Source organism: Algoriella sp., from assembly GCF_036647415.1.
Lineage (GTDB): Bacteria > Bacteroidota > Bacteroidia > Flavobacteriales > Weeksellaceae > Empedobacter.
Genome location: NZ_JAVXKG010000025.1, coordinates 1 through 52255, shown reverse-complemented (window position 1 = coordinate 52255; position 52255 = coordinate 1). Strand labels below are relative to the sequence as shown.

The window sequence follows — 52255 nt, the reverse complement described above, 5'->3', positions numbered from 1 at the left end:
AACAAAACCAACAATCTATTTTAGATTTTAATTATTTTAACAAAAAAGGAAACATAAACGCACCAGGGGGCGCAAAAAAAAAATAGCGAACAAAAAACGTTCGCTATTTTGGTGGTATAATAAAGAAATCATTTCTGAATTCTTGTTGTACAAATTTAAACTATATTTTTTGATAATAAAAAATTAAGGAAAAATTATTGTTTAGTGATTTTTAATTTTTGCTTCACGTCACCTACTTGAAGTTCAACTTCTTTTCTGTTGTTAGGCTCGTTGTTTAATATTTTAATAATCGCTAATCCCTTTGTCTTGTTTTTGTCTTCATAAAGATAAACATTAGGCTTGTCATCCTTATACCATCCTTTTTGATTAGATGTTATACTTCCTGTTCCAACAAAAGAATTATCTTGATTAAAAGTAAAATAGTTTTCATCAATATTTTCATTAAATGGAGGTTTTGTAATATCTACGTAGACACCTGATTTATCAAGATAAAAATGTGTAATTCTCCATTTACCAATAAGCTCTTTTTTTAATTCAGAGTCTTTCTCTATATTCTCAATACTCGAATCATCATCAGATGAACAAGAAGACAAAGTTGTTAATGATAAAGCGAAAATAGACGCTAATAATAAAATTCTTTTCATTTTGTTTAATTTTTACCAAAGTTAAATATTTTTTTATGTATGTTTTTACGTGAAACCGTAATTAAGAGTAAATGTCGTTGATTTGAATTCTTATTTAATATCAGTTTTTATTTTAAGCTTCAGTTTATCACGCTTTTCTTTGTATTTTGTTTCTTTTGGGAATTTCTTTATTGCTAATACTGAAATTTCAAGCGCCTTATTAAATTCTTTATTTTTAGTATACAAAATGATTAACCTATTATATGAATGCCGTGCAGGATAACCGAGTTTTATATTTTCTAAATAGGTCTCAATTGCTAAATCAATATTGTTATTTTTTTCATAACCAATACCTAAATTATTTAATCTAGCAGTTTCTTTTAACAAATTGTCTTTTACAATATACTTTTCAGTTTTTTCTTTGATTTTATTATATACTGTAATTTCAATTTCGAGTTTACCTTTATTTAGTAGTTGACCAAAAAGGCGAGGAGGTATATTTGGATTTATTACACCTGGATAATTAAAGTGTAAACTTTCGATAGTTACTAATATTTTCATAATATATTAAAAATCGTCCATTCTTTTTGATGTGTAATAATCAACATATTGAGTATTTAAGAATGTATTTTCATAAGTTAATATCAAATTCAATCTTTCATCTAGTGAAATAGAAATATAATCATCCTCATGATTACTATTTGAGTTAGTAAAATTCCAAAATGTTTTAATGTCAATTTCTTTAATCTGCAAACCTAAAGTTAACTGACCATCACCTTTGTGAAAAGGATAGTTGTAAGTTTCGTAGTGTTTATCAGATGTATAGTACTTATTATCTATGTTTGTTTTAATAGAATAGTATTTATCTAATAATTGAAACTCACTTGTAATAACGTTAAAATAAACAGAAGCTTTACAAAATTTATCTTCATAAAAATAAAAGATAATAAAATCAACTTCAAGCCCTCCAAAAGTGATATTATTAAATGCAATCGTTGATTCTGTTTGTTCGCCAAACAATACAGCTCCTTTTTTAGTCATTTCTTCATTCGTAAACTCTTTGCTAGAACCAAATGGAATGTTTAAAAATGATGTTAACTCTATTTCATTAGTTTTATTTACGACCTCTTGTATTTTATTATTATTTACCTCAGATGTTTTTGGTTTTAAAAAGTCAAATATTCCCATATAATTATTTTTTTTACAATTTATTTATAATAGTTATTTTATTTTTACGGGAAAACGTAATTACATTTCAATTTTTCCAATATAACGCACTTGTAGTATATTTCTAACGCTACTAATGGGCATATCAATTGAATCGTATTCAGGATTTTCACTCTCTAAAAGTATAAAACCTTCTTTTTCATGTTTTCTTAAATACTTAACCATTCTTTGTTCATCTGTAACAATCATATACTTCATTCCGTAATTAAAAAAACTCCAATCTGTAATAAACTTATAAGCGACTCTATCGCCATTTGTTATAACAGGACTCATAGAATGTCCATAAGTAGGAAAAGCGATATCTGCATCTACTGATTTAGGTATATCAAACCAATCATCAGGTTCTTTATCTTTTAAAAGCCCGCCGTCTAAAAATACAATATCTCCAGCAGAAACATTGATATCATAAAAAGGTATTGATTTAAATAAGTCATTTTTAAATAAAGCTGTTTTAGAGTCTTTTTTCTCTAAATTCTCTATTTTGTCTGAATACAATAATTTTTCTAAATCCAAGTCAGGATATTTTTCTCTAATTATTTCCAAATATTCTTTTCCTATACCCTTTGAAATACTATTTACATATCCATTTGAAGCATTTATGCTATTTTCAAACGCTTTTATTGTCAATCCTTTAGATTTTATATAATCTTTTAGTCTTTCTTTTACACTCATAATCAGGTGTTTAAAAATTCATTAGAGAAAAAATGTAAAAAAATCTCTAATTAATAGATTTAATTAGAGAAAAATCTCTATATTTGTAAAACAATTTACTCTTGTGTACAAAACTACACAGAGTACAAGAAGTAAAAGTAATAAAAATATACCAAAATCAGATATGCCCAAGGTTATGAAAGAAAAACAGAATACAAAATTGTTCAAAAGCTTTAAGAATGGACGTGTTCAATTAAAAAAGGAATCTTTTAAGCCTTTTAAAGATGAGGTAATGATGTTTCTTTCTACGAATAGTGATAGTACATATTTCTCTATTCAGAATGGTTCAAGACCAATGAGTTTATCTGAAATGAGGACTATCGAAAGAATTTTCAAAAAGCATGGTGTGACACAAAATATTTGGAGTGATCCAACATAACTAAAACTAATACCCTAAATACCCTAATGGAAAACTTAACGAATCAAGAAATTAAAGTCGCAAGCTTATTTGCGCAAGGTTTAAACTATAAAGAAGTATCTCAGATAACCTTTACAGAACGAACGACAATCAGTAAGCAAGTTCAGTCTATATACGATAAAACCCAAATTAAGAGAAGTTTAACTTCTTTAATGATGTGGTTTTCTAAATCTCCTTATGCTGGTTTAGAAAACAATTGTTTAGGCTAATAAATCGAGTACTAGTCTACGGACTTGAAAATATAATACGAAGTGTTCTTTAATAATTAAATGATAGATAATAGATCAAGTAAATAGTTCCTCTGGCGGGGTAATCCTAAGGACTTCTTTTGGCGCGCAAAAACGTTCCTCTGGCGGTCACGGTTTCAAAACCAACTTATATCCTTCTCTTGGCGCTTAAGATTACTGAATTTAAATCATCATTTGGAATATAAAAGAAACTCGAACAAAATACGAGTAGTTCATTGACATCACTGGGATAAAATATAAATCATTGCTAACAAAATCAAGTTAGGTGAGTCTGCGAGCTGAAATTGTACGAGTACTAAAGAATCAGCTAAGAGCGAGGGGATAACCTTTGAAGCATCCGAATTTATATAATTTATCAAACCGCGATAAGGCGCGGATTTAATACCTGTTAAACATCTTACTCTTATTTGGAAGTTAAGCAAGTTCGAAACTTGGTAAGATGGCTAAAACAAATCAAATAGCTTATGAGAAAAGAGCCGTTTTACGATCGTTGGATAGATTTAATAACAAAAACCATTGTTATTTCATCTATGACTATATTAACTTTAGTCATGATAATGTTGTTAATCAATGTATTTTACAACTTTTATAAATTTCTATTCACAAATTTTAATCTAACTATCTGGTAAGTTGCTTTAAGTTTTTTATAATCCTTTAGCATAACAAACTATTCATTAGTTAGATAATAAATAACCTTATAACTATGAAAAAATTAATTAGAAGAATTAATAGATTTTTATTTCTTGATAATTCAAGATTTTTAAGTCAATTAAAAGTATTTGAATCATTAAATAAAAGTGATGGTTTAACCAAATCTGAAAAAAAAGCGATGAATTGGTATTTCAAAAAAATGCTACTTAAAGATATAAGCAAGTTCGGTCGAATAGACGAAGTGATTAAAATCTTGGAAAAAGAAGAAAAGGAAAGTAAAGAGGTTTCTAAAAAAATACTAAAGGAAAGGATTGATATTTTAGAAAAAAGAAAAACCTCCGAAGAGGTTAAAAATTAGAAATTTAATCTACTTATTATTTAATCTGTAGTTTCTGTCGAATCACTTTCAGTTATTTCATTCTTAAAAACAGTTCCTAAGTGAGCTTTTATTTGGGTTGATGTTCTTTGGTCATAAAGTAACACCCAGTGATAAGAGTCAAATTCTTTTTCCATTAAAATTGACATTTCGCCTTTATCATTCATAAAAGCGCTTATAATAAACTCTACACCATTATAATAAACAGCGTCGTTTAATTGATAATTCATAACGTATATATTTTATTGTTGGAAATACAAATATATACAAATTCCTGATTGGCAAGCATCAACGTTCGAGCCGTTGACAGGAACTAAAATAAATCTAAAATGGAAACAAAATCAATTATCAAATATTCTTCTATTGTAATTGGAGTATTTATTTACTTATGGATGATAGGAGAATCTTTTGCACACATAAGTGTCTTTTTGGCTTATGGTTTAATGCTAATCGGAATTTTAATATTAATTATAAACAGATGGGTAAAAAAATCCTAGTAATCGTAGGCTTGTTAAGTCTATTTATTTCTTCATGTTCAAGAGTCGAACCTAATTATGTAGGTGTAGTAATGGAGAATTATGGTAAAAATGGCAAATCAGATTTTACTACAGAAAAAGGTCGTGTTTGGCTTATGTCACCAGGAAAAGAATTGTTTCAAGTTCCTCTTTTTGAACAACGAGGAAATTTCGAGAAGTCTTTAACACTTAAAGCAGCAGATAATACTGAGTTCAAAGCAAGTCCTGTTTACTCTTTTAGAGTTGTTGAATCAAAATCTGTCGATGTTGTTTTTAATAATAAGCAATTGAAAGATGGTGATTTCATGACTTCTTTAGCTGATAATGTTTTAGAACCAAGAATGTATGATTTAGCTAAAGAAGAATCTCGAAAATACACTACTGAACAACTGATGTCAAACGGAGGTTCTTTGAAATTTGAAAAAGACTTGGAAGCTATTATGGTCAAAGAATTCGAAAAAAGAGGTTTAGAATTAATATCCTTTTCTGCTCAATTAGATTTCTCCGATAAAGTAAAAGGAAAGATTGACGCGCGTAATGAAGTGAATACAAATCTTTCGGTTTTAGATCAAAAAATTCAAGAACAAAAGAAAACAAACGAGTTAGAACAATTGATAACTGAACAAGCGTTGATTCGTTCAAAAGGTTTAACTCAAGAAATTTTACAAGAAAAAGCAATTCAAAAATGGAACGGAGTGCTTCCGCAGACTTTTTCTGGTAACAACTTACCATTTGTAAAAACTATTAAATAGTAATACAAATTGGACTTTCTCAATAGCTCAGTGATTAGAGCGGTCATATTTCTTTGATGCGTCATCGGTTCGAATCCGATTTGAGAAACTAATCAAAATTAAATCCAAATGAATAGGCTTGAAATCATTCAACTTATTGAAAGTGGGGTTAAACCTTATTTTCAGATTAATGAAGCTGTAGATTTTTTTGTGATAAATGTAAAAACATTGAAATCAAAAGCTATAGAAAATTCTCTTTTTGAACATCCTTCAAAGTTTAAAAAGACAAAAAACAAAAGACCTATGCTTAGAGCAAAAGATACTTTAAAAGTGATGCAAGAACTAGGTTATCCTAAAATACAAAAACCAAAAAAAGCTCCAGCAGCAACTGAAGCTTAATATCAAAATTTTTAATAATATGAACAAGTTATTTTCACATTATGTAACAAAGTTACAAAGATTTTTTCAACGAAAAAAAGTAGTTGAAAAAACAATTGAACCAAAAGAGACTAATATCCTGGTTGGAATGATAAAGGTTACTCCAAATAACAAACTTATTGTTTTCGATTTCAGAATACAAGAAGGTCAAAAATTATCATTGAGTCATCACTTAAAAAGGTATCACGAATGTGCTGATTCTCTTTTAAAAGAACAATATCTGATTGATATGTATAACGATGGCTTTATTGATGAAGCGATTAGTTTGTATGAAAATAAAAATGGTTTAATCATATTCGATTATAAATCATGAATGAACAAAAATTAATGCAGGATCTAAATACATTTATTTGTCTTGCAGCGCTTATAATAGTTGGTTTTTTCGTAATTAAAATTGTGTTTTAAATGAAACGAAAAATATACATTCCACAACTTGCAGAAATCGAATTTGATTTTATGCAAATGAAACCAGAATCATTTAGAATTATTGATGGAGAAATGAAGTTAACTTTTGAGTTAAAATGTAATGATCCAAAATACAAAGGTCATAATCTAACGTTAGGAATCAACTTTAATTTCCATGAAAACGCTATTGATGAACGATTTCCAAACTATCGTTACACGGAATTAGAATCGCTTTATAGTATTGAATTATTTGATTTCAACATCGAATATCAGTTCAGTGATTTTGTAAATTCTAAAATACTTCAAATTGCAAAGGCTGTTATGCCCAGACAATATACTGAAATGCAAACTATCAAAACTTATTCGTTATGAATGAAATGATTTACGTTTACGACCAAAATAATAAACTTGTTTTTGAAACTGAAAACAAAGCTGAATTAAAAAGAAGATTTGACATTTCTTATAAATCTTTAATGATTCGATTAGAAAAGAAATCTCCATTCAAAGAACATTATTTCGCTCTTGTTGCTGATTTTATAATTCCATTGCAACCACTTCCAAAACCTAAAAATAAAGTAGGAGTAGGACGGCCAAATACAAAACCGAATCTTAAAAAGCAGGAAGAAAAAGAAAAACACAAGGAAAATACTTTCTTAACTTATTCTGAAAGTAAAGAGCAGAAGTCTATTGCGCAAAAAGTCTTAGAAAAAGCAAAACTTCAAAATAAACCTATTCGTAGATTAAGTGTTAAAGATTCTGTTAGAAATTCTTTACGTAGAGAATTAAAACTTTCACATATCTAACAAATACCCAAAGAATTACATGAAAAATATTGTACTAAAATCGCTGGAGTTGAAGAACTTCAAAAGCTTTCGTCTTGCCAAATTTGACGATTTTAACGAAAAAGAGAACTTCATTTATGGTAAAAATGGAGCTGGAAAATCAACTTTATTTGATGCTTTTTTATGGCTTCTTTTTGGAAAAGATGCTAATGATCGCAAAGATTACGAAATAAAACCTCTTGATGAAAATAATCAAGCTCAAAAACAAGTTGATGTTGAAGTTCACGCAACTTTATTGATCAATAACGAAGAAGTTACTTTATCGCGTATTTACAAAGAAAAGTGGCAGAAAGTTAAAGGAGCAGAAGAAAAGACTTTCAAAGGACATGAAACTGAATTAATCTTTAATCAAGTTCCAGTATCACTAAAAGAATTTAGCTCAAAGATAGCTGAGATTTCAGAAGAAAGTTTATTCAAATTAATTACAAGCCCGAGTTCTTTTGAATCTTTAGACTGGAAGAAAAAACGTGAAGTTTTAGTTTCAATTGCTGGTGAAGTTTCGGACGAGGAATTATTTAATTCTGATGCTGATTTTAAAGAGTTATCATTGAAGCTAACTAATAAGACTTTAGATGAGTATGATACTCAACTTAAAGCATCGATTAAAAAATCTAAACAAGAAAAAGAAGATACTCCAGCTAGAATAGATGAGCTTAAAAATTCAAAAATTGATGATGTTGATTTTGCTAAAATTGATTCGGACATCCAGGAGAAAGAAACAAAAGTTTCTGATATAGATTCAGAGCTTGAAAATGCTTCTAAATCAGTTCAAAAAATTGTTGATGCAAATACAAAAATTCAACAAGAAATTCAACAACTTAATTCTCAAAAATCAGAGATTGAAATTGGTTTGAGAAATCAAGCTAAGAAAGATTGTTTTGTTGATAATTCAAGTATTGAAGCTTTGAAATCGAAGTTAAGATTAAAGAAAAGTGAACGCGACGATTATGCGAATAATCGCTCAAATATTAATTCTGCTATTCTTGATTATCAAAAGCAAATTGAGATTTTACAAACTAAAAAGCAAAATTTAGTTGATTCTTATAATAATGAGAATTCTAAGCAATTAATTTTTAAAGAAGATGATTTTAATTGTCCTTGCTGTTCAAGACCTTTCGAAGTAAAAGATATTGATTCAAAGAAACAGGAGTTAATTTCAAAATTCAATACCGACAAAACCTCTTTGTTAAATACTATTATTAACGATGGAAACCAAGTTAAAAAGCAGCTTGAAGTTGTAAATAATACTCTTAATTCTTATCAAACAAAACTTGATGAACAAAAAGGATTTATAGACCAATTAACGAATGAAATTGTTTCAATCGAAAATCAAATCCAAACTGAAACCTCAAATCTTCAAACTCCTAAAAACGAAGAAGAGGTTTATCAATCGTTAATTAATAATGATGCTCAATTATCAAAATTGAAGATTGAAATTGCAACTCTTCAATCTGGTATTAAGGAAATTAAACAAGCTGATAATTCCGAATTAAAAGAGCAAAAACAAATAATTCAATCGGAAATTAAAAAGTTGATTGAACTTAAAGGTAAGAAGTCAGTTAATGAGAATATTGACAATCGTATCAAAGAATTAGCAAGTAGAGAAAAAGAACTTTCTCAGATTATTGCAAGTCTTGAAAAAGAGCAATTTGTTATTGAACGTTTCAAAAAAGTAAAAACTGAAAGCCTTGAAAAATCAGTAAATGAAAAGTTCGAATACGTCACTTTTAAATTATTCGAAGAACAAGTAAATGGAGGTTTAAATCCAACATGTATTACTTTGGTTAACGGAGTTCCTTTTGGTTCAGCAAATACAGCAGGAAGAATCAATGCAGGATTAGACATCATTAACACTCTTTGTAAAGTGAATGAAATTTCAGCACCTGTTTTTTTGGACAATCGAGAATCTGTAACCAAATTAATTCCTACTGAAAGTCAAATCATTAGTTTGATTGTAGATCCGAAACAAGAAACTTTAAAATTTAATTAACCCCTTAAAAATAACATTATGAAACTTAATATAGAAGTTGATTTATCAGACATCTATTCTGATTACGAAAATGAAGAATCTTTAAACGAATTAGTGAAAAATGAAATCACAAATCGTGTAAAAAATGAAGTTTGGAGCAAATTCAAAGAAGAGGGATTTACAGCTTTCTGTCAACAATTAGATAGAAAAATAAATCTTGATAAAGACCTTAAGGTTCAGGAAACTATTAATCATTTATTTGAAGAAAAGAAATGCAAAAAAGATTATTACAATCCAACAGAAATTGTAACTATTAAAGAGTATATCGAGAATAAAATTGAAAAAGAATATTTTCAAAACACAAGTAATTTCGAAGCTTTAATTAAAAAACATATTGAAAACTTCACTTCATCTTATTCGAAAGAATTAAAAGATCGTCACGATATGTTATTCGCAAGTCAAATTGTTCTCAAAATGAATGAACAAGGACTTTTAAAAGACGGTGTAGCTCAGTCTTTATTAAATAATAACTAACCCCAAAAACAAAATAAAATGTCAGAAAATACACAAGTAGCGCAAGTAAAAAAAGATATTTCAGCGCAAGTTTTACAAAAAGTTCAATCATTCCAAGAAGCAGGTGAATTAACAATTCCAAAGGATTATATCCCTTCAAACGCTTTGAAATCAGCATATATCATTTTAAGCGAAACAAAGAATCGTGAAGGTAAATTAGCATTAGAGCATTGTACGCAAGCATCAATTGCAGAAGCTTTGTTAAAAATGGTTATTTGGGGATTATCTCCGCTTAAAAAGCAATGTTATTTTATTATGTACGGAAATCGTCTAGAATGTACACCAGATTATTCTGGAAACATTGCGCTAGCAAAACGATACGGAGGTTTGAAACATATTAAAGCACAAGCTATTTTCAAAGGAGATGATTTTAAATTCGAGGTTGATGGCTCAACGGGAAGAAAGAAAATTTCTCAACATTCTCAAACTTTAGAAAACTTAGGAAGCACAGATGTGATAGGAGCGTATGCTGTTATCGAAATGGAAGATGGTACTCATGATGTTGAAATTATGAACATTAAACAGATTCAAGCATCTTGGCAACAAGGTGCGACAAATGGAGCTTCTCCAGCACATAAAAAATTTCCAGATCAAATGGCAATTAAAACTGTTATTAATCGTGCTTGTAAATTAATAATTCGTTCATCTGATGATTCTGCATTAATTGATAGTGAGGAAGATGAAGTTTTAAAATCAACTCCAACTGAAAGTGAAGTTTCTCAAAAAATTAAAGAAAATGCGAATACACAACCATTAGATTTCGAAGAAGCTCAAGTTGTTGAAGAAGTAGTAGATGTTTCAAATAGTGAAGTTATTGAAGAAGCTGCAACTGAAGTGCAATTTCCAGCTGAACCACCTTTTGCGTAATGAAGAAAGTTAGAATCAAAAGAAAATTATGGGTTGATATTTTTGGTAAATATAATTTTCAAGAAGTAGTTACTCAAGTTGCAAAAGATTTTAATATCGAAATTATAGTAGGTTTTAAGCCAGATATGATGGTTGATATGCATCTTGGAGTAAAAGGACACAAGAAAGATATAGATGATTTTAAAAATCATTTAATTGAAAATAATCATGGTGTTTTTAATCGTAAACCAAAAACAGCATTTCAATTTGATTTAAAATAAATGCAACTCAAAATAATAGGAACGGGGAGTAGTGGAAATTGCTATATCCTTGAAAATGAAAATGAAGCCCTAATCATTGAATTGGGGCTTAATTTTTCCAAGATAAAAGAAGTATTAAAATTCGATTTAAGTAAGGTAGTTGGAGCTTTGGTTACGCACGAGCATGGTGATCATTCTGGTACAGGTGGTAAAGGAATTAAAGATGCTTTGAGTAATGGAATTGAAGTTTATGCAAGTGCCGGAACATTTGATTTCTTTTCAATCAAACACCACAACGCCAAAATAATCAAATCAAAACAAGCTTTTCAAATTGGAAATTTTAAGATTCTACCTTTCAATGTTCACCACGATGTCAACGAGCCATTAGGTTTTTTAATAGACCACGAAGAAACAGGTAGATGTCTTTTTGTAACAGATACCACATACATTGATTATACTTTTCCAAATCTCAATAACATCATAATTGAAGCGAATTATTGTGAAGACATTATCAAAGAAAAATTAGGTAGTACCTGGCAAGGTGAATTCTTGAAAAACCGAATCTTAAAATCACACATGAGCCTTAATACTTGTAGAGATACTTTGCTTGCAAACGACCTTTCACAAGTACAGAAAATTGTACTTATTCACTTATCAGATAGCAATTCTGATGAGCGAAAATTCAAAAAAGTAATCGAAGAAGCAACAGGTAAAATCGTCCACGTTGCTAACAATAATCAAATTTTAGAGTTTAACAAAAATCCTTTTTAGAAAATGAGTATAAATAAAGTAATTCTTTTAGGACATATCGGAGATATCCCTAAAACAACACATTTCGATAACGGACAAATTTCAAAGGTCCGTTTAGCAACAAACTCAACTTACACAAATCAACAAAATGAGAAAGTAACCGAAACTGAATGGCATACACTTGTTTTTAGAGGTAAGTATTCTGTTGCTGCAGAAAAGTACTTTACTAAAGGAATGAAAATTTCAGTAGAAGGCAGTTTACGAACTCGAGAATATGAGCTAAACAATGAAAAGAAATACATCACCGAGGTGTTAGTAAGTTCTTTTACTTTTGAAGATTCTGCTCCAAATGCTTCATGATTTACAACACTTCCAACCCTGTTGAAAGACAAAAAGCAATTGAGAAATTCAGAGATTATTCAAGTGTAGAAGCTGGAATTTACTTACCAAGTCCAGACGAAAAAGACTTTCTACTACAAATCGAAATTGAGTTAAAAAACAATCAAATCATTTAAAAACAAAACCATGTTAAAAAACGCATATATAGAACATTTGGTTCTGCAAAAAGTAGGACACAAAGTTCGCGAAGAAGCGAATATTTTTGCAACCAAAACTACCGAATTCGATGAATCAAAAGAAGAGCAATTGATTCCGTTCTTGTTTGGTCCATTCAGAAAGAACCTTGAATTAAAACAATTTACTCATTACACGGATAAATTAGAATTCAATAAAGTTTACAACTTATGTAAATCAATGTTTGATGAAGAAATTGATTTTGTTGATTTTTCGAATGAAGTTTTAAAAACGCTTTATGATCAATCATTACATCCACAAATTAAAAGCGGTGAAGTTTTTACAGTTCAATTGAATAATACTCAATTCGATGGAACTCCTTGTAAAGCTATCGGAATTTACAAACTCGAAAACAAATCAAAATTCTTACGATTTGACGAAAGAGAAGTAATTGATTACAACGTTTTGAAAGGTTACAAGCTTGATAAGTTAGATAAAGGAGTTTTAATCCTTGATGTTTATCGTGATGAAGGTTTCCGTGTATATTCGATAGATGATAACAATGTCGAATCTGAATTCTGGACAAAGAATTTCTTAGAAGTAAAGCCCGTTACCAATCCAGCTTTACAAACAAAGAAATTTCTTGAAACAATAAATGACTTTTCGAATGATGTTGTTTTAAATCAAACCAACAGAAAGGAACAGGCTGAATTTGTTTCAAATGCTATTGATCGATTAGCGAATAATGAATTTGTTAACATTGAGATTGTAGATGAAACCTTAGGAGAATATAAAGACGAATTCAATCAATACTTAAATCAAACAGAAATTAAACTTGATAAAGAATTCGAAGTTGATTCTGGAGTTTTAATCACTCAATCAAAGAAAATCAAATCAGAAATCAAACTTGATACAGGTGCAAAAATAAACATTGATTTATTGAATTCTGATTGTGCTGCCGATAATCTTGAAAGAGGTTTTGATGATGAAAAGAAGATGTTCTACTACAAGGTTTATTTTAATTCTGAAGCGTGATGACAAAAGAAGAAAAAATAAAAGAAGCTTGGGGAGAGAATTGGAGTAAAATATCTAAAGAAAATCAGAAAAAAGCGTTAAAAAATAACGGATTTGTGTCTCAGTACTACGAAGATTTGTTAAGTAAAGAAACTATATGCAGAAAATTATTCGATGTTAGACCTAAATCCCTACAAGGAATCGAAAATAACAACGGTTGGATTAAAGGTAATGAACCCAATGTACCAAATGAAAGTTATTTTGTTTTTGCGTTTGGTGGAATTTATGAAACATTTTACGATGAGAAACTAGGGTGGTTGTATGTAAATAGAGAATTTGTTACTCATTTTCAACCAATCGAAAAACCAAAACCACCAATTTATTAACCATGACTAAATACGAAAAAGAAGATAAGAAGCTGATTTGGCTTCTTTTTTCTTCAACAATTATCGCAGTGCTAATCATAGCACTTTATTTCAAACTTAAATAAAAGCTTACCATCATGGAAATAGAAGAATTAAAACAAACAATACAGGCTAAAGGATTCAGAGTTGAACACTACGAAAGCCCTATGCAGTTTAACATCATCGTTCAAACCAAAACAGGTGATCATTGTTTTGGCGAAATTTTTACAGGTTGTAACGTCAACGAGCGTATCACAATCAAAAATAGAGCTTGTGAGAAGTTAAATGAGTTGATTAAACAAAACTAAATCTGTGGCAAAAAACAAATTTTATTTTAGTCACGATGGTGGCGCGCGTAACGACGATAAGATAATTGCCGTTAGAATGAAACATAAAGCAGAAGGTTATGCTGTATACTTTATGATTCTGGAAAAAATGCTTGAAAGTTCAGATTATTTACTTCAACGAGATTACAATGTTCTTTCTTTTGATTTTCGAGTAGGTTCTGGAATTGTAAAATCAGTTATCGAGGATTTTAATTTATTTGAGTTTACAGAAGATGGAAATTACTTTTTTTCAAACTCATTTCAATCAAGAATGAAGCCTTTGGAAGATATAAAAGAGACAAATCGAGTAAAAGGCATCAGAGGAAGCTTAATTAAGCGAAAAATCATCACAAAAGAAGAATCTTTAAAATTAACTGATAGTCAAATAGTTGAGTTGAATTTAGATTTAGCAAATAAGCTGGGCTTAAGTTCGGCTTTAGCCGAACTTAAGCCCAGCTTACCAAAAAAACAGCATAATAGAATAGAGGATAATATATTAAATACTTCTTCTAACGAAGAAGTAAAAAAAAACACACAAAAAAAAGATTTGGGGTGTGTGTCTGAAAATTTAAACGAGGAAGAAATTTCAAATTCTCAAACTTCTAAAAACATCGATGAAGAAAAAGAAAAAAGTTCCGAAGAAAAAGAAAAAGAATTACCAGAAGGTTTCGCGACTGAATTAAGAAACTCAAATTTCTTCAAAAATGTTTGTGAGTTTTTTTCTCAAAAATCAGAATCATTGCAAATGAAAGTTATTGGAAGAATGATTTCGATTGCTCGTGAAAATGATTTTCAAGAATTCAGAAAACAAACAACAGCGTACATGGATTATAAAATTCAAACAAGTGAAAAAGTTCATAGGTTTCAAAATTTTTCTTTCGAGTGGGATCAAGACGACTGGATCGATAAGATTAAAAAATTAAATCAAACTACAACTCAAAATGGAATTGCAAAGTCAGAATCAAGCGATGTCATTGTCGGGAGGGTCAATGTCACAAAAACCGAGAGTTATCTCGAAAGTCGAAGAAAACAGCGCGAAATGGAGTCCCTTAGAACTTTTGAAACAGACGTATGAGTTTCCGATCATCAAAGATTGTAGGAAGAATGATGTTTTGAATACGGTTGATAGTTATGTTTCAGCAGATGCAACTTTACGAGGTGTGAAAGATGAGAATATGCCAAAGGATGAATTTCTCAATGATATTGGTGATATGATTTACATGAGATTTTGGATGATTTCTGTTCAAGAAATTCAAATTGCTTTGAAAATGAACAGGTACGGAATGTTTGAACAGAAATCTGAACATTATCAACTCGTAAACGCCGAGCTTATTGCTGATATTCTCAACAAATACTGCAAATGGAAGCAAAAAAAAGCAATGGAATATAACCTTTCACGAAAACCAGTTTCTCATCAAATCGAACATCAAGTTAATCATGATTTAATCGACCGCGAATATCTAGAAGTCATTTTAAGTGATTTAAAGAAAGGAAAATTATACAGACATACAAATGCTTATCTTTTGATTAAAAGTGTGCCAAAAGAGTTTAAACCGACCGAAAAACAGTATTATTCACTTCTCGAAAAAGAAGAAAAGATAATGGAGGAAGAAAAAGATTTAAAATCGAAAGAAGAAAAAGATCCTTTGATTGTTAAAAAAATCATTCGAGAGTTTAATGAATCACTTAAAGTGAAAGCTCACCAAAGAGTATTTAATGTTATAGTTTGTAATTGGTTAAGTAAAACAATAAAGATTTAAAAAAAAAGTGCATACTATTAGAAATTATAGTAAACATGCTTTTCGGGAAATGTCAAAAAAAAAGCAAAATCAGATACTTGATTAAATATCTGATTTCACTCTAGTTGATTAGTAAAATCTAAAATCTACTTATGATAAATAGTCTTTAAATATACAATTTTTTTGTCTAAATGAAAATATAAAAAATGCTCAATGATATAAAAATAACATTGAGCACTAACCAACCTAAACCTATACCTTATAAAAAGGTTATACGAATGTAATTAATTATTTAAACAATAATACTATTTAAGCTAAAATATTTAATTAATAAAAATTTAAAAAAGAATATATGGTTTTAAAAAATAATTAGTTAGAGGATAAAAAAAAACAAGCATATACATAAAGCACACACTTGTTTAAATATTTAAAATAGGTTTAAAATGATAAATTTTAGCTAAATTATCAATTAATACCTTAACGAGAATGTTTTTAGACATGAATTAAATCATAAATACAATATACTGTAGTGTTTATAATGAAAAAAAATAAAAACATATAAATAAATTAGAAATATTGTCTATTATGATCTTTGACTTAGATTGAGTATTTGTAAGTTTTAAAATTACAAAATAATATACACTTGTAAACACGCCTACACACACGTAAACAAAAACAGAAATTACACTCAAAAATCACGTTTTTTATACGATTATTCTTTTTTATAACAATCACTTAAAGCATATTTGAATTATTAATCAACGAAAGGGGTTTTGTGACTAATATTCTTTAAAATTTATTTGAAAACCTCTTATGAAAATAGGAGGTTTTTATATGGTTTTAATTGGAATTGATCCTGATGTTGATAAAAATGGTTTTGCTTTAATTCACAACAAAAATTATGAATTAGCAAACCTTACGTTCTTTGAGCTTTACGATAAGTTACAATCGTTGAAAAATGATTTCGAAAACGAATCGATTAAAGTTTTTGTCGAATGTGGTTTTTTAAATAAATCTAATTGGCACAAGGTCAAAAAAGGTTCTGCTTCGATTAATGCGAATATAGGAAACCGAACAGGACGGAATCACGAAGTAGCTCATAAAATTATTGAAATGTGCGAGTATCTGAACTTAACTAATTTTAAGGTAAAACCAACCTCTAAAAAGAGAGATAACAAAGAGTTCTCACTTATAACAGGAATCAAAAAAAGAACAAACCAAGAGCAAAGAGATGCGATGTTTTTAATATTTGGAAAGTAAATTTTTTACATATTTTTTTGTGTTTTGTTGGTTGGATAAGTAGCTCAGAAGGTAGAGCGTTGGATTGAAGTTCCAAAAGTCAAAGGTTCGAGCCCTTTCTTTTCCACAAACTATATGCGGCAATCAGTTTTACTATTCTGATTTGAATAAAAATAGTAACCTCTAAGTGTAGCGCAGTTGGTAGCGTGCTTGATTTGGGTTCAAGAGGTCAAAGGTTCGAATCCTTTCATTTAGACAATTTCTGTCAAAGAAATGTTTAGGGTATGTAAAGGCTAGTGAAGCTCAGTAACTAGTCTTTTTAATTGAATTTTTAAATTTTATAATAATCATAGGCGCTAATAATTAGGCAGTAGATAGCAAAGCGCTAATTACTGCCTTTTTTAATTTTATTCATGAATCAAGAAGTAAATAGATTTAACTCAAAGAATGTTCAAATTTCTTTAATCCCAGACCTTTCAAAAAGGATTGAGATTTTAGAAGATGAGCAGTATCTATTTCTTCCAAATGATTGGATAAATAACGAAGAGCTTATTGTTTTAAAATTTAGAGCTGAGCAAAAGAATTATAAAATTGAATATGCTGATTCAGCCCCAAAAACCTCAACTCAATTAATCTTTGCAGAAATTGAAAAAGCGATCAATATTGTAACAGGATTAAATCTTCATGATTATGCTTTACGAGACCGTACAACTCATTTATTTTATGTGAGAGTAATCTATGTTTCAATTTGTTCTTCTTACAGAATAGAAAAAGAAATCATTTCAAAAAGATTAAAGAAATCAATAAAAACAATTGAGAAGATTGTTGAAAAGCATGAAGATCTATTCATGTATACTCCTGAGTATCGCAGAAACTACAATGATGTAATGCAGATTATAACTAATAACCAAGTAATTGATAAAGTATGACTCATTCAGATTTAGTTGAAATAGGTTATAAATGGATATTAAAAAAATGTTCATTTGCTTTTAAAGAAATGAAATGTTTAAATAATGAAATTCCAGATGTTATAGGTTTTAGAAGTAATGTAAGTTTTTTAATAGAAGCTAAAACAAGTAAGTCTGATTTTTTAATAGACAAGAAGAAACCTTTTAGAATTAAACCAGAATTAGGAGTTGGAGATTTTAGATTTTTTATAACTCCTGTAGGATTAATTTCAATTGAAGAATTGCCTGATAATTGGGGGTTAATTGAAGTCAACCAGAAAGGTAAAGTTGAAAATGAATACAATCCTTTTGGAAAAGGAAATATTTATAGTGTTTGGATCAAGAATAAAAAAAATAAAGAAGCTGAGTTTAATATTCTTTATTCAGCTTTAAGAAGACAAAAATAAAAACCAATGGCAAAACAAAGTAAATCACAAATCGTAAAAGAGTGGAAATCATCTGATATAAAAATAAAGAAGGATTCCAAAGATTTACTTTGGGTTGTTCTTGGAAAAGAAAAGGTTAGATTACCTAAAGATTTAACAAGTGTCAAGTCTATTACTCTTAGTCAAGCAGAAGGATTCTTAGAACTTGACAAAGCTATTAATGATTTAGTCGATGATGTTGAGAAAGAACGAAAAGAGAAATCAAAAGCTCCTTGGATGATTGGTAATAAGTTTTGGCAGCAACGTTCAAAACATGGGAGAGATAGACTATTTCAATCGGCCGAATTACTTTGGGAATCTGCTTGTGAGTACTTTCAATGGTGTGATGATAATCCTTGGGTTAAGGTTGAACAAAAGAAAGGAAATTCAAATATTGATGTGTTTGATTTAATGCAGTTGGCTAAAGATGAAGGTTTAGATGTAAATCAAGTAATGAAAAGCGCAACGAATCCATTAATGGAGATACCGACCGCAAGGCCTTATACTATTCAAGGGTTATGTAGTTACTTAGATGGTATTAATGTTGGGTACTTCAATGATTTTGAAAAATCTCTTAAAGGTAAAACTGATGATTCTTCCAGAGATTTTTCCGTTGTCATTACGCGTATACACGAAACAATATATCAGCAAAAGTTCGAAGGAGCCACTATTGGAGCGTTCAATGCAACAATTATTTCGCGTGATTTAGGACTTGCAGATAAGAAGGACCACACTTCTAACGGAGAAACAATAACAACTCCTGCTCGTATCTTAACCAAAAAAGAAGCGAAAGAACTTTATAATAGTTTAGAAAATGAATATTAAAAATGCTGACATACGAGATATTGATGTTTTAAAAACGTGGACTTTAGAAAGTACATTGAATTTTACACGTTATTTTTTCAAGCATAATCAAAATCGAAAATTCGTTGTTGGTTCTCATCATGTCAAAATTTCTGATGTTTTAAATCGAGTTTTAAAAGGAGAGATTAAACGACTTATAATCAATGTAGCTCCACGTTATGGAAAAACAGAATTAGCTGTAAAAAACTTCATTGCAATGGGCTTAGGATTGAATCCTAAAGCAAAGTTTATTCATTTGTCGTATTCAGATGATTTAGCCTTAGATAATTCAGATGGAGTACGTGACATTATAGAACTTCCAGAGTATCAACAATTATTCGAAGCAAGATTATCGAATAGAGGTAAAAAGAAATGGTATACAACCGAGGGAGGTGGGCTTTACGCAACCTCATCAAGCGGTCAAGTTACAGGATTTGGAGCAGGTTTAGTTGATGAGGAAACCGACGAAGAAGCCGAACAAGAATTAAAAGATTTAGAAGAATTTCTTCCAGCAGTTGACGGAACCGAATTTGGTGGAGCAATTATTATTGATGATCCGATTAAACCCGATGATGCAACATCTGCAACTATTCGTAACAAAGTAAATAACAAATTCGACACTACAATCAAAAACCGTGTAAACTCACGTAATACACCAATTATCATTATTATGCAGCGATTGCACGTTGATGATCTATGCGGTAAGCTAATTCGTGAAGAAGGCGAAGATTGGGAAGTTTTAGAACTTCCTTGTATTTACACAAACGAAGAAGGTGAAGAAGTTGCGCTTTGGGAGTTTAAACACAATTTAGCTGAGTTAAGAAAAGAAAAAGAAAAAAACTCTTTTGTTTTTGAAACTCAATACATGCAAAATCCTAAACCTTTGGAGGGGTTAATGTATGATCGTGAATTTAGAACTTATGATGCTATTCCTTATTCAAAATCAGCTATTCGTAAAGCTTATATCGATACAGCCGACGAAGGAAAAGATTATCTATGTGCTATTGCTTACGAGGAACAACCGCATGGAAATTATATTCTAGATGTTTTATACACTCAAAAACCGATGGAATTTACCGAACCGAAAACAGCTGAATCCCTAACAATGCATGCAGTAGAAGAAGCGGTAATTGAATCAAATAACGGAGGGCGTGGCTTTGCTCGTAATGTTGAAAAACAGATGCGAGAAATGAACAATAACGAAACTTATGTTGATTGGTTTCATCAATCAGAAAATAAGAATGTTAGAATTTTCACTAAATCAAATGAGGTTATGAACATGACATTTTTTCCTGTTGGTTGGGAAAAATTATGGCCAACGTTTCACACTCATATCACAACTTATATGAAGGTTGGTAAAAACGAATTTGACGACGCTCCAGATGCTTTGACAGGAACAGTTGAAAGGCGAGGAGAAAGCAGTATCGAAGAAACCGAAGATATACTATCAAGATTGAACTTTTAAAATATAAATGAACGAACTATGTAAACTTTTAAACATACCCGAAAATTCAACAATACAGAAAATTATTGACACATTAAAACAAGGAAAAGATAAATCTAAATTAATTGCAGAAGCTAAAAAGCAATTAGATCCGAAACAGCACGATATTATGAATCCTATTCTCAGAAGGCCTAAGAATAAGGATGAAAATGATAAAAACAAAGATGTTATTTCTATTGCTTTAGCTTATCAAAAATGGATTGTCCGAAAAGAAAAAGCAATGATTTTCGGTAATCAACCGATTTTAAGAGCTAACCCAAAAGACGAAACAGAGAAAGCAATTTTAAAAGCAATTGAAAGGATTCTACACGATATTAAAGAACCTTCATTTAATAGAAAACTTGCTGAATCAATTGGTTCATTTACCGAAGGCGGTGAGCTTTGGTATCAAAACAAAGGAGAGGAGCACGAAGCGTACGGTTTCAAAACAGATATTAAAATCAAAGCGATGTTGTTGTCTTTAAAAAACGGAAGTCAATTATTCCCGTGCAAAGATGATTATGATGATATGATTGCTTTTTCTCGTAACTACACAAAAAAAGTAGATGGAAAAGAGGTTGAGTATTTTGAAGTTTACACTCAAAATTTTACTTATTTATTTGAGAATTTAAAAGAATGGAAATCTGTAGAAGGTTACCCAAAAAAACAAGAATTAGATAAAATTCCCGCTGTTTTTGGTGAGCAGGAAAATGTTTCGTGGTATGATGTACAAGATTTAATCGAAAGGATTGAAACATTAGTTTCTGATCATGGAGAAGTGAACGACAGAAACGCTTATCCAATTCTTAAAGTAATTGGTAAACTTAAAAATTATCTGAATAAAGGACCAGGAGGTGGTGTTGAACTTGATAAAGATTCAGATATGAATTATTTATCATGGGATCAAGCAACCGATTCGATTAAACTCGAAATCGACAATCTTGTAAAAAATATCCAATTATTCTCACAAACTCCAAATATCTCTTTTGATGAGGTTAAATCTTTAGGCGCTCTTTCTGGAACAGCTTTAAAGATGTTATTCCTTGATGCACATCTTAAAGTAATGGAGAAAAGAGAGATTTATGACGAGTATCTGCAACGTCGAATTAATATCATTAAAAAAATCCTTGCAACGTTAAATCCCTCTTGGAGAACAGCAATTGACAATCTTGTTATCGAGCCAGAGATCGTTCCTTTAATGGTTGAAAACGAAAAAGAACAAGTCGAAATTGCTTTACTTAAAAATGGAGGTAAACAATTAGAATCTCACGAGAAATCTGTTAAGAATTGGCAAGGTCAAGATACTGAGGATTACGAAAAGATAAAGCAAGAAGAAACGGAAACGAGTAATAGGGATTATTTTAATCCTGTAAGTGAGTAAAATAAAAGTTATGAAATTTTCAATAGAAGTAGAACATGAAATCGGTGACAATGTTTATTGTAAAACAGACATGGAGCAAAGTCCAGGATTAGTACTAGGATATAGAATTACAAATTTAGGTGTTGAATATATTGTTTCTTTAAATTCAGAAACGATGATTTTTAATCTACTTGAATTATCTCCTATTAAAACAATTTATTAAATAACAATCAACCTGCTATCGGTTTTTCCGATGGTAGGTTTAAAATAACCATCAAATGAAAATAAATTTAGAGATTGAATTATTCAACATAGAGTTCAAGGAAGAAAATATTTTGGAGTATAAAATAGGAGTGAAGTCTTCTACTCCTATGTATACAAAAACAGAATATCCAATTGAGAATATATCAAAATCATTTAGTGATATTGAAAAAGCAAAAGAGTATATTGATTTAATAGTAAACGAAATCATATCTCATTTTCCTTTATCTGAAGAAAATATCAAAACAAAATTTTAGATTACAAAAAGAGGTTTTGAAACTGCTTAAAAAGAGAATTGTAACATGACAACTAATCAATTAATAGGATTTGGATTATTGATTTCAATTGTACCAATAATACTTTGGTTAACTATTTATTATGTCAAATATTTAAGAAAGAAGAAATAAATGACAATCGAAGAATTTATAAAAAGCGACGAAAAACTTGCAAGAATTGCAGCAGGTAAAAACTTGCAACAAATCGAAAAGCTATTTCAAAAATACATTTCGAAAGTAATTTCTTTGTATCAAAATTTTAACGGGGTTGATATGGGAAACATCAGCCCTCAGTTAAAAAAAGAAATTGAAAAACTAACCAAACAGCTTGCATTTGATTTAGAAAATCAAATCAATTCTGCAACGAAAGAGCAATGGTTGTTAGCTCAAGGAACTGCAACAAAATTCGTCGAAACTTATTTCGAGATTGATAAATTAAATAAAGTTACTCAAGATATTTTCCGAAATAATAATCTTGATAATTACTTGCAAGCTCGTAAGTCAAGATTAAATCAATTCAAGTTATCTGATCGTGTTTGGAAATATTCGAAGCAATTCGAAACTAACATCATTGATTCGTTGGAAATAGCTTTAAGAAATGGAGATTCAGCGCAAGTTTTAGCAAGGGATATTAAACAATATTTAAACGAACCCGAAAAGCTTTTTCGACGAGTTCGCGATGTTAAAGGTCAATTGCATTTGAGTAAAAATGCCGCAGCTTATAATCCGGGGCAAGGTGTTTACCGTTCAGCTCATAAGAATGCTTTAAGGCTTGCAAGTTCTGAGATTAACACTTACTACAAAGAATCAGAAAATCAACGCTGGAAGTCAATGGACTTTGTTGTTGGTTTTGAAATTAAGCGTTCGAATAATAAATTTGATTGTGGGTTATGTGATTCGTTGAAAGGACGTTATCCGAAAAGTTTTTTGTTTATTGGCTGGCATCCGAATTGCCGCTGCTATCAAATTCCAATTCTTAAACCAATCGAAATGTTTACAGATGAATTGAAAGGAGCTGTTAAGCCTTCTTATTCTCATTTGGGAAATTTTCAAACAACTGAGTTAAAAGAAATGCCTGCTAACTTCAAAGAACATTTGAAAGAAAAAGCAGACATTTATAAGGGATATAAAACGGTTCCTTATTGGGTTAGTTATCTTTAAACAACTCCTCGCTGATAAAGTATTTATTTTGATTAAATTCAATTACATGCACATGATTAAAGGCTTTTTCTACAACTTTTACAGATTTACCAAGTATTAAGTAATTTTCTTTTGGTAAAAATTGACCTTTAAAATGCAAACCCTCGCTTGTTTCTGCAAGGGTTATTTTTTTAGCTTCTTTATAAGTTATTTTGACTTTTTGAATTCTATATATTCTTTTTCTGTCATTGATTCAAGAAAATTCTTTACTTCTTTTTGTCCTAAACCCTTAAGAAGAAAAGAAACCTCTAGTTTCTGTCTTTTCTTTTTACTTAACTTCTCAAGTCTTTGAAATCCTAAAGATACAGGAGTGTCATTTTGTTTAAACATTTTATTAAGTTCTTTAAAACTTTCAATAACAGAATCTGTAATTTGATAAGTAGTTATAGTTTTTTGCTTTCTGTTTACTAATGTAGTTGACATAATTATTTATTTTATTATTATACGTTTTGTTTAATTTTCTTTTACAAATATACGAATAGTTTAATAATATACAATAGTTGAAATGTTAAAATTTATACAATATGTATATTTATATTATAAAATTAAATTAAAAGATTAATTTATGTACATTTGCAGTTAAACAAAATGTATAAGTAATGAAATTAAGAGTAAAGGAAATATGTAAGGAAAAAGGCTTAATGATGAAGGATCTAGCGGATAAAATCAATATTACCGAAGTTGGGTTATCGAAATCTTTAAACGGAAATCCTACAATACAAAGATTAGAAGAAATAGCAAACGCTTTGGAAGTTGATTTTTTAGAGCTTTTTATCCCGCAAAAAGGAAGTGAAACACCTATATATATAAAAGATGAAAAAGGAAATGAAACCGTTATAGGTTATATTTACAAGTAATTTTAAGGAGTAGACTAAGAGAATCTACTCCTTTTATTTTTAATAATATTGATTCGACACCCATCCAAGCCAAAAGTAATCAGTTTCATTTGCTTCTTTACCTTCTTTCAAATTGAATTTTATAGAAAAGTTATATCCGTCGTTATTCTTTGAAATTGAATAACGCTCTTTAATTCCTATTCCAATAGATGAAGTATTCAAAGCTTCTAAAACTGCATTTATAATTTCTTTTTGACCTGTGATTTTCATTAATTTTTAAATGTTGTTTAATACTAAATACTCAAAAAGAAATAAGAATATTATCACAATTAGTATTATCATCACTAAAATAAATATCCATTTTGCACTATTATTTCTATTAATTTTTGCCATATCTAGATGTTTAATCAAATTTAATCATTAAGATAATATAAAAATTACGTAAAACCGTAATTGGATATTATTTCTTTCCCGTAACTCGCTCTTATCTCGTCCTAAATCATACATCTTAAGCGAATCACCTTCAATAATTTTGTTTTAATCGATTTGAAATTAAAATCTCATATATGAAACAAAAATTACTTGAGTTACTTACTGCTAAATTTTTAGGGAAAGGCACTACTCGTAAAGACACATTGGCTCGATTAGCTTCTGCTTTTGCGACACAATGTACAACAGAAGAGGAAGTTCAGGCACTTATCGACAAGATTACAGTTGAACAGGTTACTGACTTTGAAAAAGAACACCGTTCGGAGGTAGATTCTGAAATTGCTAAAGCAACAAAAACTGCTTTAGATAATGCTGAAAAAGGTAAAGGTGGTGAAGGAACAGGAAATCCCGAACCTAAAAAGGAGGAAGGAGGAAATTCCGATCCAACTGATATTGCTTCAATCGTTGCGGCTGCTATAAAAGAAGCAAACGCTCCGTTATTGCAAGAAATTGCAACCATCAAAGCTGGAAAGACTACTGAAACAAGGCTTTCTCAAATCAACGATATTTTAAAAGAAGTAAAAGATGAAACTTTGAAAAATACTATTTCAAAGAATTTTCCTCGAATGTCTTTCGAAAATAACGAATCGTTTGCGGAATACTTAACGGAAATTCAAACTGATGTAGCAACATCAAATCAAACTTTTACTAATCAAGGTTTAACTAATCATATTCCAGGTAATGGAGGTGCGGGCAAAGGAGGTAAATTGTCCGATACTGAATATGATAACATGATGCAATCTTAAAAAAAAACAATTAAAATGGGAAAAGGACCATACGTTAATTTAACATCAAAAAAAGATTATCCATCAAATGGAAAGGATGAAGTTGTTTGGAGAAGCAAACTTGGTTACTATGACGGAGGTAGAACATTAGACGTATCTGCATTGACTGATGTCGCAGTTTACGCTGGGCATATTATCGTAAGAGATAAAACTACGGAAGTTTGTCGTCCTTTAGAAGTAACTGATAAAGCTTTTAATGACATCAAGGCAACTGATGAAATTATCGGTTTAACAGTTTCAACTGTGCCGAAAGAAAAAGCATTTGTAAGTATGGTTACAATTGGAATCGCTGCTGAAAATGCGCTTCCTTTTACTATGACTGCTGAACTTAAAGAGAAAGTTCAAAAAGCATTACTAGGATTACAATTTCATAAATAACAACTTAAATTAAAATTATAATGGCACAAACGCAATCATTATTTTTAAATTATACAGAAGCTCATTATGCAGGTTATATTTTAGCTAAGCATAAAAAAATTAATGGGCTTTCAGAAGGAGCTATTAAGCCTTATCTATTTCAACAGAAATTAGATCAAACTTATTCCGTGGATGGAAATTGGAAAACTGTTACAGGTTTATTCAAAAACGTTTTAGCGGATTATGTTGATATTGATTCTCCTGCGCCTTTAAAAGCTCGTGGTTCTCGTGGGATTGCAGAAGGTGAAATTCCAGATATTTCAAACAAATACGTTAAATCTGCTAAGCAATTACGTCAAATCAGAACAATGATTGCGACGTATGCAACTAATCCTGATTTAGGATCTGATTATGAAAAACAAATCATTCAGGAGTTATTCCGTGATGATGCAAATTCATTACAGAATATTTATGAATTACACGAATATTCATTTTTAAAAGGTTTTTCAAATGGAGTGTTTGAAGTAGATCAAGACGTATCTAATGGAGTTACTTTAAGAGCTGATTTCGGATACTTAGCAAAACATGAGTTTAAATCTGATAATTTCACAACTATTACTGTTGATGACATTAATAAAATTTATGAGCAATCGAAAGCAGATGGGAATGTTTTAGCTGAGGTTTATATTGATTCGTCTGCAATGGGTAAAATTAAAAAAGACCCATCATTTAAGGAGCAATTCGCCTTTAGTAAAGATATTGTTGCAGACGCGAGTAAATTACCAAACTTAACTTCTTCTAAAGTAAAAGAATTCTTTAAAGACGAATGGGGGTTAACTGTTGTAACAGATGGGGTAGATAGAACTTTTATCTCTCAAAAAGATGGTGCAGACACAACTGTTAAACCTTGGGCTGTAGGAGTAATGATTTTTACATCTTCTGTTAAGGTTGGTTCATTGATTTGGACTCATACAGAGGAATATTTTACACCTACTGAAGCTGTTAAATACCAATTAGTAGGCCATGTATTAATGAGTAAGTTCGGGACGACAGATCCAAAGTCAGAAGGCACAAAGGCCGAGACACGTGCTTTACCTGTCATAGGTGCTGTTGATGGTATTTATCGATTAGAAACTTCTGAAGCTCTTCCAACAGGTTAAAATTGTATATCATGGCAAAAGTAACAATCACTAAAACATTAGTAGAAAAAAACTCTCAGTTAGCGGAATTGCTAGCTGAGAGAAAAATCGAAGTAGGTTCAAAAATTGAGCAATCGGAATTAGACGAATTGTACAAAGTTTTAGAAACTACTGAATTGATTGAATTAACTCAGGAAGATTTAGACAAAGAACCAGGATTGGTTTCTAAAGGTTTTGAAGTTGGCCAAGTAATCCGAGTTAAAAAGAAAGTTGAGGTTCAAGATTCAAACACTTCTAACGCAGACGACGAAGGATTAGATAATTCTGCAAAATCCTACAAAGTAATCGCACGCTTCCGTGATAAAGACAACGAGAAAAAGATTTTCGAAATAGGAGAGGATATTCCCGTTGAGTTTGAAAGATCTCGAATTACTGATTTATTAGAACGTAAACTAATCTCAGAAGAGTAATTATGACAAACAAAGAATACATACAAAGCATAATGTCAAGAATAGGAGCGAATGTAAATGATACCACTATCTTATTTGCTGAAAATCCAACTTTGAACCCAGATGCACAATTGATTTTGAAAGACTGTGAAAAAGCTTTGTATGATTCTTTTTGTTCTTGGATTCCGATGTATGAAAGTGTATCCGAAGGTGATATGACAGTTAAATGGAATTGGAATGCGATTCGAATGATGTTAGGTCGATTGGCTGTAAAGTTAAAATTACCTAATCCTTTAGACGAAAATGAACCAACTGTAACAGCGATTAATCCATGGGGGCAATAGGACACATTCATTATTTATTTGTTGAAGATAATTCTTTGATTTACGACGAGGAAACAGGCGAAATGATTCCTAATCCAAACGGAATTAAGTTTATTTCTATGTGTCGTGAACAAGTTAATTCAAGTGGAAAAATGATTGCAGGGACTGACGGAATTACAATTGCTTTTAATTCACTAATTCATTTGGATAAATCAGTTTTACCGATTGATTTAGGTAAAACTATTATAGTTTCAAATGATTCTGAATGTAAAGATGTTCGAATCAAAGGAAGTGTTCTAAGATTTACACAAGGACTTTTACACAATAGATTATGGGTATAAAGCCAAATTTCTCAAATAAAGACTTAGATAAGCTGAATCAAATTATCATTGATGATACACTTCAAAAGTGTATTAGAGCTTATTTATACTTAGGAGAAAACGTTGTAGCACATGCAAAACAAAGCGTTGGTTTTACAGATCAGTCTGGAAATTTAAGATCATCTATTGGCTATGTACTTTTTGTGAATGGTCAAGTTTATAAAGAGTTTTATGAAGGTCAAGCATTAGGAACATCTGAAGGAAAACAATTTGCACGAGAATTAGCTTCTAAAGCAAAAAGAGCTCCTTTAGTTTTGGTATTTACAGCTGGTATGAATTACGCTTATTCAGTCGAATCAAGAGGTTATAACGTTCTTACAGCATCTGAGAATTACACAAAACAAGTGGCTGATATTATAATCAAACAAATGATGAAATAATTATGTATGATATTTTCGACGCAAACGAATTGCTTTTTAAAGCTTTAAATATTGATGAGGTAAAATCTGCTATAAAAGGAAAGTTGTATAATGATAGTCGTCCAATAAATTCACTGAACGAAGACATAGTCGTGAATACTATCACAATCACAACTGTTTTTAAACCGCAATTAGCGACTTCGAATATCAATATTTATGTTCCAGATTTAGAATTAGGAATTAAAAATTCAAGACGTTTAAAAGAAATTTCGAGAATCGTTCGTAAAGTATTTGAAGAACATCAATTCATAGGTAAATCAGTTTACATTTCAGATTTAGGAATCATCCAAGAACAAAACGGAAAAGAACATTATGTAAATCTTCGTATTCAATGGAGGATTTACGATCAAAAAACAAACTAATTATTAATTTATAAAAACGATATTATGGCTTATACATTTGGTTTAGCAAAAATATTAGTTGCAGAAGTTTTAGCAACAGGTTTAATGCCTGAAGCATCATCAATGACAAAAATCGGTGAAGTATTTGAAGACTCTGGTTCATTAGAACAAGAAGAAGGTGAATCAACTGAGTTCAAAGAAGAAGGAAATCCAATTCCTAAAGTGGTTATCACAAAGGCAGGAAAAATTACATTCAAATTTAATATTATGAATGTTGACCCTAAAATGATGGCTGATTATATCGGTGGATCAGTTGGTGTAACTTCAAAAGAATGGGAGTTTGATGGTAAAACAAAAACTGTTGAGAAAGCTTTATTCATTCAGCCGGAACAAGGAGTTTATTTTAAAATTCCAAGAGCTTCAATTTCTGCAGTATTATCTGGAGAAATGAATCAAAGTAATTTATTAACTATGAATTTTACAGTTACTCCATTGTCACCAGGTGATGGAAAACAATCTGTATTAGCAGGGTTAGTTTCTGAATTACCTACAGGGTAATCAAACAATTTAATATTTTATTACAAAAACCACTCTTTACAGGAGTGGTTTTGTTTTTATTCTCTATCTCCTGGAAGAGTGGTTTCAGTTATTGTTCCTGGTAAAGTATTGCCGCCGCCGCCATTTTTAGGAACTACGTATAAAAAGAATAACTCATCAGGTCCTGTACATTTTACTACCGTATAGCCACTTTCTATCCATGTGTCTCTTGAAACAGCATTTTCATTACATTGTCCATTTTTTTGCTGTTCTTGTGTTGGGACTAAATAAGCAGGATCACCATCTCTAAATCCATCATTTATTTGTGATTGCCCAAAAGCAAAACTTCCTAAAGTAACAATTGTTGCAAATAATAATTTTTTCATAAAATCTTTTGTGTTTAGAACAACTAACTTAAAATATAAATAAATGAAATACAATTTGTTTATGAATAATTTATTTTTATTTTATAGGGTATTGTGTTTCCCGTAACTCACTCTTAACTCAGCCGATTTCACAATAACAAATTCTTGGTCCTTCGCCACCTTTGTATAAAACGAAATGCATGGATCAAAAAGATATACAAAGAGAAGAGATCAAGACTTTAATTGAAGCTCCGTACGAGTTTGAAGTAGAATATAACAAGAAAGTAATTGTTCAAGAAAAGTTCTTTTTTGGATTAATTCCTTATGAAAAGTGTGAGGTTCAAAAAGTAAAAGAAAAGTTCGAAATCAAACCTTGTACATTATCCACATTGGACCGACTTTGCCAATATCAAATTGAATTATTCATTGATGAAAATAAATTAAACGATGAAGTCGATATTTTCAATGAAACAAAAGTAATCGCTGCTAAAAATTCAAAATTAATGGCAAATATTGTTGCGGTTGCTGTGCTTGGAATTGATTATTCAAAATCAGAATTCAAACGAGTTTCAACTATTCTTTTTGATTCGCTTACTCCAGCAATGCTTTTCGATATTATTAACGAAATTCTTAAATCTCAGGATCTTGCAAATTTTATGAACTCTACTCGATTAGCATCGATAAAGATGACGATAAGTCCAAACGAAGTAGAGTAACTGGAATGAAAAGTACTTATGGAACAAGAGCTTCAATTTGTGCGCATTTCAGTTGGACACTTGATTACTTAGAAAATCAAATCCCTTGGTCAAAAGTAATTCGTTTAATGGCAGATTTACCTTCATACGATTATGATGATGACGAAAATACAAATTCCCAAACAAAAAAAGCAGTAAAAATAACAGAACAGAACGCAGATGACATTCTTAAAATGTTTCAAAGCTAATGGAGATAAGTAACGGAAGATTAGGATATACTCAAGATCTAGACAATCAAAGATTTTTAAATGCACTTCGACAATCAAATCGAGGTGTAACGGACTTTAATGCCCATTTACAAAGTAACTTTAATCAATCATTAATTTCTGTTGATGATTTAGTAAAAGGAGTTACAGCATTTCTTACAATTGACATGGCGCGCGATTTTGTTACTCAAATGGTAAAGATCCGCGGTGAGTTTGAACAGACTGAAATTGCATTTAATACAATGCTTCAATCAAGGGAGAAAGGAAATGCTTTGATGAAGGAAATGGTTGATCTCGCAAAGAACACGCCTATGCAATTTAGCGAGGTTTCAAAAGGAGCAAAACAACTTTTAGCATACCAAGTTGAAACCGAAAAGTTAACAGAAACACTTTCGATGCTTGGCGATATTTCGAGTGGACTTGGAGTGCCTTTATCGCGTTTGATTTTAGTTTACGGACAAGTAAAAGCTAAAGGTCGTTTAATGGGTGATGATTTGCGTCAATTTACCGAAGCTGGTGTTCCAATGATTGCAATGATTGCTAAAAATATGGGAGTAGCTCAATCTGCTGTTGCTGATATGGTTTCTGAAGGGAAAGTTGGTTTTAAAGAAGTTGAAAAAGTTCTTCAGGATTTAACTTCTCAAGGTGGTTTATTTTACAATATGATGGAAGAGCAATCTAAAACTATTCCTGGACAAATAGCTAAACTTCAAGATGAAATAGAGCAAATGTTTAATAATATCGGTAAAGATTCTCAAGGATTTGTTTCTGATGTTATTGGAGGTGCTTCTACTATTGTTGAGAATTATGAAGCAATTGGAAGTGTTTTAGAAAAGCTTGTAATTGGATATGGAGTTTATAGAGCGGCATTAATAGCAACATCTGTAATAGAATCATATAGAAGTAAAACTCTTGCGACAGAAATTGCAAGTCTTGGGATTTCGGAAAAAATGCAATTAGGAAGAGCAGCAGTTTCAGTAAGGCAAGCAGAAGCGTTAAAAAGAGAAGCTTTGGCTGAAAATGAGCTTGCAATTTCTAAAGTAAGAAGTATGCAAGCTGGTAAATCTGCTCAGCTTATAAAATATCAAGAAGCATTAGCGTCTTTAAATGCTGCTCATGCATCAAAGATTCAAGCAGAAACAGAAGTTGCCGCAGCAACGGTTAAGTATAATGCATTACGAGGTAGTCATTTTATAAAAAGAGAGCAATTAGCTTTACAAGAGTTAGAAATAGCGCAAACAAATTTAGTTACTCAAACACAAAATGTAAATTCTGCCAGTATTGCACTTAATACAGAACAAAAGAATCTTAATGTAGTATCTACAGAACTTTTGAATGCTACTTTAGCTCAATCTACAACACAAACTTCGTTAGACACTGCAAGACGTGTAGAAAACGAAGCTGTAACTAATTTACAGACTGTTTCAAATACTAGATTAACAACAGCTCAAAGTTTAAGAGTAATAGCAACTACAGCCGCAGCAAGAGCAGAAGCTATTTTAAACGCAACAATGTTAAATAATCCTGTTGTTTTATTATCAATCGGCTTCATAGCTTTTACAGCTATTCTATATAAAGTAATAACTGCTCTTGATGCAACTGAAAAAGCTCAACAGAAATTAATTGAAGTAGAAGGTGAGGCTCAAAAATCTATTGCATCTGAAAAATTAGAACTTGAGAGATTAATTGAAATTGCAAAAGATGATAAAAAATCGAAAGAAGAAAGAGAGAAAGCAATTGATAAATTAAATGAAAAATCACCAGAGTATTTAGGGAATTTAACTTTAGAAAAAATAAATACTCAAGAAGCTACAAAAGCGGTAAATGATTATACAGATGCTTTATATAAAAATGCGAAGGCAAAGGCAATGCAAATTTCATACGAAAAACTAGTTGCTGATGAACAAGATATTTGGTCTAATTTTTATAAAAATAGTACTAATCCTGATTTGCTACAAAGAGGTTCAAATTCTTTTTGGAAAATGTTTGGTGTAGAGACTAAGAAAATTAAAAATGAAACAGACCTAAGAAATCATATAATTGAGTTATATGGAAAAGATGCTGTTAAGAATGCAAAAATCTATGAGGAAAATGTAAATAGATATCTCAAATCAATAGGTCATGATGAATTAGCTTCTTTGAGAACTCAACGAGAATTAATTGGAGAACAATTAAAAGGAATGACCACAGATTTAGAAGGTGAAAGTGATAAAAAGGAAACTGTTCAAACTAAATCATCGGTAAAAAATAAAGCATATTGGGAAGAACAAAAAAAGCAAGCATCTGACGCGAGAGATGCATTAGCTAGTTCAGCTAAAGGAGGTTCAGAATGGAATAGGTTAACTAAACAAATTGATGAAGCTAATAATGCTTTGCAAGCTTATAACGATTCATATAAAAAACCAAAAAAAGAAAAAGACCCTGTTGAGATTTACAAAAAACAGGTTTCGGAAATTGAAAAACAATACGAACAATACTTAAAAATTTTAGATTCTAACGATGTTACATTCGCTACTGAAAAAGCTATTTTAAAAGCTCAATTAGAAAGTAAAGGTGCTTCTTATGAGGAATATTTACGTGCGCAACAAAAAGAATTAGTAAAGACTGCAAAAACTTCTGATGTATCCAGAAAAAAACTTTTACTGATTAACGAGGAACTTTTAAAGTTAAGTAAGCATAGTGAATTACAAATTTTCAAAGATGAATTTGAAAAACAACTTGATGATTTAGATTCTGTAATTGAAAAACTATATGAAGTTCAAGATTTAAAAGAATCATTGATAGGTAAATCAGATCCATTAAGCATCAAGAAAATTGAGTTTATTGATGAAAAACAAAAAGAGCTTTTAAAGGATTCAGAAAATGCCGCTAGAAGTCTATTTAAAACTTTAACTGATGAATCAAAACCATTAGATGCAATCAATAAAAAGTTTGATGCTCAATTATTCTTACTTAAAAAGAAAATCAATGATGCAAATGAAGAGATTAGTAAACTAACTATTTCTGCTAAATCTTCTCCAGAAGGTTCTAACGAACGAATTAAGATTGAAGAGCAAATTTTAAAACTAAAAAAAGAAATCCTTGACACTCAAAACTTAATTGACTTCAACGAGAGTAAAAGAACCGTTGAAACCAAGAATGTAACTAATAATACTGATTATAATAAACTTCTTTCTGAATATCAATCTTATGAAGATAAGATTAAGGCTATTGATGATAAAATGAACGCTGATTTATTAACGAATCAAACTTATTATGAAACTCAAAAAAAATCTTTAATCGAACAAGGTAAACTTGATGAAATTAAAGCTTTAGAGGATATTAAAAACGCTAAAGATGTTCAGATTAAAAAACAAGCTTCTGACGATACTTCGGATATTGCAAAGAATCAATTAATGGGTACTGAGGAGTGGGCAAATTTATTTTCTAATATGGATGAAATGACTTTCCAACAAATCGATAATTTAATAAAACAAATAGAAGGTCAGTTCAATCAATTGAAAGGAAAGTTTAACCCGATTGATTTAAAAGTTATTCTAAAACAATTAAATCAAGCTAAAAATTTAGTGATTGAGAAAAACCCTTTTGGTTCGTTAGCTGTTGGTTTAGCTGATTTGTTTAAAGGCGCAGAAGAGGAAACTAATTCAAGTGCTGAAGGTATCACTACTAAATGGAATAGAGTAGCTAAATCTTTAACAGGGACTTTTGATTTTATCAATGATGCTATTGATTCAGCGGGAGTTTTAAAAGAATTTCTTGGAGAAACAGCTAGTAGCGCTATGGAAACTACGCAAACTGTTTTAGGAATTGGATCTAGTGTTTTAGCAGTATCTCAAATGACAACAGAAGGTATTAAAGGGGTTGAACGAGCATCTGTAATCCTTGCGATTATCTCTGCAGTAATTCAAATTGCAACTAAAATAGCAAAATTATTATCCAATATCTTCTCTAAAGACAAGAAAAAGCAAAAAGAGATTAATAAGCATAAAGAAGCTGTTGACAAACTAACAAAATCTTATAAAGATTTAGAGGACGCGACTAAGCGCGCTCTTGGTTCCGATGTTTATTCAGGTCAAAAACAAATGATTGATAATCTGAAACAACAACAGATTGAATATCAAAAAATGATTGAACTTGAAAAAAGGAAAAAGAAAAAGGATAACGGAAAAATCAAAGAATGGGAAGATGCTCTTAGAGATTCTAAAAATACAATTCAAGATATACTAGAAGAAATAACAGAAGATGTTGTACAAACTAATGCTAAAGATTTGGCTTCTGAGTTAGGTGATGCTCTTGTCGAGGCATTCGGTAAAGGTGAAGATGCTGCAAAGGCATTCGCTGAGGTTGCGAATAATGTCTTGAAAAATGCGGTCTTAAATCAACTAAAAAAACAATTCTTAGAAAAGCAATTGCAGTCTGCACTTGATAAGCTTTACAAAGATATGGGAGGTGATAATGAAGGTAATTTTAATTTCAACGGATTATCTCCAGAAGAACAACAAGAATTTAGAGACAAAATAAAAGAAATATCTCAGAATTTCAGTTCAATGTTAGGTGAGTATTCTGACTTGTTCAAAGACATTATTGATCCAAATGAAACTGCAATGGCTGGAGCAATAAAAGGAATGTCAGAAGAAACAGGTAATGCTTTGCTGGGGCAGTTTAATGCAATGCGTATTCATCAAAAAGAATTAGTAACAATCAACTTAGATTCGAATAAAATACTATTAAATAGCTTAGACAGATTAGCAAATATCGATTATAACACAAGAAGTGTTTTACCACTATTAGAAAAATTAATTAACAGAATAGATAACGCAGGACGAGCTTATGGATTTTAATAATATAAAAACTGAAGCTCTAAAAAGAGCAAAACAAAACGAAATATATGAGGATTGGGCGGTTAAAATGGAAAATGCCCAATCTTTGGATGAGCTACTTGATATGTATATTAAGGGAATTGATTTTTCATTTTCAACAGGATTTCTTTCAAATGATTTTATACGAAGAAATTTAAAAGGAGAAATGGAACAAAAAGGAATTTTCATTGATGATTCAATAGATTTAAATAATCAAAGAGAGGTGGTTTGTCTTGGAGATACACGATTAAATTATTTAGGTGACGAGTTCTCAGTTTCTCAAATGTATTTGCGAGATAATGTAAAAGCTCGATTAATTGTTCGAGATAGTGCATTTATTATGATTGATATTTTTGATAATGTTCAGCTAGAAATTGAAGCAAGTGACAAAGCAAATGTTCGCGTAAATTGTTATAAAGGAGCGAAAGTTACTTTCAAAAGTATTGATGAAAGTTATGTGAAAGTATCTAATAAACATTCAAAAACTTACGAATGAATCCAGTAGTTTATTTACTAGACAATATACCCTTTAAAAATTACAATGTTTATGTTTCTGATTCTTCAAATCTATTTGATAAGGCTTCTGTAAAGGAAAATCAAAAGAAAGATTGGAGCGATGAGCATGGTTATGATATTGATTTGCAATCACGTTATCATAATTCTAAAACGATTACAATTGATTGCTTTATTCCTGCTGATTCATTGAAAGAATGTATTGATAAGTACAATGATTTCTATAACGCTTTAGATCAAAAAGGATCTCGCAGATTATCAGTTATAGCTAATGATTTAAGAATGGAATATCAAGTTTTCAGGCAAGATACAGCTGAAAATAAATTGAATTACGATGATTCGAATGCAGTAGGTACTTTTAAGTTAAAATTGATTGAGAATATGCCTGTTAAGCGTATTTTAAAATCAACTCAAAAAATTACTACTATCGGTTTAAAATCTAATAAAATTTTAGTCATTAATTGGAGTGATGGAAGTGAAGAATATACATCACCAAATGTTGAATTGTATTCTCATACTTATCTTACTACAGGTATTTTCTATCCAATGATTTTAGGTGATTTAGATTCAATCACATTGTTTAACTCAAATGCTACTATTCTATGGAACAGATTTTAGTTAAGCGCTCAGATAATGTTGACTATCTTTTAGAAGATAGAAATAAAGGAGTGTTTGTCTCATCAATCATTCAATCAACTGAATTAAGAAGTAATGATGTTATTAATGTTGAACTTATCAGTCGTGAATTTATCAATTTTACCATTGGAGATTCTTTTTATTATTTAGGTCAAAAATATACGTTAAATCAGATCCCGCGATACTTTAAAAATAGTTCAAATGATTTTCAATATTCAATAACATTTGAAGGAGTAATGTTCGATTTGCGTCGAGCTTCTTATGATGTAAATATTGACACAACAGGCTCGGCGATTTATGGCGAAACATTAACAGCTGATTTAGAATTATTCGCTACTATTTTAATTGAAAACATCAATCGTGTTTTTCCTGATAAATGGGTTTTAGGTGAAATTCCAGCTGAAACAGAAACGAAAACAATTACATTTTCAGAAGAAGAGAATTGTTTAGCTGCCTTACAAATGTTATGCGATGAATATGATACTGATTTTATCATTAAAACAGATAACAACGGAGTTAACATTCTAAACTTTAAGCAAGTAGGAAATGAAATTCCTTTAGAGTTTAAAGTTGGTTTTCAAAAAGGACTTTATACGTTAACTCGTGAAAAAGTTGATGCAAGCGATATTGTTACTCGTTTAAAAGTTTATGGCTCAGACAAGAATTTAGGAACAGATTACCGTGCTAACCGATTGGTACTAAAAGATAGAAACAAACCAAATTCCTACATTGAAAATACGCAAGCGGTCGCTAAATATGGAATTTACGAATCAACAAAAATCTTTGATGATATTTATCCAAGACGCAAAGGAAAAGTAACTTCTATAAATTCGGATTCGGTTTACAAATTTTCTGATTCGTCAATGGATTTTGATTTAAAAGAAAAGGAAAATGGAAACACGAAGTATTTGATCAATGGAACTGCTGCAAAAATTCATTTTAATACAGGTGATTTATCTGGATACGAGTTTGATGTGCATACTTATGACAACACTCTTAAAGAGTTTCATATTATCAAATTTGCTGATGAAAATGGATATGAATTTCCATCAAAAGATAATGACGCATTTCGAATTGCTGTTGGTGATGAGTATGTGATTTTAGATATTCAAATGCCACAATCATATATTGATAACGCGGAAGCAGAACTTTTTGAAAAGGCAAATGAGTATCTATCAGATAAGCTTGAGCCTAATATTCAGTATTTACTTGATGTAGACACTTTACATCTTCAACGAATTTTAAATAATACAGTTACTCATTTCTTTTCAATTGGTGATTTTATTAAAGTTGTTGACGAAGATTTTGATATTAATCGTTACATCAGAATTAAATCGATTGAAAGAGATTTAAGAAATCCATTTGATTATAAATTAACGCTTTCAGATTCAAAAATTACAAACTTTCTGAGCGGAACTATTCCAGGCGAAATCAATACGATTAAAAACATTATCAAGATTAATAATCTAAATAACCCTGCAAAAGCACGTCGTAATTGGAAAGATGCTCAAGAGGTTTTAAATATGGTTTTTGACGTAGAAGGCGATTATTATACTGAGAAGATTAAGCCAAATTCTATCGAAACAACTCACCTGCAAGTCGGTGCTAAGTCAATGCAATTTAACCTAATCGATTCATTTTTCGAACCTAATTTTGAGGGTAATCCAAATAAAATTAGATGGTCCACTTGTAAGCTTGTGCATTTTACTATTTCGGATAAAATAGTTGATTGGCAGATACAAGGAGGACAAAAGGATTTAGAGTCGAATAAGCCATATTATTTGTATGTAAAATGTAGTAAAACAAATAATATAGGTGTAATTGAAATTACGGAAACACAGTATACAGTTGATCAAGTAGGTAGTTATTATTTCTTAATAGGAATTATTAATACTTATTCAGAAGATGTTAAAGCTCGTGAAATATCATTGATGTATGGTTTTACAACTGTTTCGGGACGATTTATTAAAACAGGGCGTATCGAATCGAGTGGTGGAGGTGATACTTATTTTGATTTAGATACAGGAGAAATAAGTGGAAGAATAACTTTTTTAGATGGTTCAGAAGCTTATGAGCAGATTTATGGTGGAATTGTTATCGGTGGTGAAAATCTATTAAGCGGTTCAAGTACTCAGCAATTAGGCTATGATTTGGAAGAAGATAAAAAATCGAGATACGCAGGTCAATTAAAAGAATTTTGTTTGTCCGTTGATGTCACTTTACCAACTGATATGGATGTTTGTTTTTATATTATTGGAAGGAAAAACGATAATACTGCAGAAACTTTAGGTTATAAAGTTTTTGAAGGTGTAAAAGCAAATAAAAGAAATCGAGTATACGCATCTTTTGAATGTGATATTTCTACTTATAAAAAGTTTTTCCTTATTCTTAAAAACGAAGCAAACGATCAAGATGTTGAAGTTGAATTTTTACAACCAAAACTTGAGCTTGGAAAATTTCCAACTGATTACTCGGAAAGTGGTAACGATATAAAAGTTTATAATGAAAATCGCATTAAAGAAATTGAAGAAAAAGCAAGTTTTTTAAGTACAACAATCTCAGGTAACATTGTTGCTACAGGCATGTTGATGGTTGGTGATGTTAAAGGTGCAAATGCAGGGATTAGTGGTTTCACCGAAAATGGTAAACAATCAGTTCGTTTTTGGGCAGGAGCTAAAGCTTCTGATCGTGTGAATGCAATTTTCAGAGTACTTGATGATGGTTCTGTTTATATGTCTAATGCTTATGTGAAAGGCGAAGTACATGCTACAAGCGGAACTTTCACAGGTCGAATTGAAGCGAATTCAGGATATATCGGAGGTTTGACTTTACAGGATAAATTACTGACAACTACAGATATTAATTCAGGTATTTGGTTTACTTACGAAAATGATAATTATAAATCATCTATTCGAATGGGAAATAATATTGGAACAGGAATTTTACCTGAACAAAATTATTATCCTTTTTTGATGATTCAAAATCAAGCTAAAAAAGTAGTTACACCATGGGAATCATTTAAAGCTGGAATTCATTTAGATATGAAATCATTCAATGATGATATTCTCTCATATCCAGCCATCGAAGTAAAAAATGGTCATTATCAAGGATTGGCATTTAATACCGAAACTTTCACTAGCGGTCAAACAATTAATAGAGATACAGATTTTGGTTATGTGGCTTCTAGTGATGGCTCAAGCCCTATAATTAAATTACCTCTAAATCCACGTCAAGGAAAATTTCTAATACTTATTAATCCAACGGAAAATAATTACACTACAGTTGAGGGGAATGGTAAAAAGATAGGATATAAGTTTTCTAGTGGCATGGCGGCAATTCAATTTACAAGAACAGCTGTTTTAATTTATTCAGGAAACATGTGGCATATAATAACAACTAGTTAGTTAATAAAATAATAATGGAAAATAGACAAGTTACAATCAATATCAACGATACTTCGCCTTTAGCGAATACAGCTTACGTTGATACAGGGAAAGAAAATAAAGTTTATAATAAAGCTCAGGTAAATGAACTTTTAGAAGATGTGCGCGAAGGTACTTTAGGAAGTATTTCGCCTTCTCAAAAGCTACCAGAATTAAACTCGCTTCCTGATGGAAATTACTATGCATCAGAAGCTGGAACGTATGCTTTTGGAGTAACAGTTCCAAATGGTTGGCAGTATAGATTCAATAAAACAGTTGCAACTTGGAAGGTTTTGACAAAAGTTCAAATCCCAATGCAAGATTTAACTGCAATTGAAACGAAAGTTAATAACAATGAAAAGAAAGTAGATGAGTTCATCCGTGATTTCGCTGTAACAACCGACACGGAATTTGATTCAGAATCCAAAAATGCAATTTCAAACAGTGCTGTAGCGCCATTAGCTACAATGTTAAGCGGATTTTTAACGGCTGATTATGACGAAGTTGTAGATGCTGATATGAGTGGTTCGATAGTTGGTTTGATGAAATCTGATGAAATTTCAATTAGTGATAAGGGTTATAAGTATAAGAAAATAATACTTGATAAAGCATATAATTATGTAAACTTTAAAGGCTATCGCCCTCAGGTTCTCGCTGCAGGGATTAATTCACACCCTTGCTTGATAGCTGTTACTTCTTCAGGAAATAAAATAGTACTAATTGAAAGTGATGTAGCGGGTAACAATCAAACAATTTTTGAAAAGAAAGTTGCATTACCAGCTAATACAACTCATATTTATGTTAATTGGAATAACACTGATGTTGCTTTAAATCAAATACCAAAAACTACACTATTTCTTCAAAAAAGTGGAACATCAGAAGAAAATGCTGTAAAAGAATATATTGATAAAAAAACAGCTGCGTTAGATTCATTAAATGGTGAAAAAGAAATTAAATTAGTTTATACTAATTTGGGGATATATGATAAAAATGGGTTTTTATTTACTGGTAGTAGATTTCTATTTAGATCAACTATTATTCCAATCACTTCAAATGCGGTTTCTTTTCGTTTCAAAGGAAATCAAGCCGCAATAGGTAATAATTGGAATCCTGGAACAGAAGGATACAGTTGCGTTGCTTTTAAAATGTCAGACGATACGTTTAGTATCTCCTTACATCCAATTCTCACTACTTCTAAAATGATTGATAAAACTTTTTCCATACCTAATGGAGCGAAGGAAATTTATTTATCTTGGCAAAATTTAGCTGATTCAGGAGGTAATGCTATTTTACCAGAATTATTTTTTATTGACGAGCCTTTAACTTTAGATGAATATTTATCATCTATAACTTCGAAAGTGCCGAAAAGTCATAAATACGACTTGTCTTGGCGTAATTTCTTAGGAAATAATAAAGTGAATGTTTCGGAATCATTTGTAACAGGTACACAACAGCAAAGGCTGCAACAAGCTTTAGATTTTGCAGAAAGAAAATCAATTACTTTGATTCTAGGTAAAGACCATTTAAGTGGCTCTACAACTTGGAATATTGAAAGCAGTTTACTGATAGGAGATGATACGGCTTTGGTTATTGAGAAAGGAATTAATATTAAATTTTCAAAGAATTATGTGGTTGATACAATAATAAGAAATAAAGGTATTGGAACAATTCAAGGCGCAGCTCTCCATTCTACTGATTATATGACAGGGACAGGTCGAACGTCTAAAAATAAAAATATAATCATTTTAGGAGCTGGTGAAGAACATACGCTAATTGAAGGCTCTGATATTCCATATCGCGCTAACCGACCGTTTACTAATACAGAAGAAGATTGGGTAGGTGACGAGTACGGTTGGCGAACTCTATCTATTTTGATGTGCAACGTTGATGGTCTTGAAATAGGTGGATTTTCACTACGAAAACCAAAATGTTGGATGATCCCAATTTTTAACTCCTCAAATCTTTGGATTCACGATTTAGATTTACTTTCTCGTGTACGTAATGGGGATGGTGTAGATATAATAGGATGTAACGGCGGTATTGTTGAAAATGTATTTAATGACTTGTTTGATGATGCTGTTTTTGTAGGTTATGTATCAAAAAGGAATGTAAATTTTCCTCATTACCAGTACATATACCCGACGCCTCCTAATATTTTAGAGGTAAAGGAAAAACCTATAAGTTTTCAAGATACATCTAATATTGATATAAAAAATATTAGCGGAAATTCGCGCTCAGTACTATGTCGTGTGATGGTCGTTGACGGTCCGAAAGTTTCTAATGTCTCAGTAAACGGTCTTATATCTTACAACCTCGGACGTGCGGGTTTATGTTGTTTTACAGTAGAAGGCAGTTATGAAGGAAATATCACGCCTCCAGCATCTGTAGGAGATATTACGAATATTTCAGCAAATAATATTATCGCTTCAAATGCTAGTTTTGGTTTTGGTGAAGTTTGTCGCGTTGAAGCTATGGCGAGAAATATTTGGATAAATAATGTAACTAATAAGACTTCTTCGAGAACTATTAACACTGGTTTAGATGCAAGTGTGAAGGTAACTAATGTTAAATAATTTATATATTTGCTCATATACATTATATGAGCAAATTTTTACATTTTCCTAATCTTAACGCATTGCGAGCTATAGCAGCTCTATTGGTATTAATTCATCATACAGAGCAGATTAAGAATTCTTTCAATCTTGATAGTTTTTGGAATGTTCCTTTTTTCAATGTTATAGGAAAATTAGGCGTTGTATTATTTTTTGTTTTAAGTGGGTTTTTAATTACTTATTTACTTTTAAATGAAGAAAAAAACACGAATAAAATAAACGTAAAAAGATTCTATTTTAGGCGTGTTTTAAAAATTTGGCCATTGTATTATTTTATAATTTTTCTATCTTATTTTGTATTTCCTTACATAAGCGTCTTATCAATTGATAATATTCAAAATGAAGTGATTTCTGTAAAAACCTTTCTGTTATACATTTTCATGCTTCCTAATTTGGTCTTGTCTAATTTTGGAGTAGTACCATACGCTTCTCAAGCGTGGTCAATTGGTACGGAAGAGCAATTCTATTTAATCTGGCCATTGTTATTTATCTTGTTTCGTAAAAACAAAATGTTATTAATGCTTTCTGTTATAATAGGATATATCGGAGTAAAATATTACTTAACAATCAATCCTAAAAATCTTTTCGGAATTAATTTGTTAGATTTCTGGAATACTTTTAATATAGATTGTATGGCGATAGGTGGTCTGACAGCTATTTTAAGTTTTAAAAAATCAAAGGTTTTAAATTGCATTAATAATAATTATGTGTTTTATTTATCAACTTTAATAGTCATTATATTGATGATCTTCGGTGTTAATTTTGGATTCTTTCATTACGAAATTTACGCTATTTTATTCGCAATAATTATTTTGAATTTAGCTACAAATAAAGCTTTGGAGGTTATTTTAGAAAATAAGATGTTTAATTACTTAGGAGGTATTTCTTACGGAATTTATATGTACCAATCAATTGCGATAGTAATTGCAATTAAGCTTTCAATTTATTTTAATCTTGAATTATTAATCTATCCTGTGTCTCTTAGTTTAACTTTATTATTTTCACATCTTTCTTTTAATTATTTAGAAAAACCATTTTTAAAACTGAAAAACAAATTTTCATAAAGATTTAAAAACTAAAAAGAGTATTGCAATCAATATAGCTGTTACAATTATAACATCTGTGGCAGTAATGGAATTACTTCCAAATTTAGAATTTCTCTTTTTTGACATAGGACTGTTGATTATTGCAAAAGTAAATTAATATTTATTAGTTTATACATTATCTCACTCTTATCTTTCTAAAAAACACTACAAAAACCCCACTTCGTTGATTTAGTTTTACAAAACATTGTTAGCGCCTTACTTAACAATGTATTAATGAATCAAATTTTTATTTATCCTGATTGGATATTATTTATTGCACTTACTTTTTTAATGGCAATTGACTTTATGACTGGCTTTATGAAAGCTAAGTTTTTGAAAGTAAATCGAAGCTCAGAAGCCTTTCGGAAAACAGTTAAGAAAATCATTCAATACTGCTCAGCTATTATTGTTGTCATCGTTATTCTCAATCTTATGCGATTTGATCAGTCAAATCAATTCTTTAAAGATTATTCTAATTGGTTGCAAAATGGAGTAATTGTACTAATGGTATATATTGAATTAACATCTATACTCGAAAATGCTATTGCAATTGATAAGACTTCAACATTTTCAAAAGTATTTATTATTCCGTTTCATCGACTTTTAACCTTACAATTAAAGTCTAATCCAATGTATAGCTTTAGTCAAGAAGAACAACGAAAAGTTGAAGTGAATAAATTAAAACGTCAAAAAGAGATACTGTAATGCTAGTAGATTTTCAAAAAAAATATGGATTGGTAGCCGACGGAAAGTTTGGACCAATCACAGCAAAAAAAATAGTTGAAGTTTTCAATATTAAACATCCTGCTCAATTTTTTGGGCAGGTTTGCCATGAATCGGCAAATATGACTTTGAAAGAAGAAAACTTGAATTATACCGCAAGTCGATTACAAGAAGTATTTCCTAAGTATTTTCCAACTTACGCAAAAGCTAAGGAATATGAACGAAGCCCAGAGAAGTTAGGAAACTTAGTATACGGTGGACGGATGGGAAACAAAAACCCAAATGACGGATATTACTTTCGTGGGCGTGGAGCGCTTCAATTAACGGGACGTGACAATTATAAAGCGTTCGAGAATTGGTTAGTTTCAAAGGGTTTATGTAAGTCAAATGAAATCATGCTGAATCCTGATTTAGTTTGGAAAGACTTTTATATCGAATCTGCTATTTTCTTTTTCGATAAAAACAATCTATGGAATATCACAGATGTTTTAAAATTGACTAAAAAAGTTAATGGCGGGACTAATGGACTTCAAGATAGAATAAACAAAACTATGCAATATGAAAAGTGGTTTTAATATGAAATTTATAACAAAACACAGAAAATTATTTGGTTACTTACTTGCTGTAATCGCAGTAGGAGCAATATTTTATTTTATAGGTCGAAAAGACGAGAAGGTTAAAACAGTTTATAAAGATAAAATTGTTTATAAAGATAGTATTCGAACTATTACAAAAACGATTGAAGGTAAAGAAAAAGAGGTTATTCGTTATCGTGATCGCGTTAATTATTTAAAGAAAAAAGAAAAGGAAATTATTTATGATACTGCAATTTGTGCCGAAATAGTTTCAAACCTCAAAGAGCAAATTAACAACCAAGATACTATTATCTTCAAAAAGGATTCGATTATTTACCTAACTAATGAGATTATTAATTACCAGGAGAAAATTATAAACATCAAACCAAAGCCTAAGCGATTTGGTTTAGGGATACAAGCTGGTTATGGGATTTCTAACGAAAGATTTTCACCATATCTCGGTGCTGGTATAAGTATAAATATTTTGAGGTTTTAATTTTAAAGTGGTCGAATTTGACCACTTTTTTATATAAAAACCTCATCCAGCTTTAGGGGATTTCGTGAAAATATTTTAAAAATAATTGTAAAAAAGTTTGGTAAATAGTATTAATATTAATACCTTTGAAGTGTTGATTAAGTAAAAGAGTTCTATGAAGTATTCGGAATTAGAGCGGAAGCTCAAAAAGGCAAAGTGTTACGACACTGGCGAAACGATGAACGGACATCCATTGTGGTTTAGTCCAAAAACGAAAAAATATTTTCAAACAAGTCATCACAAAAGCCAAGAGGTTAAAAACGGAACGTTGAAAGCTATTTTAAAAGATGCAGGGTTGTAAAACCCTGCTTTTTATCAAATTAAAAAAAAATTATGAAAAATAAAGTAAATGCATACATAGAGCGCGGTAATGATGGAACATTCGGCGTGTATATTGATTTAGACGACAAAACCTTAAATTATGGTATTTCAGCAAATGGTAAAACTGTTGAAGAGGCTATAAATGATTTTAATAATTCTTATATTGAAATGAAAAATTTTCATTCAAAAAAAGGAATTGATTTTGTTGAAGCTGAATTTATATTTAAGCAAGATGTAGCATCTTTTTTGCAATATTATAGTAAAATATTTACATTAGCAGGATTAGAAAGATTAACAGGTATTAATCAAGCTCAATTAAGTCATTATTTGAATGGTGTTAAAAAACCAAGAAAAGAAACAGTTGAAAAAATAGAAACTAAAATACACGAGTTAGGTAAAGAATTAACTACTTTAGAATTTACTTAGTCAACAACTTTTATTCTAAATAGTTTGCCACTCTGAAAAGGGTGGCTTTTTTGTTCCCCGAAAACTGATGAGGTTTATATTATTAAAAGCACAGAGGGGCATCAATGTCCTTCTGTGCTTTTTACCTATTACTAATTCTCTTCTAAGAATACATATTATCAAATTTATTTATATTATTTCAGTCATTCGGTTATTAAGTATTTACTTTTAAGAACGTTTTGATTTTTTAAAAATTAGAATATAAATAAGAAATATTCTTATATTTGTTCAGCGTTCGGAAAGAGATTTCTGGACGTTTTGTATTTATTAAAAAACATCAAATATTGCAATAATATTGCAAATTAAATAAAACACTTAAAACTATTAATATAAAATATTGATTTACATATAAATATGATTAAAACTGTAATTTTTGACATGGACGGCGTTATTGTAGATACAGAACCTGTGCACAAATACGCTTATTTTGAACATTATAAAGAGTTAAATATTCCAGTTACAGAAGAGTTATTTTCAACATTTACAGGGCAATCTACCAAAAATGTATATCAAATTTTGAAGGATAAATTTGAGTTGAAAGAAGATGTAAATGAGTTGGTTTTACGAAAACGAGCAATTTTTAATGAAGCTTTTGATACAAAACCAGATTTGTGTTTGATAGATGGAGTAGAGAATTTAATCAAAGATTTGTACCAAAATAATATTGAATTAATTTTAGCTTCTTCGGCTTCAAAATCGACAATTGATCGTGTTTTTAATCGATTTGAATTGAATCAATATTTTTCTCATAAAATATCGGGCGAGAGTTTTCCGAATTCAAAACCAGATCCTGCAATTTTTCTTCATGCCGCAGATTTAGCCAAATCAGAACATGCTGAATGTATTGTAATAGAGGATTCTACAAATGGAGTAGAGGCTGCTTTCCGTGCAAACATCTATTGTTTGGGCTATAAAAGTGAAAATTCTAAGAAACAAAATCTCGATAAAGCCAATACAATTGTTGATGATTTTAATTTGATTAATGCAAGTTATATTAGAGATTTAAAATAATGATTATGAAAACTATTTTTAAAAATAGCTTATTTCTTTTTTGTTTTATTTTGTTAAGTTGCAATAGTCAAAATAAAATAAATTTTACATTTATTAATCATTCACCAAACAAAATTGAAGATATTATACTAACTACTTCTTATACTAACAAAGATTCAATTCAGATTAGAAGTTTAGATATTAATAAAAGTTTAACGCGTGAATTTAATCTTAATTCAAAAAATAGAGGAGAAGCTAATTTTATATTGCAAGTGAACGGAGATACTTTAAATTCAAACTTTGGATATATAGAGAATGGACGTTCTTCCTATAAAAATATTGAAATAGAATTGAAAAGTGATACTGCTATTATTAAGCAAAATTGACAAAAAAAGCGTTACAATTGTAACGCTTTTCGTTTTATAATACTTTTATTTCGAATACTTTTTCATCATTTAGAAAACCTTCTAAAGTATCTTTCGAATTAATTTTTGAAACTCCCGCAGGCGTTCCTGTAAAAATTAAATCTCCTTTTTTCAAGGTAAAATATTTAGAACATTCCGCAATCAAGGTGTTGATATGAAAAATCATATCTTTTGTATTTCCAGTTTGTACATTTTCTCCATTTCTATCCAATTTAAAATCAAGATTATCCAAATCAAATTTCTCTTTCGGAAAGAATTCTGAAGCAAAAGCAGAACCATCAAAAGCTTTGGCAATCTCCCAAGGAAAACGTTTTTCTTTCAATTCTTGCTGTACATCGCGCGCTGTAAAGTCAATTCCTAAGCCAATTTCAGAAAAATAACGATCTGCAAATTGTGGTTGAATCATTTTTCCAACACGATCTATTTTAATCACAATTTCAGTTTCAAAATGAACTTCTTTTGTAAAAGTTGGTATCACAAACGGAAAACCTTTTCGCAAAATTGCCGAATCAGGTTTCATAAAAAACATCGGCGAATCTGGAATTGGATTATTTAATTCTTTGGCATGTTCGGCGTAATTACGCCCTACACAAATAATTTTCATAATTTAAAATCCGTTTGATAATTTTATTTTAGTGAAAATTTTCTTTGTATACAAAGGAAAATCAGCGTTTTGCAACCAAGTATAATAACCAGGATCTTTTGCAAAAACATCCGAAACAACTTGTCCTTTATATTTACCAAAAGAGATAATCGCGTTTCCTTTTTCATCTTGTTGAATAAATCCAGCTAAATCAATCGTTTTACGTTGAGAAGAAAATTCACTCAAAAATTTGTTGTCATTTTCTAACTCATCATATTTTTCTATTTGCGCCATCAACACTTCATAAGTCGCCAAAGTATCTGCTTCAGCCGAATGTGCGTCAATTAAATCCTTTCCGCAATAATATTTATACGCAGCACCAAGATTTCGAGGTTCCATTTTATGATAAATAACTTGCGCATCAATTGGACGATGTTTTGATAAATCAAAATCAAATCCATTACGTAATAATTCTTCCGCTAAAAGAGGAATATCAAAACGATTAGAATTGAAACCTGCTAAATCAGAATCCTTAATCATTTCCATAATTGTTGGCGCTAATTCCTTGAAAGAAGGCGCGTCTTTTACATCTTCGTCAGAAATTCCGTGAATCAAAGTTGTTTCTGGCGGAATTGGAACTCCAGGATTTACTTTCCACGATTTCACTTCTTTTGTTCCGTCTGTAAAAGCCTTCACAATTGCAATTTCTACAATACGGTCTTTAGAGACATTAATTCCTGTTGTTTCTAAATCAAAGAAACATATATTTTTAGTTAATTTCATTTTGTAATTTCTTTTCTGAAAATGATTGAGGTTATAATGTATAATACAATAATTAGTGGAATTGCAGCGACTTGTAGCCATGCAACTAATGCTAATGTAATGATTAAGAAAATGTATTTATAATAATTTTCTGCCCAACTCAATCCTTTAAATTTTAAGGCAAATAATGGTAAATCTATGATTAATAAAACACTAAATATTACAGAAATTGCAATAAGTAGATAAGGGTCAATTTCTGGACTAATAATTTGTCCTTTGTTGTAATAAATAGAGAAAATAGAGAAAATAAATAATGTATTAGATGGAGTTGCTAAACCTTTGAAATAAGTCGCTTGATCTTCATCTAAATTAAATTTTGCTAATCTTAATGCCGAAAAAGCAGGAATTAAGAATGCAAATAATGAAATTGCAGCAATTTTAAGATTCTCATTTTCATAAATAAAATCAGTTGATAAATGGTTAAACATCGAGAAAACCATCAATCCAGGAACAACACCAAACGAAATACAATCGGCCAACGAATCTAATTCTTTTCCAATCGGGCTACCAATATTCATTAAACGTGCAACCATTCCGTCCAAGAAATCGGCAACAAGGGAAATCAACATCAAAACCATTACAATTGTAACTGTGGTAGTTGTGATTTGTGCATTACTCGAAATCATGAAAATCGCTGATAATACACCACACGAAAGATTAAGGAGTGTTAAATAATTAGGTATTGTAAATAATTTCATAAATGAATTTTTCGGAACAAAAATACAAACAATTATTCATCTGAATCATTTTTTAGACACAATAAAACCACTATTTTTGAGTTTTAATTATTGAAATCAACCTGTTTTGAAAAAAATATTTCTAACATTCTCTATTATCGCAAGTCAATTTGCGTTTTCTCAAACCGCTCGAAAATACTCGAACGAATTCCTTAATATTGGTGCAGATGCACGCTCTTTTGCTATGGGTAATGCCGTTGTAGCGAATATTGGTAATGCAAATGCGGCTTATTGGAATCCTGCTGGATTAACGGAAATAACGTATGACTGGGAAGCATCTGCAATGCACGCAGAATATTTTCAGTCGATTGCGAAATTTGATTATGCAGCGGTTGCAATTCCACTTAGAGAGAGTAATTCTACAATTGCATTTTCGTTGATGCGTTTTGGTGTTGATGATATTTTGAACACGACAGAATTGATTGACAATCAAGGAAATATAAACTACGATAAAATATCTAAATTTTCTACAGCAGATTATGCTTTAACCATGTCTTACGCGGGTAATGTATTTAATAACAAAGATATTCAGTTTGGTGCCAATGCAAAAGTCGTTTACCGCCATATTGGTAAATTTGCACAAGGATTTGGTTTCGGACTTGATTTAGGTTTGCAATATCGTACCGAAAATAAAATGTTTTTTGGTGTGATGGCACGTGATATTACAACAACTTTTAATGCATGGAGCATCAATAAAGATAAAGTAAAAGAAATTTCTGTTGATGAGCCAAGTAATACTGGTGAACCAGTAATTTTGAATGAATTGCCAGAAGAAAATATTGAGTTGACGATGCCAAAATTACAATTTGGAGTTGGTAAACGTTTTGATTTTAATGACAGAGTTTCTTTGCTTGGAGAAATTGATGTAAATGTTGAGTTTTCACAAACAAATGCAGCTATTTCTGGAAAAGGATTTTCTATTTTTCCACAAGTTGGAATGGAATTAGCGTATGATGATATGGTCTTTGTACGTGGAGGATTGAATAATTTGCAGAAAATAGAGCAATTTGATGGAAAACAGAAAACTCAAATTCAACCAAATGTCGGTGTAGGTTTCAAATACAAAGGTATTTCGATTGATTATGCTCTAACAAATTTCGGAAATAGTGGAATCGGCTTATATTCAAATATTTTTTCTGTCCGTTTTGAAATGGATAAATGGAGGTAGAGTAGATTTTAGATTAAATATTTAGTAAAACACAAGAGCTGATTTATAATGAATTGGCTTTCTTTTTTAGAATTAATAACACTTAATCTAAATAGTCTATAGGTTAAAAGGTGTTAGTAGAGTTTAAATAAAAAAGTATATAAAAAATTAGAGGAAAAATCCACTCTCTTTTTGACAAAAAAATTAAATGAGAGTTTAGATTTTCGTTCATATTACGCTTAAAAAAATTGATACAAAATTTGTGATTGAAGGTTATTCGTAGATAATTCCTTACATTTATCAATTAATTTAAAATAGAAAATAAAAAACATGACTACCAATCGATTAGAAGCCTTTAGTGATGGCGTATTGGCTATCATTATTACCATTATGGTATTAGACCTTAAAGTACCAATTGGTGATGATTTAATGAGTTTGAAACCTTATATTCCTAAGTTTTTGAACTACTTTATAAGTTTTGTGTACGTTGGTATTTATTGGAACAATCACCATCATCTTTTTCAAGCAATCGAAAAAGTAAACGGTGCAGTCTTGTGGAGTAATTTACTCTTATTATTTTGGTTATCATTACTGCCTGTTTCTACAGGTTGGATGAGCGAAAATTATCATTCTCCATTACCTGTTGCGCTTTACGGTTTTATATTATTTATGAGTAGTATGGCTTTTATGATTATTCAGAAAGTAGCTATAAGAAAGGAGGGTAAAGATTCTGTAATAGGGCAATCGATAGAGAATAATATTAAAGAAACTTCATCTTGTATTGGTTATATTTTAGGAGTTGGATTGTCTTT

Annotated in this window: 68 protein-coding genes and 2 tRNA genes; 59 read left to right on the top strand and 11 right to left on the bottom strand. The window is 30.4% G+C overall.

The features are described from left to right. Nucleotides 1–194 precede the first annotated feature (194 nt). The 4 genes from RSC72_RS11155 to RSC72_RS11140 form a co-directional block, all read right to left on the bottom strand. Nucleotides 195–644: a hypothetical protein gene (locus tag RSC72_RS11155; protein WP_332578507.1), complete on the bottom strand. Its 450-nt coding sequence runs from the start codon at nucleotides 642–644 to the stop codon at nucleotides 195–197. Nucleotides 645–734: 90 nt separating this feature from the next. Further along, nucleotides 735–1184: a hypothetical protein gene (locus RSC72_RS11150; RefSeq protein WP_332578506.1), complete on the bottom strand. Its 450-nt coding sequence runs from the start codon at nucleotides 1182–1184 to the stop codon at nucleotides 735–737. A gap of 6 nt (nucleotides 1185–1190) precedes the next feature. Beyond that, nucleotides 1191–1811, bottom strand: coding sequence for a hypothetical protein (locus tag RSC72_RS11145; RefSeq protein ID WP_332578505.1), 621 nt, complete (start codon nucleotides 1809–1811; stop codon nucleotides 1191–1193). Nucleotides 1812–1871: 60 nt separating this feature from the next. Further along, nucleotides 1872–2522, bottom strand: a complete 651-nt coding sequence (locus tag RSC72_RS11140; protein WP_332578504.1) for a S24 family peptidase — start codon at nucleotides 2520–2522, stop codon at nucleotides 1872–1874. Between the two features lie 103 nt (nucleotides 2523–2625). Between RSC72_RS11140 and RSC72_RS11135 the strand changes: the two genes are divergently transcribed. From RSC72_RS11135 to RSC72_RS11125, 3 genes are all read left to right on the top strand, one after another. Then, on the top strand, nucleotides 2626–2940 hold the full coding sequence (locus RSC72_RS11135) for a hypothetical protein (RefSeq protein WP_332578503.1): 315 nt from the start codon (nucleotides 2626–2628) through the stop codon (nucleotides 2938–2940). Nucleotides 2941–2966: 26 nt separating this feature from the next. Then, nucleotides 2967–3188, top strand: coding sequence for a helix-turn-helix transcriptional regulator (locus RSC72_RS11130; protein ID WP_332578502.1), 222 nt, complete (start codon nucleotides 2967–2969; stop codon nucleotides 3186–3188). A 742-nt stretch (nucleotides 3189–3930) separates the two neighbouring features. Then, nucleotides 3931–4236 (top strand): hypothetical protein, encoded by a 306-nt coding sequence (locus RSC72_RS11125; RefSeq protein ID WP_332578501.1) that lies wholly within the window; start codon nucleotides 3931–3933, stop codon nucleotides 4234–4236. Nucleotides 4237–4256: 20 nt separating this feature from the next. On the opposite strand, the gene RSC72_RS11120 is transcribed toward RSC72_RS11125, so the two are convergent. Further along, on the bottom strand, nucleotides 4257–4484 hold the full coding sequence (locus RSC72_RS11120) for a hypothetical protein (RefSeq protein WP_332578500.1): 228 nt from the start codon (nucleotides 4482–4484) through the stop codon (nucleotides 4257–4259). Between the two features lie 99 nt (nucleotides 4485–4583). On the opposite strand from RSC72_RS11120, the gene RSC72_RS11115 reads away from it, so the two are divergent. The 29 genes from RSC72_RS11115 to RSC72_RS10975 all read left to right on the top strand — a co-directional run bounded on the left by RSC72_RS11115 (nucleotide 4584) and on the right by RSC72_RS10975 (nucleotide 23573). Beyond that, complete coding sequence (locus RSC72_RS11115; RefSeq protein ID WP_332565941.1) at nucleotides 4584–4751, top strand: hypothetical protein; 168 nt, start codon at nucleotides 4584–4586, stop codon at nucleotides 4749–4751. Beyond that, a complete protein-coding gene (locus RSC72_RS11110) occupies nucleotides 4733–5521 on the top strand; it encodes an SPFH domain-containing protein (RefSeq protein ID WP_332565942.1) in 789 nt (262 codons plus the stop codon). Before RSC72_RS11115 ends, RSC72_RS11110 begins: the two co-directional genes overlap by 19 nt. Nucleotides 5522–5629: 108 nt before the next feature. After that, complete coding sequence (locus RSC72_RS11105; RefSeq protein ID WP_332578499.1) at nucleotides 5630–5899, top strand: hypothetical protein; 270 nt, start codon at nucleotides 5630–5632, stop codon at nucleotides 5897–5899. Between the two features lie 19 nt (nucleotides 5900–5918). After that, a complete protein-coding gene (locus RSC72_RS11100) occupies nucleotides 5919–6251 on the top strand; it encodes a hypothetical protein (RefSeq protein WP_332565944.1) in 333 nt (110 codons plus the stop codon). Nucleotides 6252–6343: 92 nt separating this feature from the next. Next, a complete protein-coding gene (locus tag RSC72_RS11095; RefSeq protein WP_332565945.1) occupies nucleotides 6344–6715 on the top strand; it encodes a hypothetical protein in 372 nt (123 codons plus the stop codon). Further along, on the top strand, nucleotides 6712–7146 hold the full coding sequence (locus RSC72_RS11090) for a hypothetical protein (RefSeq protein WP_332565946.1): 435 nt from the start codon (nucleotides 6712–6714) through the stop codon (nucleotides 7144–7146). Before RSC72_RS11095 ends, RSC72_RS11090 begins: the two co-directional genes overlap by 4 nt. A 19-nt stretch (nucleotides 7147–7165) precedes the next feature. Then, a complete protein-coding gene (locus RSC72_RS11085; RefSeq protein WP_332565947.1) occupies nucleotides 7166–9175 on the top strand; it encodes an ATP-binding protein in 2010 nt (669 codons plus the stop codon). A gap of 18 nt (nucleotides 9176–9193) precedes the next feature. Beyond that, the gene (locus tag RSC72_RS11080) at nucleotides 9194–9688 is read left to right on the top strand and encodes a hypothetical protein (RefSeq protein WP_332565948.1); all 495 of its coding nucleotides are present in this window, start codon (nucleotides 9194–9196) and stop codon (nucleotides 9686–9688) included. 18 nt (nucleotides 9689–9706) lie between these two features. Next, nucleotides 9707–10594, top strand: a complete 888-nt coding sequence (locus RSC72_RS11075; protein ID WP_332565949.1) for a recombinase RecT — start codon at nucleotides 9707–9709, stop codon at nucleotides 10592–10594. Beyond that, entirely contained in the window at nucleotides 10594–10854 is a 261-nt protein-coding gene (locus RSC72_RS11070) for a hypothetical protein (protein WP_332565950.1), read from the top strand. The genes RSC72_RS11075 and RSC72_RS11070 overlap by 1 nt, the downstream gene beginning before the upstream one ends. Continuing rightward, entirely contained in the window at nucleotides 10855–11604 is a 750-nt protein-coding gene (locus RSC72_RS11065; protein ID WP_332565951.1) for an MBL fold metallo-hydrolase, read from the top strand. 3 nt (nucleotides 11605–11607) lie between these two features. Beyond that, nucleotides 11608–11943, top strand: coding sequence for a single-stranded DNA-binding protein (locus RSC72_RS11060; protein WP_332565952.1), 336 nt, complete (start codon nucleotides 11608–11610; stop codon nucleotides 11941–11943). Continuing rightward, the gene (locus RSC72_RS11055; RefSeq protein WP_332565953.1) at nucleotides 11940–12098 is read left to right on the top strand and encodes a hypothetical protein; all 159 of its coding nucleotides are present in this window, start codon (nucleotides 11940–11942) and stop codon (nucleotides 12096–12098) included. Before RSC72_RS11060 ends, RSC72_RS11055 begins: the two co-directional genes overlap by 4 nt. A 10-nt stretch (nucleotides 12099–12108) precedes the next feature. Continuing rightward, nucleotides 12109–13131, top strand: a complete 1023-nt coding sequence (locus RSC72_RS11050) for a nucleoid-associated protein (protein ID WP_332565954.1) — start codon at nucleotides 12109–12111, stop codon at nucleotides 13129–13131. Continuing rightward, nucleotides 13131–13496, top strand: coding sequence for a hypothetical protein (locus tag RSC72_RS11045; RefSeq protein WP_332565955.1), 366 nt, complete (start codon nucleotides 13131–13133; stop codon nucleotides 13494–13496). Before RSC72_RS11050 ends, RSC72_RS11045 begins: the two co-directional genes overlap by 1 nt. Nucleotides 13497–13612: 116 nt before the next feature. Next, complete coding sequence (locus tag RSC72_RS11040) at nucleotides 13613–13822, top strand: hypothetical protein (RefSeq protein ID WP_332578498.1); 210 nt, start codon at nucleotides 13613–13615, stop codon at nucleotides 13820–13822. Between the two features lie 4 nt (nucleotides 13823–13826). After that, on the top strand, nucleotides 13827–14915 hold the full coding sequence (locus RSC72_RS11035; RefSeq protein ID WP_332565956.1) for a Lin1244/Lin1753 domain-containing protein: 1089 nt from the start codon (nucleotides 13827–13829) through the stop codon (nucleotides 14913–14915). Next, nucleotides 14899–15600, top strand: a complete 702-nt coding sequence (locus RSC72_RS11030; protein WP_332565957.1) for a hypothetical protein — start codon at nucleotides 14899–14901, stop codon at nucleotides 15598–15600. The genes RSC72_RS11035 and RSC72_RS11030 overlap by 17 nt, the downstream gene beginning before the upstream one ends. 792 nt (nucleotides 15601–16392) lie before the next feature. Then, nucleotides 16393–16839 (top strand): hypothetical protein, encoded by a 447-nt coding sequence (locus RSC72_RS11025; RefSeq protein WP_332565958.1) that lies wholly within the window; start codon nucleotides 16393–16395, stop codon nucleotides 16837–16839. 33 nt (nucleotides 16840–16872) lie between these two features. Next, nucleotides 16873–16945, top strand: a tRNA-Phe gene (locus RSC72_RS11020). A 56-nt stretch (nucleotides 16946–17001) separates the two neighbouring features. Next, nucleotides 17002–17074: transfer RNA gene (locus RSC72_RS11015), tRNA-Pro, on the top strand. Between the two features lie 157 nt (nucleotides 17075–17231). Continuing rightward, nucleotides 17232–17747 (top strand): hypothetical protein, encoded by a 516-nt coding sequence (locus RSC72_RS11010; protein WP_332544626.1) that lies wholly within the window; start codon nucleotides 17232–17234, stop codon nucleotides 17745–17747. Further along, nucleotides 17744–18172, top strand: coding sequence for a hypothetical protein (locus RSC72_RS11005; RefSeq protein WP_332565959.1), 429 nt, complete (start codon nucleotides 17744–17746; stop codon nucleotides 18170–18172). Before RSC72_RS11010 ends, RSC72_RS11005 begins: the two co-directional genes overlap by 4 nt. Nucleotides 18173–18178: 6 nt before the next feature. Further along, on the top strand, nucleotides 18179–19015 hold the full coding sequence (locus tag RSC72_RS11000) for a terminase small subunit (RefSeq protein WP_332544622.1): 837 nt from the start codon (nucleotides 18179–18181) through the stop codon (nucleotides 19013–19015). After that, the gene (gene terL, locus RSC72_RS10995; RefSeq protein WP_332544620.1) at nucleotides 19005–20498 is read left to right on the top strand and encodes a phage terminase large subunit; all 1494 of its coding nucleotides are present in this window, start codon (nucleotides 19005–19007) and stop codon (nucleotides 20496–20498) included. The genes RSC72_RS11000 and terL overlap by 11 nt, the downstream gene beginning before the upstream one ends. A 7-nt stretch (nucleotides 20499–20505) precedes the next feature. Then, nucleotides 20506–21897 carry a phage portal protein gene (locus RSC72_RS10990; protein ID WP_332544618.1) on the top strand — a complete coding sequence of 464 codons (1392 nt, stop codon included), beginning with the start codon at nucleotides 20506–20508 and terminating at the stop codon, nucleotides 21895–21897. 10 nt (nucleotides 21898–21907) lie between these two features. Further along, nucleotides 21908–22099 (top strand): hypothetical protein, encoded by a 192-nt coding sequence (locus RSC72_RS10985; RefSeq protein WP_332544616.1) that lies wholly within the window; start codon nucleotides 21908–21910, stop codon nucleotides 22097–22099. 55 nt (nucleotides 22100–22154) lie between these two features. Further along, a complete protein-coding gene (locus RSC72_RS10980; RefSeq protein ID WP_332544614.1) occupies nucleotides 22155–22394 on the top strand; it encodes a hypothetical protein in 240 nt (79 codons plus the stop codon). 150 nt (nucleotides 22395–22544) lie between these two features. After that, nucleotides 22545–23573, top strand: coding sequence for a hypothetical protein (locus RSC72_RS10975; protein WP_332544613.1), 1029 nt, complete (start codon nucleotides 22545–22547; stop codon nucleotides 23571–23573). Between the two features lie 186 nt (nucleotides 23574–23759). Here RSC72_RS10975 and RSC72_RS10970 read toward each other — a convergent pair whose 3' ends face one another. After that, nucleotides 23760–24035, bottom strand: a complete 276-nt coding sequence (locus RSC72_RS10970) for a hypothetical protein (protein WP_280036456.1) — start codon at nucleotides 24033–24035, stop codon at nucleotides 23760–23762. Nucleotides 24036–24211: 176 nt separating this feature from the next. Here RSC72_RS10970 and RSC72_RS10965 point away from each other — a divergent pair, with 176 nt between their 5' ends. Next, nucleotides 24212–24469, top strand: a complete 258-nt coding sequence (locus tag RSC72_RS10965) for a helix-turn-helix domain-containing protein (protein WP_280036461.1) — start codon at nucleotides 24212–24214, stop codon at nucleotides 24467–24469. A gap of 39 nt (nucleotides 24470–24508) precedes the next feature. On the opposite strand, the gene RSC72_RS10960 is transcribed toward RSC72_RS10965, so the two are convergent. Beyond that, nucleotides 24509–24718 (bottom strand): hypothetical protein, encoded by a 210-nt coding sequence (locus RSC72_RS10960; RefSeq protein WP_332544609.1) that lies wholly within the window; start codon nucleotides 24716–24718, stop codon nucleotides 24509–24511. A 296-nt stretch (nucleotides 24719–25014) separates the two neighbouring features. Here RSC72_RS10960 and RSC72_RS10955 point away from each other — a divergent pair, with 296 nt between their 5' ends. Genes RSC72_RS10955 through RSC72_RS10915 form a run of 9 tightly spaced genes read left to right on the top strand, consistent with a single transcriptional unit; the run spans nucleotide 25015 to nucleotide 29688 of the window. Further along, nucleotides 25015–25683: a hypothetical protein gene (locus RSC72_RS10955; RefSeq protein WP_332544606.1), complete on the top strand. Its 669-nt coding sequence runs from the start codon at nucleotides 25015–25017 to the stop codon at nucleotides 25681–25683. A 15-nt stretch (nucleotides 25684–25698) separates the two neighbouring features. Then, entirely contained in the window at nucleotides 25699–26100 is a 402-nt protein-coding gene (locus tag RSC72_RS10950) for a hypothetical protein (protein ID WP_332544604.1), read from the top strand. Nucleotides 26101–26120: 20 nt separating this feature from the next. Beyond that, a complete protein-coding gene (locus RSC72_RS10945; RefSeq protein ID WP_332544602.1) occupies nucleotides 26121–27239 on the top strand; it encodes a major capsid protein in 1119 nt (372 codons plus the stop codon). Between the two features lie 11 nt (nucleotides 27240–27250). After that, nucleotides 27251–27688, top strand: a complete 438-nt coding sequence (locus tag RSC72_RS10940) for a hypothetical protein (RefSeq protein WP_332544600.1) — start codon at nucleotides 27251–27253, stop codon at nucleotides 27686–27688. A gap of 32 nt (nucleotides 27689–27720) precedes the next feature. Beyond that, on the top strand, nucleotides 27721–28011 hold the full coding sequence (locus RSC72_RS10935) for a DUF6706 family protein (RefSeq protein ID WP_332578497.1): 291 nt from the start codon (nucleotides 27721–27723) through the stop codon (nucleotides 28009–28011). Further along, the gene (locus tag RSC72_RS10930; RefSeq protein ID WP_332544598.1) at nucleotides 27999–28331 is read left to right on the top strand and encodes a hypothetical protein; all 333 of its coding nucleotides are present in this window, start codon (nucleotides 27999–28001) and stop codon (nucleotides 28329–28331) included. Before RSC72_RS10935 ends, RSC72_RS10930 begins: the two co-directional genes overlap by 13 nt. Then, complete coding sequence (locus RSC72_RS10925; RefSeq protein WP_332544596.1) at nucleotides 28322–28750, top strand: hypothetical protein; 429 nt, start codon at nucleotides 28322–28324, stop codon at nucleotides 28748–28750. Before RSC72_RS10930 ends, RSC72_RS10925 begins: the two co-directional genes overlap by 10 nt. A gap of 2 nt (nucleotides 28751–28752) precedes the next feature. Then, complete coding sequence (locus RSC72_RS10920; protein ID WP_332544594.1) at nucleotides 28753–29151, top strand: hypothetical protein; 399 nt, start codon at nucleotides 28753–28755, stop codon at nucleotides 29149–29151. 24 nt (nucleotides 29152–29175) lie between these two features. After that, nucleotides 29176–29688, top strand: a complete 513-nt coding sequence (locus RSC72_RS10915; RefSeq protein WP_332544592.1) for a hypothetical protein — start codon at nucleotides 29176–29178, stop codon at nucleotides 29686–29688. Nucleotides 29689–29744: 56 nt separating this feature from the next. Here the strand turns inward: RSC72_RS10915 and RSC72_RS10910 are convergent, their stop codons facing one another. Next, nucleotides 29745–30053, bottom strand: a complete 309-nt coding sequence (locus RSC72_RS10910; RefSeq protein WP_332544590.1) for a hypothetical protein — start codon at nucleotides 30051–30053, stop codon at nucleotides 29745–29747. Between the two features lie 179 nt (nucleotides 30054–30232). Between RSC72_RS10910 and RSC72_RS10905 the strand changes: the two genes are divergently transcribed. The 15 genes from RSC72_RS10905 to RSC72_RS10835 all read left to right on the top strand — a co-directional run bounded on the left by RSC72_RS10905 (nucleotide 30233) and on the right by RSC72_RS10835 (nucleotide 48115). Beyond that, nucleotides 30233–30748, top strand: coding sequence for a hypothetical protein (locus RSC72_RS10905; protein WP_332544588.1), 516 nt, complete (start codon nucleotides 30233–30235; stop codon nucleotides 30746–30748). A gap of 5 nt (nucleotides 30749–30753) precedes the next feature. After that, entirely contained in the window at nucleotides 30754–30975 is a 222-nt protein-coding gene (locus RSC72_RS10900; RefSeq protein ID WP_332544587.1) for a hypothetical protein, read from the top strand. Further along, nucleotides 30975–35834 carry a tape measure protein gene (locus RSC72_RS10895; RefSeq protein WP_332544585.1) on the top strand — a complete coding sequence of 1620 codons (4860 nt, stop codon included), beginning with the start codon at nucleotides 30975–30977 and terminating at the stop codon, nucleotides 35832–35834. The genes RSC72_RS10900 and RSC72_RS10895 overlap by 1 nt, the downstream gene beginning before the upstream one ends. Further along, nucleotides 35824–36348 carry a hypothetical protein gene (locus RSC72_RS10890; RefSeq protein ID WP_332544583.1) on the top strand — a complete coding sequence of 175 codons (525 nt, stop codon included), beginning with the start codon at nucleotides 35824–35826 and terminating at the stop codon, nucleotides 36346–36348. Before RSC72_RS10895 ends, RSC72_RS10890 begins: the two co-directional genes overlap by 11 nt. Continuing rightward, nucleotides 36345–36983, top strand: coding sequence for a hypothetical protein (locus RSC72_RS10885; protein ID WP_332544582.1), 639 nt, complete (start codon nucleotides 36345–36347; stop codon nucleotides 36981–36983). The genes RSC72_RS10890 and RSC72_RS10885 overlap by 4 nt, the downstream gene beginning before the upstream one ends. Then, nucleotides 36968–40405, top strand: coding sequence for a phage tail protein (locus RSC72_RS10880; protein ID WP_332565962.1), 3438 nt, complete (start codon nucleotides 36968–36970; stop codon nucleotides 40403–40405). Before RSC72_RS10885 ends, RSC72_RS10880 begins: the two co-directional genes overlap by 16 nt. Before the next feature lie 14 nt (nucleotides 40406–40419). Next, on the top strand, nucleotides 40420–42996 hold the full coding sequence (locus tag RSC72_RS10875) for a hypothetical protein (RefSeq protein WP_332565963.1): 2577 nt from the start codon (nucleotides 40420–40422) through the stop codon (nucleotides 42994–42996). Nucleotides 42997–43022: 26 nt separating this feature from the next. After that, the gene (locus RSC72_RS10870) at nucleotides 43023–44099 is read left to right on the top strand and encodes an acyltransferase family protein (RefSeq protein WP_332544576.1); all 1077 of its coding nucleotides are present in this window, start codon (nucleotides 43023–43025) and stop codon (nucleotides 44097–44099) included. Nucleotides 44100–44354: 255 nt separating this feature from the next. Further along, nucleotides 44355–44825, top strand: a complete 471-nt coding sequence (locus RSC72_RS10865; protein WP_332544574.1) for a phage holin family protein — start codon at nucleotides 44355–44357, stop codon at nucleotides 44823–44825. Further along, nucleotides 44825–45418 (top strand): glycoside hydrolase family 19 protein, encoded by a 594-nt coding sequence (locus RSC72_RS10860; RefSeq protein ID WP_332544573.1) that lies wholly within the window; start codon nucleotides 44825–44827, stop codon nucleotides 45416–45418. The genes RSC72_RS10865 and RSC72_RS10860 overlap by 1 nt, the downstream gene beginning before the upstream one ends. Next, nucleotides 45402–45914, top strand: coding sequence for a DUF6808 domain-containing protein (locus RSC72_RS10855; protein ID WP_332578496.1), 513 nt, complete (start codon nucleotides 45402–45404; stop codon nucleotides 45912–45914). The genes RSC72_RS10860 and RSC72_RS10855 overlap by 17 nt, the downstream gene beginning before the upstream one ends. A gap of 154 nt (nucleotides 45915–46068) precedes the next feature. Further along, nucleotides 46069–46254, top strand: coding sequence for a type II toxin-antitoxin system HicA family toxin (locus tag RSC72_RS10850; protein WP_332546969.1), 186 nt, complete (start codon nucleotides 46069–46071; stop codon nucleotides 46252–46254). Nucleotides 46255–46286: 32 nt separating this feature from the next. After that, nucleotides 46287–46700, top strand: a complete 414-nt coding sequence (locus RSC72_RS10845; RefSeq protein WP_332546967.1) for a helix-turn-helix domain-containing protein — start codon at nucleotides 46287–46289, stop codon at nucleotides 46698–46700. A 393-nt stretch (nucleotides 46701–47093) separates the two neighbouring features. After that, nucleotides 47094–47750: an HAD family hydrolase gene (locus RSC72_RS10840; RefSeq protein WP_332546965.1), complete on the top strand. Its 657-nt coding sequence runs from the start codon at nucleotides 47094–47096 to the stop codon at nucleotides 47748–47750. Nucleotides 47751–47755: 5 nt separating this feature from the next. Next, nucleotides 47756–48115, top strand: a complete 360-nt coding sequence (locus RSC72_RS10835) for a hypothetical protein (RefSeq protein ID WP_332546963.1) — start codon at nucleotides 47756–47758, stop codon at nucleotides 48113–48115. Nucleotides 48116–48149: 34 nt separating this feature from the next. On the opposite strand, the gene RSC72_RS10830 is transcribed toward RSC72_RS10835, so the two are convergent. From RSC72_RS10830 to RSC72_RS10820, 3 genes are read right to left on the bottom strand one after another with little or no spacing between them, the layout of a single operon-like run. Continuing rightward, nucleotides 48150–48758 (bottom strand): fumarylacetoacetate hydrolase family protein, encoded by a 609-nt coding sequence (locus tag RSC72_RS10830; RefSeq protein ID WP_332546962.1) that lies wholly within the window; start codon nucleotides 48756–48758, stop codon nucleotides 48150–48152. Nucleotides 48759–48761: 3 nt separating this feature from the next. Beyond that, nucleotides 48762–49520 (bottom strand): 3'-5' exonuclease, encoded by a 759-nt coding sequence (locus RSC72_RS10825; protein WP_332546960.1) that lies wholly within the window; start codon nucleotides 49518–49520, stop codon nucleotides 48762–48764. Continuing rightward, the gene (locus RSC72_RS10820; RefSeq protein WP_332566433.1) at nucleotides 49517–50257 is read right to left on the bottom strand and encodes a CDP-alcohol phosphatidyltransferase family protein; all 741 of its coding nucleotides are present in this window, start codon (nucleotides 50255–50257) and stop codon (nucleotides 49517–49519) included. Before RSC72_RS10820 ends, RSC72_RS10825 begins: the two co-directional genes overlap by 4 nt. A 106-nt stretch (nucleotides 50258–50363) precedes the next feature. Between RSC72_RS10820 and RSC72_RS10815 the strand changes: the two genes are divergently transcribed. Then, entirely contained in the window at nucleotides 50364–51464 is a 1101-nt protein-coding gene (locus RSC72_RS10815) for a PorV/PorQ family protein (protein ID WP_332566432.1), read from the top strand. Nucleotides 51465–51773: 309 nt separating this feature from the next. Continuing rightward, nucleotides 51774–52255 (top strand): TMEM175 family protein (locus RSC72_RS10810; RefSeq protein WP_332578495.1); only part of this gene is annotated, 482 nt, incomplete at its 3' end.

Bases quoted from the DNA above. Each gene is read 5' to 3' on its own strand.
- RSC72_RS11155 (WP_332578507.1), bottom strand. From the start codon at position 644: ATGAAAAGAATTTTATTATTAGCGTCTATTTTCGCTTTATCATTAACA.
- RSC72_RS11150 (WP_332578506.1), bottom strand. From the start codon at position 1,184: ATGAAAATATTAGTAACTATCGAAAGTTTACACTTTAATTATCCAGGT.
- RSC72_RS11145 (WP_332578505.1), bottom strand. From the start codon at position 1,811: ATGGGAATATTTGACTTTTTAAAACCAAAAACATCTGAGGTAAATAAT.
- RSC72_RS11140 (WP_332578504.1), bottom strand. From the start codon at position 2,522: ATGAGTGTAAAAGAAAGACTAAAAGATTATATAAAATCTAAAGGATTG.
- RSC72_RS11130 (WP_332578502.1), top strand. From the start codon at position 2,967: ATGGAAAACTTAACGAATCAAGAAATTAAAGTCGCAAGCTTATTTGCG.
- RSC72_RS11125 (WP_332578501.1), top strand. From the start codon at position 3,931: ATGAAAAAATTAATTAGAAGAATTAATAGATTTTTATTTCTTGATAAT.
- RSC72_RS11120 (WP_332578500.1), bottom strand. From the start codon at position 4,484: ATGAATTATCAATTAAACGACGCTGTTTATTATAATGGTGTAGAGTTT.
- RSC72_RS11115 (WP_332565941.1), top strand. From the start codon at position 4,584: ATGGAAACAAAATCAATTATCAAATATTCTTCTATTGTAATTGGAGTA.
- RSC72_RS11110 (WP_332565942.1), top strand. From the start codon at position 4,733: ATGGGTAAAAAAATCCTAGTAATCGTAGGCTTGTTAAGTCTATTTATT.
- RSC72_RS11105 (WP_332578499.1), top strand. From the start codon at position 5,630: ATGAATAGGCTTGAAATCATTCAACTTATTGAAAGTGGGGTTAAACCT.
- RSC72_RS11100 (WP_332565944.1), top strand. From the start codon at position 5,919: ATGAACAAGTTATTTTCACATTATGTAACAAAGTTACAAAGATTTTTT.
- RSC72_RS11095 (WP_332565945.1), top strand. From the start codon at position 6,344: ATGAAACGAAAAATATACATTCCACAACTTGCAGAAATCGAATTTGAT.
- RSC72_RS11090 (WP_332565946.1), top strand. From the start codon at position 6,712: ATGAATGAAATGATTTACGTTTACGACCAAAATAATAAACTTGTTTTT.
- RSC72_RS11085 (WP_332565947.1), top strand. From the start codon at position 7,166: ATGAAAAATATTGTACTAAAATCGCTGGAGTTGAAGAACTTCAAAAGC.
- RSC72_RS11080 (WP_332565948.1), top strand. From the start codon at position 9,194: ATGAAACTTAATATAGAAGTTGATTTATCAGACATCTATTCTGATTAC.
- RSC72_RS11075 (WP_332565949.1), top strand. From the start codon at position 9,707: ATGTCAGAAAATACACAAGTAGCGCAAGTAAAAAAAGATATTTCAGCG.
- RSC72_RS11070 (WP_332565950.1), top strand. From the start codon at position 10,594: ATGAAGAAAGTTAGAATCAAAAGAAAATTATGGGTTGATATTTTTGGT.
- RSC72_RS11065 (WP_332565951.1), top strand. From the start codon at position 10,855: ATGCAACTCAAAATAATAGGAACGGGGAGTAGTGGAAATTGCTATATC.
- RSC72_RS11060 (WP_332565952.1), top strand. From the start codon at position 11,608: ATGAGTATAAATAAAGTAATTCTTTTAGGACATATCGGAGATATCCCT.
- RSC72_RS11055 (WP_332565953.1), top strand. From the start codon at position 11,940: ATGATTTACAACACTTCCAACCCTGTTGAAAGACAAAAAGCAATTGAG.
- RSC72_RS11050 (WP_332565954.1), top strand. From the start codon at position 12,109: ATGTTAAAAAACGCATATATAGAACATTTGGTTCTGCAAAAAGTAGGA.
- RSC72_RS11045 (WP_332565955.1), top strand. From the start codon at position 13,131: ATGACAAAAGAAGAAAAAATAAAAGAAGCTTGGGGAGAGAATTGGAGT.
- RSC72_RS11040 (WP_332578498.1), top strand. From the start codon at position 13,613: ATGGAAATAGAAGAATTAAAACAAACAATACAGGCTAAAGGATTCAGA.
- RSC72_RS11025 (WP_332565958.1), top strand. From the start codon at position 16,393: ATGAAAATAGGAGGTTTTTATATGGTTTTAATTGGAATTGATCCTGAT.
- RSC72_RS11010 (WP_332544626.1), top strand. From the start codon at position 17,232: ATGAATCAAGAAGTAAATAGATTTAACTCAAAGAATGTTCAAATTTCT.
- RSC72_RS11005 (WP_332565959.1), top strand. From the start codon at position 17,744: ATGACTCATTCAGATTTAGTTGAAATAGGTTATAAATGGATATTAAAA.
- RSC72_RS11000 (WP_332544622.1), top strand. From the start codon at position 18,179: ATGGCAAAACAAAGTAAATCACAAATCGTAAAAGAGTGGAAATCATCT.
- terL (WP_332544620.1), top strand. From the start codon at position 19,005: ATGAATATTAAAAATGCTGACATACGAGATATTGATGTTTTAAAAACG.
- RSC72_RS10990 (WP_332544618.1), top strand. From the start codon at position 20,506: ATGAACGAACTATGTAAACTTTTAAACATACCCGAAAATTCAACAATA.
- RSC72_RS10985 (WP_332544616.1), top strand. From the start codon at position 21,908: ATGAAATTTTCAATAGAAGTAGAACATGAAATCGGTGACAATGTTTAT.
- RSC72_RS10980 (WP_332544614.1), top strand. From the start codon at position 22,155: ATGAAAATAAATTTAGAGATTGAATTATTCAACATAGAGTTCAAGGAA.
- RSC72_RS10975 (WP_332544613.1), top strand. From the start codon at position 22,545: ATGACAATCGAAGAATTTATAAAAAGCGACGAAAAACTTGCAAGAATT.
- RSC72_RS10970 (WP_280036456.1), bottom strand. From the start codon at position 24,035: ATGTCAACTACATTAGTAAACAGAAAGCAAAAAACTATAACTACTTAT.
- RSC72_RS10965 (WP_280036461.1), top strand. From the start codon at position 24,212: ATGAAATTAAGAGTAAAGGAAATATGTAAGGAAAAAGGCTTAATGATG.
- RSC72_RS10960 (WP_332544609.1), bottom strand. From the start codon at position 24,718: ATGAAAATCACAGGTCAAAAAGAAATTATAAATGCAGTTTTAGAAGCT.
- RSC72_RS10955 (WP_332544606.1), top strand. From the start codon at position 25,015: ATGAAACAAAAATTACTTGAGTTACTTACTGCTAAATTTTTAGGGAAA.
- RSC72_RS10950 (WP_332544604.1), top strand. From the start codon at position 25,699: ATGGGAAAAGGACCATACGTTAATTTAACATCAAAAAAAGATTATCCA.
- RSC72_RS10945 (WP_332544602.1), top strand. From the start codon at position 26,121: ATGGCACAAACGCAATCATTATTTTTAAATTATACAGAAGCTCATTAT.
- RSC72_RS10940 (WP_332544600.1), top strand. From the start codon at position 27,251: ATGGCAAAAGTAACAATCACTAAAACATTAGTAGAAAAAAACTCTCAG.
- RSC72_RS10935 (WP_332578497.1), top strand. From the start codon at position 27,721: ATGTCAAGAATAGGAGCGAATGTAAATGATACCACTATCTTATTTGCT.
- RSC72_RS10930 (WP_332544598.1), top strand. From the start codon at position 27,999: ATGGGGGCAATAGGACACATTCATTATTTATTTGTTGAAGATAATTCT.
- RSC72_RS10925 (WP_332544596.1), top strand. From the start codon at position 28,322: ATGGGTATAAAGCCAAATTTCTCAAATAAAGACTTAGATAAGCTGAAT.
- RSC72_RS10920 (WP_332544594.1), top strand. From the start codon at position 28,753: ATGTATGATATTTTCGACGCAAACGAATTGCTTTTTAAAGCTTTAAAT.
- RSC72_RS10915 (WP_332544592.1), top strand. From the start codon at position 29,176: ATGGCTTATACATTTGGTTTAGCAAAAATATTAGTTGCAGAAGTTTTA.
- RSC72_RS10910 (WP_332544590.1), bottom strand. From the start codon at position 30,053: ATGAAAAAATTATTATTTGCAACAATTGTTACTTTAGGAAGTTTTGCT.
- RSC72_RS10905 (WP_332544588.1), top strand. From the start codon at position 30,233: ATGGATCAAAAAGATATACAAAGAGAAGAGATCAAGACTTTAATTGAA.
- RSC72_RS10900 (WP_332544587.1), top strand. From the start codon at position 30,754: ATGAAAAGTACTTATGGAACAAGAGCTTCAATTTGTGCGCATTTCAGT.
- RSC72_RS10895 (WP_332544585.1), top strand. From the start codon at position 30,975: ATGGAGATAAGTAACGGAAGATTAGGATATACTCAAGATCTAGACAAT.
- RSC72_RS10890 (WP_332544583.1), top strand. From the start codon at position 35,824: ATGGATTTTAATAATATAAAAACTGAAGCTCTAAAAAGAGCAAAACAA.
- RSC72_RS10885 (WP_332544582.1), top strand. From the start codon at position 36,345: ATGAATCCAGTAGTTTATTTACTAGACAATATACCCTTTAAAAATTAC.
- RSC72_RS10880 (WP_332565962.1), top strand. From the start codon at position 36,968: ATGGAACAGATTTTAGTTAAGCGCTCAGATAATGTTGACTATCTTTTA.
- RSC72_RS10875 (WP_332565963.1), top strand. From the start codon at position 40,420: ATGGAAAATAGACAAGTTACAATCAATATCAACGATACTTCGCCTTTA.
- RSC72_RS10870 (WP_332544576.1), top strand. From the start codon at position 43,023: ATGAGCAAATTTTTACATTTTCCTAATCTTAACGCATTGCGAGCTATA.
- RSC72_RS10865 (WP_332544574.1), top strand. From the start codon at position 44,355: ATGAATCAAATTTTTATTTATCCTGATTGGATATTATTTATTGCACTT.
- RSC72_RS10860 (WP_332544573.1), top strand. From the start codon at position 44,825: ATGCTAGTAGATTTTCAAAAAAAATATGGATTGGTAGCCGACGGAAAG.
- RSC72_RS10855 (WP_332578496.1), top strand. From the start codon at position 45,402: ATGAAAAGTGGTTTTAATATGAAATTTATAACAAAACACAGAAAATTA.
- RSC72_RS10850 (WP_332546969.1), top strand. From the start codon at position 46,069: ATGAAGTATTCGGAATTAGAGCGGAAGCTCAAAAAGGCAAAGTGTTAC.
- RSC72_RS10845 (WP_332546967.1), top strand. From the start codon at position 46,287: ATGAAAAATAAAGTAAATGCATACATAGAGCGCGGTAATGATGGAACA.
- RSC72_RS10840 (WP_332546965.1), top strand. From the start codon at position 47,094: ATGATTAAAACTGTAATTTTTGACATGGACGGCGTTATTGTAGATACA.
- RSC72_RS10835 (WP_332546963.1), top strand. From the start codon at position 47,756: ATGAAAACTATTTTTAAAAATAGCTTATTTCTTTTTTGTTTTATTTTG.
- RSC72_RS10830 (WP_332546962.1), bottom strand. From the start codon at position 48,758: ATGAAAATTATTTGTGTAGGGCGTAATTACGCCGAACATGCCAAAGAA.
- RSC72_RS10825 (WP_332546960.1), bottom strand. From the start codon at position 49,520: ATGAAATTAACTAAAAATATATGTTTCTTTGATTTAGAAACAACAGGA.
- RSC72_RS10820 (WP_332566433.1), bottom strand. From the start codon at position 50,257: ATGAAATTATTTACAATACCTAATTATTTAACACTCCTTAATCTTTCG.